This window comes from Chthoniobacter flavus Ellin428 (genome assembly GCF_000173075.1).
GTDB lineage: Bacteria > Verrucomicrobiota > Verrucomicrobiia > Chthoniobacterales > Chthoniobacteraceae > Chthoniobacter > Chthoniobacter flavus.
In genome coordinates, this window is the sequence record NZ_ABVL01000006.1 from 169,743 (window position 1) to 227,067 (window position 57,325).

51 protein-coding genes (2 of these 51 only partly in view) are annotated in these 57,325 nt (G+C 61.2%); 33 read left to right on the top strand and 18 right to left on the bottom strand.

The genetic code is table 11. The annotated features are described in order from the left end of the window. The 3 genes from CFE428DRAFT_RS12180 to CFE428DRAFT_RS12190 all read right to left on the bottom strand — a co-directional run. Nucleotides 1-549, bottom strand: the 5' portion of a protein-coding gene (locus CFE428DRAFT_RS12180) for an amino acid ABC transporter permease (protein WP_006979842.1). 195 nt of this gene lie to the left of the window's left edge; 549 of the gene's 744 nt are visible here — the first part of the coding sequence; its start codon is at nt 547-549; its stop codon lies off the left edge, out of view. 154 nt (nt 550-703) lie between these two features. Beyond that, nucleotides 704-2,335, bottom strand: a complete 1,632-nt coding sequence (locus tag CFE428DRAFT_RS12185; RefSeq protein ID WP_006979843.1) for a DUF885 domain-containing protein — start codon at nt 2,333-2,335, stop codon at nt 704-706. Further along, nucleotides 2,332-3,147, bottom strand: coding sequence for a hypothetical protein (locus CFE428DRAFT_RS12190; protein ID WP_006979844.1), 816 nt, complete (start codon nt 3,145-3,147; stop codon nt 2,332-2,334). Before CFE428DRAFT_RS12190 ends, CFE428DRAFT_RS12185 begins: the two co-directional genes overlap by 4 nt. 163 nt (nt 3,148-3,310) lie before the next feature. Here CFE428DRAFT_RS12190 and CFE428DRAFT_RS12195 point away from each other — a divergent pair, with 163 nt between their 5' ends. From CFE428DRAFT_RS12195 to CFE428DRAFT_RS12210, 4 genes are all read left to right on the top strand, one after another. Further along, complete coding sequence (locus CFE428DRAFT_RS12195) at nt 3,311-4,816, top strand: glycosyltransferase (protein ID WP_006979845.1); 1,506 nt, start codon at nt 3,311-3,313, stop codon at nt 4,814-4,816. Between the two features lie 1,058 nt (nt 4,817-5,874). Next, on the top strand, nt 5,875-6,477 hold the full coding sequence (locus tag CFE428DRAFT_RS12200) for a L,D-transpeptidase (protein WP_006979847.1): 603 nt from the start codon (nt 5,875-5,877) through the stop codon (nt 6,475-6,477). 651 nt (nt 6,478-7,128) lie between these two features. Continuing rightward, a complete protein-coding gene (locus CFE428DRAFT_RS12205) occupies nt 7,129-10,260 on the top strand; it encodes a vitamin B12-dependent ribonucleotide reductase (protein ID WP_006979848.1) in 3,132 nt (1,043 codons plus the stop codon). Between the two features lie 393 nt (nt 10,261-10,653). After that, the gene (locus CFE428DRAFT_RS12210; protein WP_006979849.1) at nt 10,654-11,025 is read left to right on the top strand and encodes a VOC family protein; all 372 of its coding nucleotides are present in this window, start codon (nt 10,654-10,656) and stop codon (nt 11,023-11,025) included. A gap of 42 nt (nt 11,026-11,067) precedes the next feature. On the opposite strand, the gene CFE428DRAFT_RS12215 is transcribed toward CFE428DRAFT_RS12210, so the two are convergent. After that, nucleotides 11,068-11,292, bottom strand: coding sequence for a hypothetical protein (locus CFE428DRAFT_RS12215; RefSeq protein ID WP_131989429.1), 225 nt, complete (start codon nt 11,290-11,292; stop codon nt 11,068-11,070). A gap of 193 nt (nt 11,293-11,485) precedes the next feature. Here CFE428DRAFT_RS12215 and CFE428DRAFT_RS12220 point away from each other — a divergent pair, with 193 nt between their 5' ends. The 7 genes from CFE428DRAFT_RS12220 (at nt 11,486) to CFE428DRAFT_RS12250 (ending at nt 18,072) form a co-directional block, all read left to right on the top strand. Beyond that, entirely contained in the window at nt 11,486-11,872 is a 387-nt protein-coding gene (locus CFE428DRAFT_RS12220) for a hypothetical protein (protein ID WP_006979851.1), read from the top strand. 320 nt (nt 11,873-12,192) lie between these two features. Beyond that, on the top strand, nt 12,193-12,744 hold the full coding sequence (locus CFE428DRAFT_RS12225) for a DUF7694 domain-containing protein (protein WP_006979852.1): 552 nt from the start codon (nt 12,193-12,195) through the stop codon (nt 12,742-12,744). A 1-nt stretch (nt 12,745) separates the two neighbouring features. Then, nucleotides 12,746-13,444, top strand: coding sequence for a response regulator transcription factor (locus tag CFE428DRAFT_RS12230; RefSeq protein WP_006979853.1), 699 nt, complete (start codon nt 12,746-12,748; stop codon nt 13,442-13,444). A gap of 251 nt (nt 13,445-13,695) precedes the next feature. After that, the gene (locus CFE428DRAFT_RS12235) at nt 13,696-14,232 is read left to right on the top strand and encodes a DUF7694 domain-containing protein (RefSeq protein WP_006979854.1); all 537 of its coding nucleotides are present in this window, start codon (nt 13,696-13,698) and stop codon (nt 14,230-14,232) included. Nucleotides 14,233-14,367: 135 nt separating this feature from the next. Then, on the top strand, nt 14,368-15,633 hold the full coding sequence (locus CFE428DRAFT_RS12240; RefSeq protein ID WP_006979855.1) for a M14-type cytosolic carboxypeptidase: 1,266 nt from the start codon (nt 14,368-14,370) through the stop codon (nt 15,631-15,633). An 83-nt stretch (nt 15,634-15,716) separates the two neighbouring features. Next, a complete protein-coding gene (locus CFE428DRAFT_RS37250; protein WP_006979856.1) occupies nt 15,717-17,231 on the top strand; it encodes a bifunctional glycosyltransferase/class I SAM-dependent methyltransferase in 1,515 nt (504 codons plus the stop codon). A gap of 103 nt (nt 17,232-17,334) precedes the next feature. Then, nucleotides 17,335-18,072 (top strand): c-type cytochrome, encoded by a 738-nt coding sequence (locus CFE428DRAFT_RS12250; protein ID WP_162145263.1) that lies wholly within the window; start codon nt 17,335-17,337, stop codon nt 18,070-18,072. A 6-nt stretch (nt 18,073-18,078) separates the two neighbouring features. On the opposite strand, the gene CFE428DRAFT_RS12255 is transcribed toward CFE428DRAFT_RS12250, so the two are convergent. The 5 genes from CFE428DRAFT_RS12255 to CFE428DRAFT_RS12275 all read right to left on the bottom strand — a co-directional run bounded on the left by CFE428DRAFT_RS12255 (nt 18,079) and on the right by CFE428DRAFT_RS12275 (nt 22,918). Further along, on the bottom strand, nt 18,079-18,426 hold the full coding sequence (locus CFE428DRAFT_RS12255) for a hypothetical protein (RefSeq protein WP_006979858.1): 348 nt from the start codon (nt 18,424-18,426) through the stop codon (nt 18,079-18,081). Between the two features lie 136 nt (nt 18,427-18,562). Beyond that, complete coding sequence (locus CFE428DRAFT_RS12260) at nt 18,563-19,834, bottom strand: hypothetical protein (protein WP_157447490.1); 1,272 nt, start codon at nt 19,832-19,834, stop codon at nt 18,563-18,565. A gap of 447 nt (nt 19,835-20,281) precedes the next feature. Continuing rightward, nucleotides 20,282-21,208: a glycosyltransferase family 39 protein gene (locus CFE428DRAFT_RS12265; RefSeq protein ID WP_083805111.1), complete on the bottom strand. Its 927-nt coding sequence runs from the start codon at nt 21,206-21,208 to the stop codon at nt 20,282-20,284. Between the two features lie 34 nt (nt 21,209-21,242). Next, entirely contained in the window at nt 21,243-21,557 is a 315-nt protein-coding gene (locus CFE428DRAFT_RS12270; RefSeq protein ID WP_006979861.1) for a hypothetical protein, read from the bottom strand. A 5-nt stretch (nt 21,558-21,562) separates the two neighbouring features. Beyond that, entirely contained in the window at nt 21,563-22,918 is a 1,356-nt protein-coding gene (locus CFE428DRAFT_RS12275; protein ID WP_042724869.1) for an ArnT family glycosyltransferase, read from the bottom strand. A gap of 97 nt (nt 22,919-23,015) precedes the next feature. Between CFE428DRAFT_RS12275 and CFE428DRAFT_RS12280 the strand changes: the two genes are divergently transcribed. The 15 genes from CFE428DRAFT_RS12280 to CFE428DRAFT_RS12350 all read left to right on the top strand — a co-directional run bounded on the left by CFE428DRAFT_RS12280 (nt 23,016) and on the right by CFE428DRAFT_RS12350 (nt 40,168). After that, on the top strand, nt 23,016-23,777 hold the full coding sequence (locus tag CFE428DRAFT_RS12280) for a hypothetical protein (RefSeq protein ID WP_006979863.1): 762 nt from the start codon (nt 23,016-23,018) through the stop codon (nt 23,775-23,777). Next, nucleotides 23,705-26,131, top strand: a complete 2,427-nt coding sequence (locus CFE428DRAFT_RS12285; protein WP_157447491.1) for a hypothetical protein — start codon at nt 23,705-23,707, stop codon at nt 26,129-26,131. Before CFE428DRAFT_RS12280 ends, CFE428DRAFT_RS12285 begins: the two co-directional genes overlap by 73 nt. Before the next feature lie 9 nt (nt 26,132-26,140). Next, nucleotides 26,141-29,269 (top strand): hypothetical protein, encoded by a 3,129-nt coding sequence (locus CFE428DRAFT_RS12290; RefSeq protein ID WP_006979865.1) that lies wholly within the window; start codon nt 26,141-26,143, stop codon nt 29,267-29,269. Beyond that, a complete protein-coding gene (locus CFE428DRAFT_RS35030; protein WP_064736167.1) occupies nt 29,266-30,867 on the top strand; it encodes a glycosyltransferase in 1,602 nt (533 codons plus the stop codon). The genes CFE428DRAFT_RS12290 and CFE428DRAFT_RS35030 overlap by 4 nt, the downstream gene beginning before the upstream one ends. Nucleotides 30,868-30,890: 23 nt before the next feature. Then, the gene (locus CFE428DRAFT_RS12300; protein ID WP_006979867.1) at nt 30,891-31,565 is read left to right on the top strand and encodes a class I SAM-dependent methyltransferase; all 675 of its coding nucleotides are present in this window, start codon (nt 30,891-30,893) and stop codon (nt 31,563-31,565) included. A 5-nt stretch (nt 31,566-31,570) separates the two neighbouring features. Continuing rightward, on the top strand, nt 31,571-32,542 hold the full coding sequence (locus CFE428DRAFT_RS12305) for an NAD-dependent epimerase/dehydratase family protein (protein WP_006979868.1): 972 nt from the start codon (nt 31,571-31,573) through the stop codon (nt 32,540-32,542). Nucleotides 32,543-32,549: 7 nt separating this feature from the next. Then, nucleotides 32,550-33,353, top strand: coding sequence for an SDR family NAD(P)-dependent oxidoreductase (locus CFE428DRAFT_RS12310; RefSeq protein WP_006979869.1), 804 nt, complete (start codon nt 32,550-32,552; stop codon nt 33,351-33,353). 1 nt (nt 33,354) lies between these two features. Continuing rightward, on the top strand, nt 33,355-34,347 hold the full coding sequence (locus CFE428DRAFT_RS12315) for a Gfo/Idh/MocA family protein (protein ID WP_006979870.1): 993 nt from the start codon (nt 33,355-33,357) through the stop codon (nt 34,345-34,347). 79 nt (nt 34,348-34,426) lie between these two features. Further along, nucleotides 34,427-35,320 (top strand): NAD-dependent epimerase/dehydratase family protein, encoded by an 894-nt coding sequence (locus CFE428DRAFT_RS12320; RefSeq protein WP_006979871.1) that lies wholly within the window; start codon nt 34,427-34,429, stop codon nt 35,318-35,320. 33 nt (nt 35,321-35,353) lie between these two features. Continuing rightward, nucleotides 35,354-36,562: a glycosyltransferase family 2 protein gene (locus tag CFE428DRAFT_RS12325; RefSeq protein ID WP_006979872.1), complete on the top strand. Its 1,209-nt coding sequence runs from the start codon at nt 35,354-35,356 to the stop codon at nt 36,560-36,562. Then, complete coding sequence (locus tag CFE428DRAFT_RS12330; RefSeq protein WP_006979873.1) at nt 36,555-37,334, top strand: class I SAM-dependent methyltransferase; 780 nt, start codon at nt 36,555-36,557, stop codon at nt 37,332-37,334. Before CFE428DRAFT_RS12325 ends, CFE428DRAFT_RS12330 begins: the two co-directional genes overlap by 8 nt. Then, nucleotides 37,331-38,314 carry a GHMP family kinase ATP-binding protein gene (locus CFE428DRAFT_RS12335; RefSeq protein ID WP_006979874.1) on the top strand — a complete coding sequence of 328 codons (984 nt, stop codon included), beginning with the start codon at nt 37,331-37,333 and terminating at the stop codon, nt 38,312-38,314. Before CFE428DRAFT_RS12330 ends, CFE428DRAFT_RS12335 begins: the two co-directional genes overlap by 4 nt. Before the next feature lie 9 nt (nt 38,315-38,323). Further along, nucleotides 38,324-39,040, top strand: a complete 717-nt coding sequence (locus CFE428DRAFT_RS12340; RefSeq protein WP_006979875.1) for a nucleotidyltransferase family protein — start codon at nt 38,324-38,326, stop codon at nt 39,038-39,040. Beyond that, nucleotides 39,037-39,633, top strand: coding sequence for an SIS domain-containing protein (locus tag CFE428DRAFT_RS12345; RefSeq protein ID WP_006979876.1), 597 nt, complete (start codon nt 39,037-39,039; stop codon nt 39,631-39,633). Before CFE428DRAFT_RS12340 ends, CFE428DRAFT_RS12345 begins: the two co-directional genes overlap by 4 nt. Before the next feature lie 4 nt (nt 39,634-39,637). After that, on the top strand, nt 39,638-40,168 hold the full coding sequence (locus CFE428DRAFT_RS12350) for a D-glycero-alpha-D-manno-heptose-1,7-bisphosphate 7-phosphatase (protein WP_006979877.1): 531 nt from the start codon (nt 39,638-39,640) through the stop codon (nt 40,166-40,168). 1 nt (nt 40,169) lies between these two features. Here the strand turns inward: CFE428DRAFT_RS12350 and CFE428DRAFT_RS12355 are convergent, their stop codons facing one another. Further along, the gene (locus CFE428DRAFT_RS12355; RefSeq protein ID WP_006979878.1) at nt 40,170-41,579 is read right to left on the bottom strand and encodes an FAD/NAD(P)-binding protein; all 1,410 of its coding nucleotides are present in this window, start codon (nt 41,577-41,579) and stop codon (nt 40,170-40,172) included. A gap of 24 nt (nt 41,580-41,603) precedes the next feature. After that, nucleotides 41,604-42,938 (bottom strand): Gfo/Idh/MocA family protein, encoded by a 1,335-nt coding sequence (locus CFE428DRAFT_RS12360; RefSeq protein ID WP_006979879.1) that lies wholly within the window; start codon nt 42,936-42,938, stop codon nt 41,604-41,606. Between the two features lie 103 nt (nt 42,939-43,041). Between CFE428DRAFT_RS12360 and CFE428DRAFT_RS12365 the strand changes: the two genes are divergently transcribed. Genes CFE428DRAFT_RS12365 through CFE428DRAFT_RS12385 form a run of 5 tightly spaced genes read left to right on the top strand, consistent with a single transcriptional unit; the run spans nt 43,042 to nt 48,240 of the window. Beyond that, complete coding sequence (locus tag CFE428DRAFT_RS12365) at nt 43,042-44,193, top strand: ROK family transcriptional regulator (RefSeq protein WP_006979880.1); 1,152 nt, start codon at nt 43,042-43,044, stop codon at nt 44,191-44,193. 20 nt (nt 44,194-44,213) lie between these two features. Next, complete coding sequence (locus tag CFE428DRAFT_RS12370) at nt 44,214-44,750, top strand: NADPH-dependent FMN reductase (RefSeq protein WP_006979881.1); 537 nt, start codon at nt 44,214-44,216, stop codon at nt 44,748-44,750. Between the two features lie 27 nt (nt 44,751-44,777). Continuing rightward, entirely contained in the window at nt 44,778-45,935 is a 1,158-nt protein-coding gene (locus CFE428DRAFT_RS12375; protein ID WP_006979882.1) for an LLM class flavin-dependent oxidoreductase, read from the top strand. After that, nucleotides 45,932-46,966 (top strand): Gfo/Idh/MocA family protein, encoded by a 1,035-nt coding sequence (locus CFE428DRAFT_RS12380; protein WP_006979883.1) that lies wholly within the window; start codon nt 45,932-45,934, stop codon nt 46,964-46,966. The genes CFE428DRAFT_RS12375 and CFE428DRAFT_RS12380 overlap by 4 nt, the downstream gene beginning before the upstream one ends. Then, on the top strand, nt 46,963-48,240 hold the full coding sequence (locus CFE428DRAFT_RS12385) for an MFS transporter (RefSeq protein ID WP_006979884.1): 1,278 nt from the start codon (nt 46,963-46,965) through the stop codon (nt 48,238-48,240). The genes CFE428DRAFT_RS12380 and CFE428DRAFT_RS12385 overlap by 4 nt, the downstream gene beginning before the upstream one ends. Here CFE428DRAFT_RS12385 and CFE428DRAFT_RS12390 read toward each other — a convergent pair whose 3' ends face one another. The 6 genes from CFE428DRAFT_RS12390 to thiD all read right to left on the bottom strand — a co-directional run bounded on the left by CFE428DRAFT_RS12390 (nt 48,241) and on the right by thiD (nt 55,765). Beyond that, nucleotides 48,241-49,734 carry a sulfatase family protein gene (locus tag CFE428DRAFT_RS12390; RefSeq protein ID WP_006979885.1) on the bottom strand — a complete coding sequence of 498 codons (1,494 nt, stop codon included), beginning with the start codon at nt 49,732-49,734 and terminating at the stop codon, nt 48,241-48,243. A gap of 13 nt (nt 49,735-49,747) precedes the next feature. Then, nucleotides 49,748-51,262, bottom strand: a complete 1,515-nt coding sequence (locus tag CFE428DRAFT_RS12395; protein ID WP_006979886.1) for a hypothetical protein — start codon at nt 51,260-51,262, stop codon at nt 49,748-49,750. A gap of 72 nt (nt 51,263-51,334) precedes the next feature. Beyond that, complete coding sequence (locus CFE428DRAFT_RS12400) at nt 51,335-52,240, bottom strand: alpha/beta hydrolase (RefSeq protein WP_006979887.1); 906 nt, start codon at nt 52,238-52,240, stop codon at nt 51,335-51,337. A 170-nt stretch (nt 52,241-52,410) separates the two neighbouring features. Beyond that, nucleotides 52,411-53,499, bottom strand: coding sequence for a S41 family peptidase (locus CFE428DRAFT_RS12405; RefSeq protein WP_006979888.1), 1,089 nt, complete (start codon nt 53,497-53,499; stop codon nt 52,411-52,413). 14 nt (nt 53,500-53,513) lie between these two features. Next, a complete protein-coding gene (gene purD / locus CFE428DRAFT_RS12410; protein ID WP_006979889.1) occupies nt 53,514-54,782 on the bottom strand; it encodes a phosphoribosylamine--glycine ligase in 1,269 nt (422 codons plus the stop codon). A gap of 158 nt (nt 54,783-54,940) precedes the next feature. After that, entirely contained in the window at nt 54,941-55,765 is an 825-nt protein-coding gene (thiD, locus tag CFE428DRAFT_RS12415; RefSeq protein WP_006979890.1) for a bifunctional hydroxymethylpyrimidine kinase/phosphomethylpyrimidine kinase, read from the bottom strand. A gap of 104 nt (nt 55,766-55,869) precedes the next feature. Between thiD and CFE428DRAFT_RS12420 the strand changes: the two genes are divergently transcribed. Beyond that, complete coding sequence (locus CFE428DRAFT_RS12420) at nt 55,870-56,256, top strand: ApaG domain-containing protein (protein WP_006979891.1); 387 nt, start codon at nt 55,870-55,872, stop codon at nt 56,254-56,256. A gap of 98 nt (nt 56,257-56,354) precedes the next feature. Here the strand turns inward: CFE428DRAFT_RS12420 and CFE428DRAFT_RS12425 are convergent, their stop codons facing one another. After that, a complete protein-coding gene (locus tag CFE428DRAFT_RS12425; RefSeq protein ID WP_042724870.1) occupies nt 56,355-56,921 on the bottom strand; it encodes a 5-formyltetrahydrofolate cyclo-ligase in 567 nt (188 codons plus the stop codon). A gap of 74 nt (nt 56,922-56,995) precedes the next feature. On the opposite strand from CFE428DRAFT_RS12425, the gene CFE428DRAFT_RS12430 reads away from it, so the two are divergent. After that, nucleotides 56,996-57,325, top strand: the 5' end (the start) of a protein-coding gene (locus CFE428DRAFT_RS12430) for an MBL fold metallo-hydrolase (RefSeq protein WP_006979893.1). The gene runs 648 nt beyond the window's last position; only the first 330 of its 978 coding nucleotides appear in the window; it begins with the start codon at nt 56,996-56,998; its stop codon lies off the right edge, out of view.

Below are 57,325 nucleotides of genomic sequence, written 5' to 3' on the forward strand. Positions count from 1 at the left end.
GGCGAATTGACCGGCGAGCGGCGGCAGGCTTTGCCGCAAGGCCAGCGGGAAAATGACGTAGCGGTAGGTCTGCACGCGGCTGAAGCCGAGGGAGCGCGCGGTCTCGAGTTGGGAAGCGCCGACCCCTTCGATGCCTGCGCGGAAAATTTCGCTGATGTAAGCGCCCTCGAAGAAGGAGAGGGTCAACGCCCCGGCGATCAGGCGGAGATCGCTCGAAAGCTTTTCGCCAAAAGCGTACCAGTAGATGAAGAGTTGCACGAGGAGCGGCGTGCCACGGGTGAGCTCCACGAAAATTTGCACCGCATCGCGCAGGGGCATGATCGGCGCCCGACGGGCCAGCGCCAGGAGCATGCCGATGAGGCAACTGAATGGAATGGCCAGCGCCGAGATGCCCACGGTCGTGAGCCACCCGTCCAGAAAGAGCCGCCAATAGCTCGCCGCCTGTGCCCAGTTCCAATGGTAATCGAGCAACGCAAACGCCCCCGCGCAGATCCCCGCGAGCAGCACGAACGCCGCGATGAAGCTGAGGATGCGGGTGAGGCGGGGCATGTGGGGAAGTAAGCAGTGATCAGTGATCAGTGATCAGTAATCAGTAATCAGTAATCAGTAATCAGTAAGCGCTGCGCGGTTGCCACACTGAATACTGATTACTGAATACTGATTACTGAATACTGATTACTGAATACTGATTACTGAATACTGATCACTTTTCCCCCGCCGGGCGCAGGCGCGATTGCCAGATCCAGCTCCACGGCAGCGCGCCGAAGCTGAGCATCCAGTCGTTGAATTGGCGGAGCGACCAGCCTTCGCGGCTGACGAGCTGGGCGTGCAGGCGCTCCACTTCGAGGCGGCCGAGCAGGTAGCTCATCGGCACGGTGGGCGAACTGGTGTACCAATTCACGTCGCCCTTCGCGCGGGCGGCGGTGAAACCGACGCCTTCCTGCAGGCGCTTCACCGCGCCGGCGTAGGTGAGCTTGCCGCTGTGCAGGCCGCAATCGATGACGATCCGGTGGGCGCGCCAGAGGGCGTCGTGGATCTGGGTGAGCCGCGCCTCGGGGTAGTCGACGATGCCGAGGTCGACCGATTGTTTTTCACACCACAGCGTCCAGCCTTCGTAGAAGATGGCGTGATGCATGAGCCGGCGGATTTTGCTCGGGTGCCGGTTTTGCACCACGAATTGGAGATGATGTCCCGGATAGGCCTCGTGGGCGCAGGTCAGCGCAAGGCCGAAGTGCTGGCGGATTTCCTCCGCGCGTTTTTCAGGCGTGGGCTGGTCGAGGCTGAGGTCGTTGACCCAGAAAATGCCGGTCTGGTCGGAATCAAACGCCCCCGGTTGCAAATACGCCGCGGTGGGGAACTGGTGCTTCAAATAATCCGGCACCGGCATCACGCGGCACCTCTCTTTCGGCGGGAAGGTCACGAAATCCGCATGCTGAAATTGTCCGCGCGTCTCGGTGGTCACGCGCGCGTATTCCTCCAACAAGGGCGCCTGCGGCTGCCAGCGTTTCGAGGCGTCTGCCAAAATCGCCGCCACGGACTTGCCACGGCTGAAGCGTTTCGCCTCCGCCTTGAGATCCGCGCCGAGCTTTTCCACCAGCGAATGGCCGAGCGCTTCCGCCTCATCCACGCTCAACGAGAAGCCGAGTCGCTCGCGAATGAGGAATTCGAAATTCTCGCGCCCGATGGAAAAGCCATTGGCCGATCCTGGCGCCTTGGCTTCGGCGGCCTTCGCATAGCGCTGCAGGGCGACGATGACATCCTCAATGAGCTTCGCCGTCTTCGCGGGCTTCGGCGAGACCGCCCCAAGCTGCGCACCGACTTGCTCGAAGAAAGACTTCGCCCCGTCGCAACTTTGCCGCGCGAGCCTGGTCCAAAGCGGCACCGGCTTGCGCAGACACGCTGCGCCCTGCTCGAGAAACCGCGGCAGCGCCGCCAGCCGGGCCTCGATCGCCTCCCGCGCCGGCTTCAGATTCTCCGCGTGCCGGACGACCAGATGGAAAATTGCGTCGATTGCCGTCCCACAATGGACCTGCGGATTGATCCGCCAATGCGGAAACGAGTCCGAGAAAAAGCGTTCCGTGCGCAGCAGTGCGACCAAGCCGCGCCGGTCGAGCCAGTCATCGCCCGTGAAAGCGAAATCCGGCAGCGCCTCGATTTCCCGTAGCGTGGTCTCGACCAGCGCGAGGTATTCGAGATGCGTCGCCGCATCGTTGCCGCCGAGCAGCGCGTCGTATTCATGCAACCCGCGCTCGCTGGCTACGTGGGGAAATAGGCGATGCGTCTCGTCCAAATAACGCGACGTCAATGCGCGGAACCGCCGGATCGGGTTACTCATTCTTCGTTACTACTCACCTGCTGGTTGATGGCGCGGGCCAGATCGCGGATGTGCTTCACTTCGTCTTTGGTAACCGGCGTATCGACCGGCTTGGTCGTAATGGTTTTCACCTCGGTGAGGTTTTTCTCGATCGTCTGGGCGAGCTTCGTCTTCTTGAAAGTCGGGTTGAGCGTCGAGACGCGGTCGACGAAGTAGTCGAGCAACTCCGGTTGAATGAGCGTGCGCGCCTTTTCCACCGAATAGTCGTCCTCCACCGCCGTGCTGGTGATCTCCAGTGCGCGCAGCCAGCCGCCGAGCGCGATAAGATGCGCGACCTCCTCGTCCTTCAAACCCATCAGCGCCGATTCCACTTCGGCCTGGGTGCGGACGAGTTCCTGTTTTACCGCCGGCCACTGGGAGCGCGCCGCTTTTTCCAGGATACTTCGACTATGTTTCGTCACGTGTTCGGCCACGCCGAGACCCTTGGCCAGCCGGAGCAGCGCGCGGCCCACGGGTTCGATACGCGACTGCTTCTCGCTGGCCACGGCCAGGAAGCCATCGGCAATGACGGCGCCAGTTTCCAGCGCCAGACGGGGGCGATCCTGCGGTGTCGATTCGGGTAAATCCCGCCAGACTTTGTCGAAAGGGAAGGGCTTCAGCGTTTCGAGTTCCTGGAGCACGAGTTCGATGGACGGAGCCGTGAAACCATTCACGCCCAGTTCCTCGCGGATGTGCTCGATATCGTCTTCCGAAGGCTTCGGCGCGGCCGGCGAATACGTATTCAATAAGAGGCTGGCGGTGAGGAAAAGCAACCAGCGCACAGGGATTTGCATGGGCAGCGATAATGCCAAGATGCGCCGAGATTGCAGCAGCTAATTTAAGTGCGTCAAAGCGTCGCGGAAGCCCTTGGCCGTGCGCGATTTCCCGCTTGACCATCAGAAGGCACCGGCCATGATTCCGCCCTTAATTCGGCCGGAAACGGCTCACAAATCCACTATGCCAGGAAGCTTGGGAAATACAATTTGGACTATCTGCTATTTCGTCGTCCTTTTCGGCCTGTCTCTTTACGGCCTGCATCGCTACGTCATCGTCTATCTTTTTCTGAAGAATCGCAATAAGCCACCGCAACCGAAGGCCACTTTTGACAAGTTGCCCAAGGTCACGGTCCAATTGCCGATCTTTAACGAGATGTACGTAGTAGAGCGATTGCTGAAATCGGTCGCCGCACTCGACTACCCGCGCGAGCTCCTTCAGGTGCAAGTGCTGGACGATTCCACCGACGAAACCACGAAGATCGCCGCCGAACGGGTGACCGAACTGAAGGCTGCGGGGCTCGATATCGAGCTGGTGCATCGCACCGACCGCACCGGGTTCAAAGCCGGCGCCCTCGAGGCCGGCATGAAGTCGGCCACCGGCGAGTTCGTTCTCATCCTCGATGCGGATTTCGTGCCCGCTCCGGACATGCTCCGCAAGACCATCCACTTCTTCACCGACCCGAAGATTGGCATGATCCAGACCCGCTGGGGCCACCTGAACCGCACTTACTCGCTCCTCACGCGTGTTCAGGCCATGTTCCTCGACGGCCATCTCCTGCTCGAGCAGACCGCCCGCTCCCGCGCTGGACGGTTCTTCAATTTCAACGGCACCGCCGGTCTTTGGCGGCGCTCGTGTGTGTCCGACGCCGGCGGCTGGCAGCACGATACCCTTACCGAGGATCTCGACCTCAGCTACCGCGCGCAGCTCAAGGGCTGGCGTTTTATCTTCCTGCCGAATCTCGTCACGCCGGCGGAATTGCCGGTGGACATGAATGGCTTCAAGTCGCAGCAGCATCGCTGGACGAAGGGTTCGATCCAGACTTGCATCAAGCTGCTCCCCGCCGTGTGGAAGGCGAAGCTCCCGCTGCTGGTAAAATTCGAGGCGACGGCCCACCTCACGTCGAACTACGCCTACCTGCTGCTCTTTTTTCTCTGCATCCTCATGCATCCGGCGACGGGCGATGGCAGCCATCATCCGTGGCAGATTTGGCTGGTCGATATCCCGATCTACCTGTCGGCTTCGTTGCCGGCGGCGGTCTTCTATATCTGCGCGCAGCGCGAGCTGTATCCGAAATCGTGGATCAAGGAGATCATCCTGCTCCCGATGGTGCTGGCGCTCGGCATCGGCCTGGCGATCAACAACACCCGGGCGGTCCTCGAAGCGATGTTTGGGCATCAGTCCGAGTTCACCCGCACGCCGAAGTACGGTATCCAGAGCCGCACGCAATCGTGGAAAAAGGCGCGTTATGTGCCGATGAAGACGATGCTGCCGTTCATCGAACTCGCGTTTGCCATTTACTTCAGCTACCTGCTCGGCTTCGCCGTGGCCCACGGCCAATGGTTGAACGCGGCCTTCCTCTCGCTCTTCCTCGTGGGCTTTACCTACGTGGCGCTGTGCTCGCTGGCCCAGTGGATGCCGAACCTGCGCTTCCCCGGTCGTGATACCGGCGCGCCGCTGGCGGCGTAAGCAGAGAAGGATTTTAAAACGCAGGGACCCAGCGCGGCGGAGCCGCAACCAAAGAAATTTTTAAACGCAGAGGCCGCGGAGGCGCAGAGAAGAAGTGTAGACGGGCTGGTGGAGTAAAAACCGCCAATGGACGCGAATCGGAAACGCATTCATCGTCCTCCTCTATTGGCGTCGATTGGCGTCGATTCGCGGTTAAAAAATCTACGCAGGCTGCGGACATTTTTAGGGTTAGCACTGTAGAAACGGAGAGGTAAAAGCGGGTGAGTGATGCGGCGTTTTTTGGTGATGCGCGGCCGTTTTGGGCCCGGCTGTCTTAGACGTGATGAATGTCAACGCCTCGCCATCCGGAGCTCGGTTGCAGGCGGCGATCTTCGCCGCCCGAGGAGGAGGGGAATGATACTGGATGCGGAGGACTCCCGATGCGGACAGACGGCGGCTAGGGTGGCCGCCCCACAATGACGCTCTCCGCGGTAAAGATTTAGGTCGCGTGTGATTGTCCACACCGGGACGGGCGATTGCCTGGAAAGGCCCCGAGTCGCGGAGCGACGCCCTAAAATTGGCGTTCCACGCCTTTGGTTTGTTCAGCGACGGGAAAGTTGCTGCACCCAGGCAATCAGAGCTGCTCTCAATGGAATCAAAAGCGGTGCCTGCTGCCGTGCCAGAAACGGCCTTCTGGAATCAGACGGAACAAAAATGAGATGCAATATTCTCCCTTTTGATTGTTTGTTCTCAAAAGAAAGATACATGGGCCCTCCAGAGCCCTTAGATTCTCTCTTAGGGGCTAGAAAAGAGGGCGTTGGTGATGCCCCTCTGGCCAGAGAGGCTCTTTCGGACCTCACTTGCGGGCGTGGTGGAGGTGTCGCCGATGGGCTGCGTCGCAAGTTCGATACGCCGTTTCGCAGTTGAAAAACCCGCGAAGATCGCGGCATTTCCAGAGTAAATGTGAGCTTTTTCATTCCAAAGGAAGGGACCGGGTGTCGTGTAGTGTCTCTCACTAATGAGATCTACATAGTTCTCCCCTTTGGGACGTGGTACGTGCGGTGCTAAAGAGTTACACCATGAAACCACGCCGCTGCTTTAGCATCCTGACCACATTGGCCATTCTTTGCCTGAGCCGTGTTGTGGCGATGGCGACGACGCCTGAGATCATCATCAGCGTGCCGGATCAACAGATGGTGATTATGGAAAACGGTGTCCTGGCCGCTCATTACCCGATTTCGACCTCCAAGTTTGGCCTCGGCGACCAGCCCAGCAGCTACGCCACGCCACTTGGCTTGCTCGAAGTCGCCGCCAAGGTCGGCGACGGCGCGCCGATGGGCGCGGTCTTCAAGGGACAGCATATGACCGGTGAGATCATCCCGCCAAATGCCCCCGGCCGCGATCCCATCGTGACGCGCATCCTGCATCTGCGGGGCATGGAGGCTGGGAACGCCCGTGCGTACGACCGCGGCATCTACATCCACGGCACGCCCGAGGAGGCCAGGATCGGCCGCCCGGCGAGCTACGGGTGCATTCGCATGCGATCGAAGGACGTGGTGCGGGTTTTCGACGCGGTGCCGGTCGGGACGAAGATCACGATCGTGAATAGCCCGCTGCGCCACGCTCTCGCGGAATACGCCGTGCAGCACGTGAGCCAGAGCCGGCACGTGGCAGCGAACTGAGTGGACGGGGATCTCCGGGCAACCGGGATAGGAGGAATAGGAAGAATGGGAGTAATAGGAGCGATAGGCGTCCTATGCCTCTCCCATTCCTCCTATTTGTGGAGGGGCGGCGGACTTCGTCCGGGCAGCGCTGGCAGGGCGATCCAGCGTCAGCGGAAGTATCGGACGCGCAGGAGCGCATCCCTCCGTGGTCGCCAGAATGCCCGTTTTGCGGCCGTTTTTTACGGAGTAGTATGTATGCGTATGAGTTAAAATGGGCCAAAACGGTCGACTCGCGGCTACATCCGTGTCCGGCAACCCCTGACAAAATCATCGTTTCCGGGCGATGTGGTCTGCGAAGCTTGGAAAAAGGCTCTTTCCCGGCCTACGTGGCCCGGAAATGCCGATTGTTACAGCGGTGCGGAGCGAGGTGATTTCTGTCAATCACGACCGACTTCTTCCCAACGGTTTTATTTTTTGCTGTACAGGCTAATTTTCTTGGCGTATACTACCGATTGTGGTGTTATGGGCGAACCTGCCCCACAGAATGTGGTTATTGACGCGAGTTCTCAAGGTATTCCCTAGGAATTCGCAACTTATTCACAAGTTGTTCGGCTCGTTTCGTTCCCCCAGTAACCCGTCACTCCACAACCGTCGAAACTCGCGTATCGTATGATTCAATTGAAATCGCCACGCCGCACCACTCCGCGCGCCGCCACGAACGGTCGCGTCCCTGTCGCCGCCACTCGTCGGCGCCCGCAAGAAGGGCTGAAGTTCGCTCGCGTCTTCAGTCAAAAAACGATCGCGCCCTTCGATGAGATCGAGTGGGAGCATCGCACCGCGGAAATCACCGACGATTCCGGCAAGGCGATCTTCAAGCAGGAGAGCGTCGAGGTGCCGAAGTCGTGGAGCGCGCTGGCCACGAAAATCGCCGTCTCGAAATATTTCTACGGCGATATCGCCAATGGCACGGACCCGTACAAGGGCGGCCGCGAATGCAGCGTGCGCCAGCTCGTGCATCGCGTCACGCGGACGATCACCGATTGCGGGATCAAGGACGGCTATTTCGCCGACCAGGAAAGCGCCGAGATTTTCTACAACGAGCTCACCTGGCTGTGTGTGAACCAGCATGGCGCCTTCAACTCGCCGGTGTGGTTCAACGTCGGCCTGTGGCACCAGTACCACACGGGCGAAGGCCGGGGTGAGGGCAACTATTTCTACAATCACAAGACCGGCCAGGCGCAGCGCGCGGCCACGCAATACGAATACCCGCAGGGCAGCGCGTGCTTCATTCAGTCTGTGGATGACAACATGGAGGACATCATGCGCCTCGCCATGTCCGAGGCCATGCTCTTCAAGTATGGCAGCGGCACGGGCAGCGATCTCTCCACTCTCCGCTCGACGCGCGAGAAGTTGAGCGGCGGCGGACGCCCGAGCGGTCCGCTCTCCTTCCTCAAGGTCTACGATCAGGTCGCGAATGTCGTGAAGTCCGGCGGCAAGACTCGCCGCGCGGCGAAGATGAACACGCTCAAGGACTGGCATCCCGACATTGAGGAATTCATCGAGGCCAAGACGAAGGAAGAGAAGAAGGCCTGGGCGCTTATCGAGCAGGGTTACGATGGCAGCTACAACGGCGACGCCTACGGCTCGATTATGTATCAAAACGAGAACCTCTCGGTGCGCGTGAGCGATGAGTTCATGAACGCCGCCGTCGAGGGCAAGGAGTGGTGGACGAAGCGGGTGACCGACGGCAAGCCGTGCGAGAAGAAGGAAGCGAAGGCGCTCCTGCGCAAGATCGCCGAGGGCACGCACCTCTGCGGCGACCCGGGCGTGCAGTTCGATACCACGATCGACAAATGGCACACCTGCAAGGGCACCGGCCGGCAGAATTCCACCAACCCGTGCTCGGAGTATCTCTTCCTCGACAACACGGCGTGCAACCTCGCTTCGCTCAACCTGCTCAAGTTCAAGAAGGCCGACGGTGGCTTCGACGTGGAGCGCTTCAAGGCGGCAGTCCGCGTCTTCATCACCGCGCAGGAAATCATCGTCGATAACGCCAGCTACCCGATCAAGGAGATCGCCGAGAACTCGCACATCTTCCGCACGCTCGGTCTCGGCTATGCGAATCTCGGCGCGCTCATCATGAGCTACGGCCTCGGTTACGATACCGATGAAGGCCGGGCGCTCGCCGGCGCCATCACGTCGATCATGACCGGCCACGCTTACGAGCAATCGGCCAAGCTGGCCAAAACGATGGGACCGTTCCCGGGTTACAAGGATACCCGCGCCAGCGGCGTGAAGAAGACGGTCGATTCGACGAACGAATCCTACATGCTCGAAGTCATCGACCTGCATCGCTCGCACGTGTCCAGGATCCAGGACAGCGATCGTTTCGGCTACCTCAAGGAGGAGGCGCAGAAGTGCTGGGACGGTGCGCTCGCGCAGGGCAAAAAGCACGGCTATCGCAATGCGCAGGTCACGGTGCTCGCGCCCACCGGCACGATCGGTTTCCTCATGGATTGCGACACCACCGGCATCGAGCCTGATATCGCGCTGGTGAAGTACAAGCTGCTCGCCGGCGGCGGCATGCTCAAGATCGTGAACCAGACGGTGAAGCCCGCGTTGCAAAACCTCGGCTACAGTTTCGCGGAGATCGAAGGCGTCGTCGCTCATATCGACAAATTCGACACGATCGAAGACGTGACCGACGAAGATGGCACGACGATTCCGAGCGGCCTCAAGCCCGAGCATCTGCCGGTGTTTGATTGCGCGTTCAAACCGCACCGCGGCTCGCGTTCGCTGCACTATCGCGGTCACATTCGCATGATGGCCGCCGCGCAGCCGTTCCTCAGCGGCGCGATTTCCAAGACGGTGAATCTGCCCGAGGAAGCCACGGTGGAAGACATCGTGAACACCTACGTCGAAGGCTGGCAGCTCGGCCTCAAGGCCATCGCCATCTATCGCGACGGCTCGAAGCGCAGCGCACCGCTCAACGTCAAGAAGACGAAGGACATGGGTACTGCGGAAGCGGTGTCCGATGTCGACGCCGTGCTGAACGACAAGCGCACCCTCGAGGCGCGGATCGTCGAACTCGAGCAGGAAGCGGCGACGTTGCGCGCGAAGTGCGATGAGCCGATTCGCCGCCGCATGCCGGAGACCCGCCTGGCGATGAACCATAAGTTCGAGATCGCCGGCCACAAGGGCTATCTCACCGTGGGCATGTTCGAGGATGGGCAGCCGGGCGAATTGTTCATCCAGATGAACAAGGAAGGCAGCACCATCGGTGGCCTCATGGATACCGTGGCCACGCTGACCAGCATCTCGCTGCAATACGGCGTGCCGCTCGAGTCGCTGGTGAAGAAGTTCGCCTATCAGCGTTTCGAGCCGTCGGGTTTCACCAAGAATCCCGATATTCGTAACGCGACTTCGATTACCGATTACATCTTCCGCTGGTTGGGCTGCCAATTCATCAAGGGTTACAAGGAAGCCACCTCGCCGAACAAAGGCCAGGTCGACCTCCCGATGCGGGAACTCGCGCAGATCGACAAGGCAGCGCTGAATCGTCCGGTGCCGGAGTTGCCGCGCGACTCGGTGGATATCATCGATGTCGTCACCAATACCAACGGCAGCGAAGGCAGCCCGCACATCAAGGCGCCGGGGAATACCCACGCCGAGCGAGTGCAGGAAGCCCTGGGCAATATGTACATGGACACGCCCTGCTCGAACTGTGGCTCCAGCAAAGTCATTCGCGCTGGCGCGTGCGGCTGCTGCACCGAATGTGGCACCTCCCAAGGCTGCTCCTGAGTTGAGGCCATTAATTTGCCTGTACAAAGACAAACAGACCCGCAAAATAACATCATGGTCGTACCCAAGAAGAAGGAACGCCCGAGCGATTCCGGCGAAGGACCCATCCTCGCAGATTAATTGATTTCCAGCGGCTTCGGCCGCTCTGCAACCAAGGAAACACGCCCGGCAGTCGGCTGCTCAATCCAGTCCGGCTGCCGGGTGTTAATTTATGGGTGGACAGGAGTGATAGGAGGAATAGGAACGATGGGATGCGGAGGCGCGAATGACTATCCCCTATAGGTCTCATTTGTCCTCTATCACTCCTCTCTGGCGCATTTTCCCGAGCGCACTATAAAGCCATCCGCAGGTCGTCTTGCGATTGCTCAAGGTTTCCCCAACTCAAATCACATCATGGAAGGCCAAACACTTTGTTGGACGGATATTCCGGTCATCGATCTCGACCGGGCGATTGCTTTTTACGCCGCGGTGCTCGGCGCACCTGTGACCAGGGAAACGGGCGGGCCGGGCGTGGAATTCGGTTTGTTGCCGCATGATGACAACACCTCCGGATGCCTCACTCTCGACGCGGGCAATCAGCCTTCGCTGAACGGTCCACTCATTTATCTTTCCGTCGATGGCCGACTGGACGCGGCCGTGGCGGCGGTGATCGCGAATGGCGGAATCGTGCAACAGCCGCCGCACCAGATCGGGCCGTACGGTTACCGCGCGGTGGTCATCGATAGTGAAGGCAATCGCATCGCCCTGCATTCGGCGACGGCGTAGCGCGGAATCGACATTCCGGCACCGTGTCGCCAGCCCGGGATCTCACTCTTTTCCGGTCACCACAAACAAGTCGCCTTTTTTATCAACCCGCCCGAAAAGCACGAGGGCGGCAAGGGTGGCTTCCACCTGTTCCGGGGTCACTCCGCTGAAGCGTTCCATCAGCATTTCCACGGATGCCTGAGCACCGCAATTGCGCAACTCCAGGGTCACAGCCTGCAGTCGACCGAGATACGTACCCGGCCACGGAATCTTGGGGTGCGCATCCATGGTCATGTGTCGACGTTTGACTACATTTGTCACAATTAGCAAGCATCTTCATCAAGCTTCAGCGATAAAATACATAGTTACCCTGATGCAATTTCCTCCCGAAAAGACGTCTGTAAAAACGCGGTGGTAGCGGCTGGGTGCCCTCGTGAAATCGGATCGACGTGACAAAAAAGCCGAAAGGCAGATCTGGTAGGTGTATGTCAATCTGAAGTGTTTTCTTAAACGCAACGTAACAACCCTCATTATTTTATTTTCAATCCGCGATAAACCTGTCCTTCTATTCTCCGTGCACACGAACCTTCCCCCGGTGTTGGTGGCGCTTTTTCTCGGCGCTGTAGTTACGCTCCACGGCCAGTCGGAAAGCCGCCTGACCTTGGAACAGAAAGCGAGTCGGCCACCGTTCCAAAGTGGCGATCAACTGGATATCCAAAGTGATGCCACCGTTTTCTCCGGCGTCACGCGCGTCACCATTTTGAGTACGACGCACTGGCCGTGGGTGAGGGTCAGATCCGAACAGGGGGAAGCGTGGCTGAATTTCGACCACGTGGTGGTCGCGAAAAACGTGGTCAGTACGAGATAGCGTACTCGCGGAAGGTCATTTTTGGGCACCGAAAGGGCCTGGGAGCGGGCCGCGATGCGCGGTGGTTCCCATTGGGAAATGAGTTTGTTTGGGTTTCCTAACATCGCCCGCGAAGCCTGATTTTATCAGGGTTTGCGGGTGTGGCGATTTTGTGGACAACGGTCGCAATTACCCCCACAAGTCAAGACTTTTGTGCGATCGCCGGGACGGCGTTTGAATGAATGCAGTTCTTCAACTGCCATGAATTACCCCTCCCATTGTCCAGTTCCCCCTCTCCCCGGCCAGCTCATGGGCTACGTTGTTGGCAAGGAGGTGTGCGCATGAATCCGTTTACCCGCATCCAGCGCGATGTGCGCGAAAACCAAATCTACCGCGATGCCCTCCTCGCCCAGCCCCAGGAGTTTTTCCTCCAGCATTTTGGGGTCGTCCCGAACATCCTCGAAAGGCTGCGCTTCGTGGAAAAGCTGATCCAATCGACGGGCGCGCCGCACGCCTTCATGAACGATCTCTATACGGTGCGGATGCGCGACGCTTCGCCGTTCATCCAGCTCGACATCACCCGCCGCGACGGCGAGGCGTGCAAGAACTGGCGGGACTTCCAGCAGATCAAGAACGAGCTCGTCGGTGCCGAGTGCGAAGCCGTGGAGCTCTTCCCCGCGGAAAGCCGGCTCGTGGACACGGCGAATCAATATCATCTATGGGTCAATCCGGATGCGAATTTCCGGTTTCCCTTTGGTTACAAAAAACGCGTCGTGCTGAATGAACCGGTCATCTATCGCGGCCGGGCGGGTAACGAAGTGGCCGGTTCGGCCGGTGTTCGCATCGCCGGGGATAGCATGGCAAAAAACCGCGCGGAGGACAGCGCATCCTAACATGGCCGTCGCAACTCTTTCTTCAGTTGGTTCTGAGCCGCGCTTCGGCGCCAGCCAGGTCAAGGTGGTGTTAGTTGAGGATCACCGCATGTTCCGCGAATGGCTCACCCAAATGTTGGGTCGCGATTCCGGTTGCGAGGTTTGCGGCGAAACCGACAACATCCACGACGCGCAACGGATCATCCACGAGACCAAGCCGGACATCGTCATCGTCGACATCACCTTGAAAGGCAGCAGCGGGTTGGAGCTGATCAAGGACATGCGAGCGCAAGGATTGGAAACGCCGGTGCTTGTGCTCTCCATGCACGACGAGGCGCTTTACGCCGAGCGCGTGCTGCGCGCCGGTGCGCGCGGATATATTTCCAAACACGAGGCCTCTTCCACGCTCTCGAAAGCCATCCGCCACGTGCTCAGCGGGCAGGTCTATTTGAGCGAAGGGATGACCGCCTCGCTGTTGGAAAAAGTTTCCGGGCGCAAGCCTTCCACCAGCTCGGGTCTCGAATTGCTCGCCGATCGTGAGCTCGAAGTTTTCCAGCTCATCGGCAAGGGGCACAACGGTCGCGAGATCGCCCAGCTCCTGCACCTCGGGGAAACGACGGTCGATACCTATCGTGCACGCATCAAAGAAAAACTGCGGCTGCGCAACGCGGCCGAGCTCTACAGTCGTGCGGCGCAGTGGGTGCACGAAAATGGGGCATAGATATTCCCGCGGATATATGTGTTGGAAAGCATAACTAATAGTCCCGGCCTCACGTTCTCTGTAGCCCCATACAATGTATTCCTTACGTCGCGAATTTCCCCACACTCCATGTCTTTTGCGGCTTCGGCGGCAGTCTGATTGAAATAATGGCGTCCTTCATTCACTCCATGAACACTGTGACCCCCACAGCAGCGCAGTTGGATCGTCCTTCTCGAGCGGCAGAGCCCATGATGAGGACAAGCGATCCGGCAATGACCCCCTTCGTCGAAACTCCACACGACGTCCGCGAAAATCAAATCTATCGCGACGCCTTGCTGGCCCAGCCGCCGGAATTTTTCCGCGGTTACTGCCAGGGCCGCATCCCCGATCTTTTCGAGCGGATGGTGCTGGTGGAGCGCCTGGTGCAGGCTGCGGCGGCGCCGCAGGTTTTCCTCAACAACCTCTATCGCGTGCAAGTGCGCCGCGAACCGACGGTGGTACACCTCTCAATCGCCCGCCTCGATGGTGAGCCGTGCAAAAACTGGCGGCATTTCCAGCAGATCAAAAACGAAATCGTGGGCCCGGAATTCGAAGCAGTCGAACTCTTCCCCGCCGAAAGCCGCCTGGTCGACATGGATAACGAATATCACCTTTGGGTGAACGTCAGCCCGACATTCCGTTACCCGTTCGGATATGAACGCCGGCACGTAATGAACAAGCCGGTCGAGTATCGCGGCCGCGCCGGCGACGAACTCCCCGGCGGCGGACCAGCCCTTTGCGTTGATTCGACAGCCGGCGCGCTCATCTGATCTGGCGAGGCCGGTGGGTGTGGTCGCGGGGCATCCCTGGGTTGGTTGTTAGGAATGCCAACCTGAGCAGAGCTCGGCGGCGGCTCGCGCGTCGTGCTTGGGCATTGAGCGTCGTCACGCTATAACGACGCCCTCATGATTCGCCCCCTCATCCTCGCCTTCTGCGCGCTGCTCGTCCCGATCGCAGTTCGCGCCGAATTGAGCGGCACCTCAAATTTCGAGGGCGGCTCCGCGCGCGTCCTTTCCATCGACCAAGGCTCGCGGACGATTCGCTTCATGCCCGCCGGCGACCCCGAACGTGGATGGCCGTGTTGGTGGTTCCTGCGCGTCGATGGCGTGGAGGCTGGAACCACGCTCAATCTCGAAATCGTCGCTTCCGATCGCCCCCTCCCGCGGTCCGGCGGAAAGCCGTTATCTTCTTCGTGGGCCACGCCGATGCGCGCGGCCGTGTCGTTCGATGGCGCGAAATGGCAGCACACCGATGTCGGCGAAAAACGCCCCGACGGCATGATCTGGCATGTCCGGACCACCGGATCGAGCGTGTGGCTTGCGTGGGGACCGCCTTTCACGCCGCACGATGCCAGTGCCTTCATTGCTCAACTCGCCGCCACACATCCCTTCGTCGAACCTTTTACCCTGACCCACTCGCGCGAAGGGCACGAGGCACCGGCCATGCGCATCCACGAGGGCGGGGTTGGCCCGGATACCTTCGGCGTCTGGGTCGAAGCGCGCCAGCATGCCTGGGAAAGCGGCGGGAGTTGGGTCTGTCGGGGCTTTGCCGAATGGCTGGCCGGCGACGACGAAGCCGCTCGCTGGTTGCGCCAGTACGCCGAAGTCTTCTTCGTGCCGGTCATGGACATCGACCACGTGACCACCGGCGACGGCGGCAAGGAAGCCATCCCCCAGGATCACAATCGCGATTGGTCCGACGCCCCTCACTGGCCGGAAGTCGCCGCGGCCCAGAAGCGTCTCGCCGCCCTGTCCGCGGAAAAGCGCCTGGACGTCTTCCTCGACCTGCACAATCCCGGTGCCTCCGACTTGGGAAGCTACTTTTACACTGGAGAGGACAGCCTCCTCCGCGAAATCGGCCTGCAGCGCCGGGAGCGTTTCCTCGCCCTGGCCAGGGAGCACCTCACCGGCCCCATCCCCTACGACCCGAAGACCCGGGCCAGCGGCAAAAATTATCACCCCCTCTGGCGGCAGATCAGCAACAACTGGGTCGCCGTCCACGGCCAGCCGTCCACCGTAACTCTCTGTCTGGAAACCGCTTGGAACACCCCGGCCAGCACCGTCGAGGGCTATCTGGCCACCGGTCGCCAACTCGCCGCCACCGTGGCCGCCTACCTGAAGGAAAATCCCCGCGTTGCCACGCCCGAAGGGCCTTCCAGCGGAGCGAAATAACGGTTAAACACCCTGTCTTCCGAATAGAATCCCAGCGGCAACCGTCTTGCAACCGGCTCTGACCGCACGTATCTAAGCTATTTATGTCCCTTGATTCCACCAGCCAACGCGTCCTCATCTTCGTCGTGGCGTACAACGCCGAGAAGACGATCGAGAGCGTGCTGGACCGTATTCCCGCAGAACTCCGCACGCGCAATGTGGAGGTCCTGGTGATCGACGACTCGTCGAAGGACGCCACTTTCCAGACTGGCCTGAAGCGGGAAGACCGGACCAGCGACTTCAAGATCACCATCCTGCGCACGCCGGTGAACCAGGGTTACGGCGGCAACCAGAAGCTCGGCTATCGCTACGCCATCGACAACGGCTTCGACATCGTCGCGCTCATCCATGGCGACGGCCAGTACGCGCCGGAAAAGCTGCCGGTGTTGCTCGAGCCCTTCTTCAAGGGCGAGGCCGATGCGGTCTTCGGCTCCCGGATGATCAACAAGCAGGACGCGTTGAAGGGCGGGATGCCACTCTACAAATGGGTGGGCAACCAGGTGCTGACCAATTTCCAGAACGCGCTACTTGGATCGAAGTTGAGCGAATTCCACAGCGGTTACCGGCTCTATTCCACCAAGGCCCTCGCGCGCATTCCTTTCGAGCGCAACTCGAACGACTTCCACTTCGACACCGACATCATCGTCCAGCTCCACTTCGCGGGGCTGAAGATCGTGGAGATTCCGATTCCGACATTCTACGGCGACGAGATCTGCCACGTGAACGGGATGAAGTACGCGTGGGATATTTTCCGCACGATGCTGCGCGCGGTATGCCATGAGAAAAACCTGCTCTACGATCGCAAGTTCGATGTGGGCCAGGTGGAGCTGACTTACGACTTGAAGATGGGCTTCGCCTCATCGCACACCTTCGCCGTGGATGCGGTCGCGCCGGGCTCGAAGGTGCTCGATATCGGCTGTGGCCAGGGTTACGTCGCCAAGGAACTCGCCACCAAGGCCGCGCATGTCACTGGGATCGACCAGTACGTGCCCGCCGAGCCGTCGGCCTCCAACGTCCAACTCACGCGCTGGGATCTCGACATGCACGAGTTCCCGGTCCAGGTCTCGGAGTTCGACCAGATCTTCATGCTCGACGTCATCGAGCATCTGCACGACCCCGAGGCCTTCATGGAAACGCTGCGTAGTGCGACCGGCCGGAAACGGCCGGAGATCGTGCTCACCACGGCGAACATTGGCTTCTTCATCACCCGCTTCATGCTTTTCCTCGGCCACTTCAATTATGGCCGCAAAGGTATTCTCGATCGCACGCACACGCGCCTCTTCACCTTCAATTCGCTCAAGGAGCTCTTCGACCAGACGGGCTACAAAGTGACCGAGGTCAAGGGCATCCCCGCGCCCTTCCCGAAGGCACTGGGTGACAACTTCCTGGGCCGCTTCTGCATTGGCGTGAATCAATTCCTGATCAAGATCAGCAAGGGATTGTTCAGCTATCAGATCTTCCTGCGTGCCCAGGCGTTGCCGACCGTGCCGGCGTTGCTCCGCGAAACCATCGAGCGCAGCGACGAGATGAAGAAGGCAGTGGCCACGGCAGGGGTCTGATCACGCTTCTTTCTTCAGCAGCGCCCGTTCAGACTTGATTCCGTTCGTTCTGCGCTTCACTTGCTTCGCGGTCGCGTTCACAGCCGCCCTGTCTGCCCGACCGGTGGAGGCGTCCCCCGCCGGCGGGGAACCTGAGGCGCGGGTGGGGCCGGACATTTCCCTCTATGGTGAAGGGAAATTCGTCTACGAGAACAACTGCATCGTCTGCCACGGGACGATGGGCGACGGGCGTGGAGAAATGGCGGCGTCGCTGGGGATCAAGCCGCGTTCGTTCAAGACCGGGACTTTCAAGTACCGTTCCACACCGTGGGGCAAGCTGCCGACGACCGAGGACCTAACGCACACCGTGCGCGGTGGCATCACCGGGACAGCGATGGGGATGTTCACCAGCTTGAATGACGAGCAACTCCGCGCGGTGGTGGAATACGTCAAGTTCTTCTCCCGCAAATGGAGGAAGGCGGAAAACTATGCGCCGCCGATCGAGCTGCCGAAGCAACCTGCGTGGATGGCGGATGACATAGTTCGTACCTCGCATGCAGCGAAAGGCAAAGAGACCTTTGAAGCGGTATGTGCTGCTTGCCATGGACCGAAGGGCGATGGCAAAGGCCTCGCTGCGATGGGCCTGAAAGACGAATGGGGAGAACTGGCCGTGCCAGCCGACTTGCGCCAGCCGCATCTGCGCAGCGGCGATGAGCCCGACGATATTTTCCGTGTGCTCATGACGGGGCTGAACGGCACGCCCATGGTGAGCTTCGCCGAAGCGCTGACCGAGGAACAGAAATGGGATCTCGTGGCCTACGTCCTCACGTTGCGGCGGGACTTCAATGCGGCCGGAAAGTGATCGTGCTTACTTGAGAATCTTCACCGACCACAGGAGGCCGCCGGTCACGTCTTCGTAGAGCTTGTTATCCACGAAAAAGAGCGAGTATTGGCGCAGGTCGTACGCGCAGAGGGCGGCGATGGCGGTGACCACGGTCACGTTTTGCCACCTGCCGAAACGCGGGGCGATGGCGCCGACTTGGGCGGAGGCGAGGGCACGCAGCGGCAGGTCCCAGATGGAGGCATAGAGCAGGTTCATGCCGTAGCGGATATTGCACATGATCGCGTAGTTGAACCCGACGAAGGCGACGAGATAGACATAAGCGCGATGGCCGCGCACCTGGGAAAACACTCCGCCGATGGCGAGGATTAGCACGAGCGGGCTGACGAGCAGGTCGACGAGATAGCGATACCACGGCCCGGCGCCGGTCTTGATTGCGGAGTCGGGCGTCTGGGCCTTGCCGACGAGGAGGTGATAGGTTTCCGAAAATTGCTGCGGACCGTCTCCGGTATTAGCCGCGCCAGCCTCGGATTCGAAAGACAGGCATGTTTTCCTGCGGGTTGGTGCCAGTGGACGGCTTCAATACGAGTTCGACCTCGGAAGCATGCTCCGCAATGAAGGTCCAGAATCCCTGAGCGTATGCGGCATAGTAATTCGTCTCGTTCCAACCGTATTTCGGATCTGGCGCCGGCGAAATATCTGGCGGCGGCTCGCCTGCATTGGCGGCGTGCCTCGGGCCCACAAACCAAACGACGGCCCCAGCAGCCAGGGCCTTTTGCGCAAATGCCGCCGCTTTCTGGGCGGGCGCCTGCTGGTCCGGGCCGATCATCGCGGCCTTCGCCAGGTCGTAACGGTGAGTTCGCTGATCGGCGATCTCCGGCAGTGTTTGGAACGATAACGAGGGCTTCAGATATCGGCGCAAAGAAATCCCGTAGTGCCACGGGTAAACCAGAATCACATCAGCCGGCCCCGCGGATTTCCCGAGAACCGCCGCGACATCCCGGACGTTGGACATTCGCGGAAACCCGCCCATGCGCCCGTCGCCGATCATGATTCCCACGCAAACCAGGGCCAGCGTGGCCCAGCCCGCTCGGACCTTGACGCCTCTGTGGACCGATCGAATGGCTAATTCGCTCAAGAGGCAAACGGACGCGATCAACACGAGGAAATGCCGGGGACCCGCGTTGACACTGAGGTGTCTCAGGAAACCGAAATACCCGGGCACAATGAAGACCAGAGCTCCACTACAAAGCAGGGCCAAACGCGCGGTGGGAGCCTCAACCGCCCGCGACCGCCCGCGCCATGCGGTTCGGATCGCCACGCCTACCGCCAGCGCCGCAGCACTCCAGAAGAGCGCGCCGCCGGCGGTCCCAGCAATGCCGATCGTCCTAACAACGCCCTCCAGGTACTGCGCGGGATCAAATGGATTGTATCGAAACAAGGAACTGAACGATTCGCCGCGGGCCAGCACCGGCCGGTAAACTCCAAGTGTCGCCAGCGCGACACCGACCGTGGCGGCGAGCGGAACGGGATTCTGCCTGCACCAAAGCAGAACCGCCACGGCTGCCACCAACGCGCCGACCACCGGTACAAAATCGAAATAGAGCGAGTGTAGCGCGAGCAACGCCGAGACGAACACGACGGTCAGCCCGGCGCGCGAAGGGTGGCGCACGTAGGCCGCCATCGCTAGGATCACCGCACAGGCGAAGAGCATTCCGAGGCCGTAAGCCCGGATCGAATCCCCGATGTAGATTGCATTGAAGCCGCAGCCGACTACGGCCACGGTGAAGACCGGATGACATTTTGTCAGCCGGTGGCAGCCAATCCAAACCAACCCAAGGGTGGAAATCCCCACGGCAAATCCCAGCAGTCGGTAAAACTCATCCGCGTCGACGGCGAGAAATCGGAGAATCGTCGTCCAGAGCGCCGGGAACGAGTCCCATTGCAGGTAATACCAGTATTCGCCCCAAGTCGGCATGTGGGCGGTGTTAGCTGTGGCCACCTCATCCCGCCAAAGCGGCCCCGCGTCCGCCACGAACGATAGATGCTGAAGCACGGCAAAGAGTGCGACGGCGCAGTAAGAAACTCGCTCGTACCATAGCACCCACGCGTCCCGAGCGATGGCGGCATCCGCCGCTGACGGGGCCGGACCGTCGGGGCGTATCGCGGGGGATGGAGTCATGCGTCGCTACGTATCTTGAACGGCGGGCCTCTAGCAAGTCTTAGCCGGTTACGGAATGATCTCCGAGGCGCGCAAGAGATACTCCGGCGCAAGTTCAATGAGGCTGTGCGCGACGAAGAACCGGTGATATTGCCTCAGATCGATCGCGCACAGCAGCGCCGCGAGGACGGTCAGAGCGACGACCGGGCGGCGAAAGCGATCCGCCAGTACGCCGAGTTGCGCTCCTGCCAGCGCGCAGAGCGGAAATTCCCAGATCGTCGTGTAGCGCAGATTCATCCCGTTCCGCACATTGCACATCAGCACGAAAGTGACCACGATAAAAACCAGGAAGACGCGGGTGCGGCGATCACCGCAGAGATTGAGAAAGATCCCTCCCAAAGCGAAGCAGAACGTGACCGGAGTCAGGAGCATAAATTCCACGAAGTAGCGATACCACGGCCCACGGCCCGTTTCGTGAGCATAGGGGAGATTCTGCACCTTCACGATGAAGAGCAGATAGACATCCAGCATGGTGCGAAAGCCGCCCGCGGCCCAGCAAAGGATGGTGAGGGCGGCCAGCCCGCCGAGAACTGCGGCACTCCAGTGCCGAAAGCCGCCCCGGCTCAAGCCCAGGAAGCGGCCAAAGAGCAGGATCACTGCGGTGGCAATTCCCACGAAGAGCGCATTTTCCTTGGCCAGGACCAGGCAGGCAAAGCTGACGCCGAAGGCAATCAGCCAGCCGGGATGGGCTTTCTCCCGGAGACTTTCCACCAAGGTCCAAAGGGTGAATAACGCGCACGAGCCGTAGATCCCATCCACCAGTCCGTGCTGGCTGGTGTGAATTGCCAGCGGTGAGCAGGCAAACAGAGCGAGGATGGCCAGCGCCTCCCGGTCGCGGAAAAATCTTCGAGCCAGCGCCCATCCCGGCCAGAGCGCCAGACACCCGAAGAGTGTGGCGGTGCCCCGTAATGCTCTCAGCGCCGGGTCGCTGGCGATGCCGTTGGGCGCGGTGAGAACTGCCGGCGGAGCGTCACCGGAAAGCCAGCCGTTTCCAGATCAGGCCGGCCCCGATGAAAAGGATCCGCAGAGGTGGCACCTTGGCGATGGATTTTTCGTCCTTCCCGTCTTCGAGAAAGGCCGCGCAGACATCCGGATAGGCGGTCACTCCATGCTGATCGAGCATCAGCAGGTATTTCCGATAGTAGCTCTCGTCGTAGGCCATGCCTTGGTTGCCATTCCAGGGAATGATGCGCAAGGCGCAGCCGATGAGTAGGAGAGCGGCGAGCAACGGCCAATGTGGAAAACCCGTCCGCTCCCTGGCGGCTTCGGCTGGCAAGTCGATCATGGCGCTCAATTGGGGGGCATCAGTTTCAAGATCTTCAGCGCGTAGAGCAGGTTGGTCGTGATCATCTCGTAGTCGCGATCGAAGTTGACGAACAGGACTTGATACTGGTGCAGATCAAAGGCGCAAAGCCCGGCGACCACGAGGCACAATCCCGGCTGGATCCAGCGTTGCGGCAGGCGGGTGGTGAGCAGGCCGAGCTGGGTGAAGGCGAGCAGCCGCAACGGCATGTCCCACATATTCGCGTAGCGCAGGTTCATGCCGTATTTCACGTTGCACATGAAGACATAGCTGCAGGCGATGAAGGCGGTGACGTAGAGCAGCGCGTGCTCCGTGCGGCGTAATTGCAGCACCATGCTGACCGCGAGCAGGAGGATCAGCGGACTCGCGAGCAGCAGGTCCACGATGTAGCGATACCAAGGCCCGTCGCCGGTGGCGATAGCGTAGCTCAGGTTCTCCGCCTTGGAGACGAGCAGTTGATAGATATCGACGAAGACATGCACGCCGCCGGCGAGCGTAATGAGCGCGACGAGGCCGACGGTCGGTCCGATAACGGTGACGAGGAGCAGATTGCGGGTGACGAAGCCCCACCTGGCGAAATGAGCGATGGCGATCACGCAACACAGCGCGAAGGTGACGAAGGCGGCGTTCTCCTTGGTCATGACCATCAAGGCCAGCGTCGCGCCATAAGCGGCCAGCCAGCGCGGATTGTTGGTCGACTGGAGATTTTCCCAGAGGAGCCAAAGCGCGGTCAGCGCCCAGAAAGCAAAGAAGCCGTCGATCAATCCATGCTGGGCCATATGAAGTTGGGTGGGCGCACATGCCATCAGGGCCGTGACTCCCAGCATGGCGCCATCTCCCGCCAACCGCCGGGCAAAAGCCGCGCCGACGAGCAGCGTGAGACAGGTGAAGAGCGTGGAGATCGCCCTCATCGACTTGAGCGTCGGATCCGTCTTCACATCCTCGAGGGTCTGCACCTTCTGATACTTGGCGTCTCCATAGAAAGTCGCCCGCCAGGTGGCGCTGAAGAAGATGTAAAGAAAGCGGGTTGGAGGGAGGAAGGCTTTCGGCGTGGCTCGCTGGCGCGCGACGTACTCCGCGGAAATCACCGGATAGGCGCCCAGTCCCTGGGCATCCAGCTTCTCGACGTAGACCTTGTAGAGATTTTCATCGAAACCGATCCACGGGTAGCCGTGCCAGGGCATGACCCGCAGGGCGATGCCGACCGCCAGGATCAAAGCGAGAGCCAGCCAGACGCGCAGGCCAGTGGTTCCCGGGGGCGTGGCGATGGGCCCGCAAGTGGCGGGCTCAGGCGGAGGGACCTGGGGATCCGGTGCGAGTTTCATCGGTTCAGTTTGAATCATGGCACAGAGGTCTTTAGCAAGGCACGAGCCCATTCCGGCGAAATCGTTCGCGAGACTGTCTTGCGTGGCACAACACTTTCTACTATCAGCCGCGCCCATGACCTTCTCGCAGCCCGCTCGCGAGCCCAGCCGCATTTTTCTTCATCTTCTGCCGTGCCTCGCGCTGGCGGTCGTCTGCACCGTGCTTTTTTGGTGGAGGCCCTTTGGCCCGGTGACGCAGAAAGCCTACTTCGAAGCCCTGGTGATGAGCGAGAAGCCGGGGGCCGCGCAGTTGCACTACGACGTGGATGGCTCCGGCTTCCGCGAGGGGCATGGGGAACCGGCGTGGGTGCAGGGGACCGCGATCACGCATCTGCGTTTCCAGATGCCGCCGGGCAAATTGGCGGCGCTGAATTTCATTCCGTGCGTGGACGAAGGGGAGGTCTACGTCCTTCGTTGCTGGGTAAGCAACGATATCGGAGACACGCTCGCTGTGATCCCGCTGGAATCGATTGCCCGGGCGAACACGAAATTCGCCCGGGCGTTGCCCAATGGCTCGCTGCTTTTCCATTCCCAACCGAAGGACGAAATGAACGGGCTGCGCTTTCGACCACAGCTGCCGCTCGAACTGGCCGCGGAACCAACGCCGCCCCCCTGGCAGGTGGCCGTGGTGTTTGGGTTGTCCCTCGGAATCACGCTGGCGCTTTCCCTTTTGTTCGGTGAACGCGTGGCCGCCGCGCGCTGGATTCCGCGACTGGTGGAATGGGCACGGACGCATCCACAGTGGGCGCTGTTTTGCGCGGCCGCTTGTTCGGTGATGCTCTCCTGCTTCCCCGTCGTCTTCTGCGGGAAGAGTTTCGTTCTCCCGACAACGGGCTGATCCTCTTCTACCCGAACAAGCCGACCGTGCCGGGCGGCGTGGGGGGTCACGTCGATAACGCCTTGGGCTCGGATCTCGGGGCGACGTTGTACTGGCATCTGCCGGTGTCGATGATCGAGCACCGCGCGATTTTTAAGGACCACGAGTTTCCGCTCTGGAACCGGTGCGACTGGTGCGGCCTCACGCTCATCGGTCAAAGCCTTTCCATGATTGGCGATCCGCTCGATTGGATCGCCATCGTCATGGCTGGGGCCTCCTGGGCGTGGGATCTGAAATTCGTCGTCGCGCAGTTGCTCTTCGCCTTCTCGATCGGATGGCTCGTGCGGCGGACCAGCGGCAGCCTGGCCGCGGCGGTGTTGCTCACGCTCTCGGCACCGTTCATGGGTTTCTTTGCCTACCGCTACAATCACGCGGCGTTCTTTTCCCTGTGCTATTCGCCGTGGATCCTGGTGGCGTGGCTCGAGGGGACGCTGGCGACGGAGCTGCGTCGCGCCGCGGCGTGGGCGCTGTTTTTGATCTTCGCCAACTGGTGGGAGCTAAATAGCGGGACTGCCAAGGAGATGAGTGCGCTGCTTGTTTTCCTGAATCTGGCCGGTGGCCTCGTGCTCTTGCTGGCGGCGCAACCGGTCCAATGGCGTGTCCGCCGTCTGGCCATCTTTGCCTGGGCGAACGTGATCTTCCTGCTCCTGAGCGCGCCGCTGTGGATGACCTTCCTCGATGCCCTGGGTAGCGCGCATACTTCCTACGGCGACGCGCATGCCTACCAGATCACTCCCGGGCTCGCCATCGGTCTGTTCGACGACATCTTTTACCGCCAGTTCATGTCGCTGGAGTTGCTGTTCAATCCCTCGACCAACTTCTTCGTCCTGATCGGCGCGATGTGGGCGCTGGCGCGGGCGCGTTCGTTGGCCACGGAGCGCTTGTTGTGGGCGATGACTTTGCCGGCGATCGCCGCGGCAGTGCTGGCCTTCGGCGTGATCCCACCCGATGTCGTGACGACGATTCCGTTTTTGAAGGGCATCTATCATTTGGACAACACGTTTTCGTGCGTCCTGTTCATCCTGCTCTTTGTCATCGCGGGGTTTGGGCTGCGCGAATGCCTGGCGCGGATGCGTGAGCCGGGCTGGGTGGGGGATTGGCTGATCATGCTGACCTTCGTGGGCGTGCTGGTGGCGGCGTATTTCGGACTGGCCGATGCCGCACACCGTGTCGGGAAAACGTTTCTCATGGTCGGAGAGACGATCCCGAAGAGTCCATTTTTCAAGGGGTATGCCTCGGCTTTGTTGGTGGCGCTGGTGCTTCTGCCGCTCGCCTGGCGGCTGGCGTGGTTGCGTCGTCCTGCGGCCACGGCCTGGGCGGTAGTGGCGATCTGCGCGTTTGTCACCCTGCACTTTCGCCACGGAATGTATCTGGAGACGAAGTTCGATTATTACACCCGTAATCCCAAGACCCGCACGGATCTGCGTCATCTGACCTCGCCCGGAATCGAAGCGGTGCGCACGGCCTCGGCGGAGCCGGGGCGTGTGGTCGGACTCGGTGGCGTAATGATGCCGGGATTCAATGCCGCGTTGGGATTCGAGACGATCAGCGGACCGGACGCGTTGATGAATCCGGCGATGTTGCAATTGGTCGACACGCTCGGATTCCATCGCGAAGCAGATTGGCGCATCGTCATCCCTCCGCAGAAATTTCCCGCCCTGCATCGCGCGCTCGACATGCTCAATGTGCGCTACCTCCTCGATGAGCCGGGCAAGACGGGCGAGGCGTGGCCGGGGACCAAAGTGCTCAGCGACTCCGACCTCACGGTTTTCGAAAGCGAGACGGCCTGGCCGCGGGCCTTCTTCACCGACGCGCTAGGTGCTTACAAAAGCGGAGCGGAGTTGCGGCACCTCGTGGAAGAGGGAGACGGGCGGCCTTTCGCCGTCATGCCGGCCGACCTGCGAGGCCGGGTGCCGCTCCCGCCCAGGGACTTCGCCCATCGCGTGGTGCAAGCGGCGACGCATTATCACCTGACGAATAACACGACCTCTTTCGAGATCGACGCGGCGACCCCGGGGATGGCGGTGCTGATGGAAGCGAACATGCAGGATGACATTCTCGCCACGGTCGACGACGAGCCCGTGCAGTCCCTGCCGATCGACCATGCCTTCCGCGGTGTGCTTATCGAGAAGCCGGGACATCACGTCGTGAAATTCGAGTATTGGCCGCTGGTGTTCGATCGCGCGCTGAGCCTCGCATTGATCGGCTTGGTGGCGCTTCTCCTTTCCTTCTGGGCCTGGTGGCGGGCGGGTCGGGCGACCCCCGGGACGTCCCCGGTTGAAACCGCGCCCCAGGAAGCCGCCGCCATTTCGTAGACCTTGAGCATGACCGCCCAGCCCGACACTTCCCGCGCCTCTTCTTCGCTGCTCGTTCACGCCATTCCGAGTCTCATTCTCGCCGTGGCGGCCACGGTCCTGTTTTGGTGGAACCCTTTTGGCAAGCCGCCGCAGTGGGCCTCATTGCATGTCGTCATGCAGTCGAATGTGCCCGGGAATGTCCAACTGTTGTATGATGTGGACGGCACCGGACTGCACAAGGGTCACCTCGTGGTGCAGCCGATCCCGGGCGGCAATCAGACGAGCCATATTCAATTTCGAATTCCCTCGGGACGGCTGGTCAATTTCATCCTCGATGGCCTGGATCGGCCAGCCGAGGTGGAGATCGATAAATGCTGGATCGCGGCGGTCGATGGCGAGGTCGCGGCGATCCTCGCCCCAACGCGGTTGAAAGGTTCGCTGATGAATGCGGTTCCGGGTGCCGCGCCGGGATCGGTGCGCTTTCAAACGCAGGTCAACGGGAAGCCGCAAGGGATCATGTATGTCGCGCACCCGGCTATCGATCTCACGGCCGAACCGCCGCCGCCGCTCTGGCAAATCGCGCTGGTCTTCCTCGGGACGCTGGTGATGTGCGTCTTCGTTTCCATGGGACTCGCGCCGCGCCGCGATCACTGCAAGGAAGCGCTTGGCCGCGTGCTCGCGTGGAGTCAGGCGCGGCCCCGGCGCTCGATCCTCGCGGTCGCGGTGCTGAGTGTGACGATGTGCGCCTATCCGGTGATCTTCGGCGGCAAGAGCTACATCTCGCCCAACAACGGGATGCCCTTGCTCTACCCGACGCTTCCGACGACCCCAGGAGTGCCCAACGGCGAGAGAGCGAAAAACCCCGTGGGGTCAGACATCGGAGCGACGATGTATTGGCACCTGCCGGCGTCGATGATCGAGCATCGCGCGATTTTCCACGACGGGGAATTTCCGCTCTGGACGCGCTACACCTGGTGTGGAACGACGTTCTTCGGCCAGCTCTTTACCATGATCGGCGATCCGCTGCATGCGCTGACGGTCATCACCGGTGGTGCGGCGTGGGCATGGGATACCTTTTTCGTCATCGCCAAAATTCTCTTCGCGCTCGGGATCGGCTGGCTGGTCTGGCGTATGACGGGGAGTCTGTCGTCGGCGCTGCTCTGCACGCTCTCCGCGCCGTATATCGGATTCTTTGCCTATCGCTTTTGCCACGTGGCTACCTTCTCGGTGTGCTACGCGCCGTGGTTGCTGATTCCCTGGGTCGAGGGTGTGCGGACGAAGACGCATCGGCAGGCCGCGGCGTGGGCCGGGCTGTTGTTGCTCGCGGAGTGGTGCCAGATCAATAGCGGCACGGCGAAGGAGGCGTTGATGCTCCTGCTCTTTCTCAATGCGGCTGGGTTGTGGATTGTCCTCACTGCGCCGGAATGCTGGGGCTGGCGGCTGCGGCGAGGCGGGTTGTTCATCTGGGCGGGCGTGCTCTTTGTCTTGCTGAGCACGCCGTTGTGGCTGGTCTTCCTGGAAGCGCTCGGGAAGTCGTGGACGCAGTACGATAAGCCGCAGATTTACCAGGCGCAGCCGAGCCTGCTGATCGGTCTGTTCGATGACATTTTCTACCGGCAGCTCGAGCCGCTCGAGTTTCTCTTTAATCCCTCGGCGAATTTCTTCGTGCTGCTGGGCGTGGCGTGGGCTCTGGTCCGGATCCGGACGCTGATCCGCGATCGCTATTTCGTCGCGGTACTGCTCGCGGCGGTGCCGGCGCTGGCGTTCGTGTTCGGTATCGTTCCACCGTGGCTGGCGTCGTCGATTCCGTTCATCAAGAACATCTATCACTTCGACGACACGTTCTCGTGCATCCTGTTCGTCGTGTTGTTCATCATCGCCGGGTTTGGCGTGCGCGAATGCCTGGCGCGGCGGGAGAGCAAGGAGTGGATCGGCGATTGGGTCTGCGCGATGGCGATCATCGGCGTGCTGCTCGCCAGCTATTTCGGCTTCACGCAGGCGATTCACCGCACGGCGCGCAGTTTCGTCGAGGCGGGAGATGAGCTGATCAAGAGCCCGTTCTTTGTCGACTATACCACTGTACTGGTCATCGCGATCGTGATTCTCCCGCTGGCTATGCGGGCGACGCTCCGCGACCGGCAGGCGGGGCCGATCTGGGCGCTGGTCGCGACGTGCATGTTTGCCACGCTTCATTTCCGCTACGGAATGTATTTCGACACGCGGTTCGATCACTATGGGTTGAACCCGAAGACGCGGGTCGACCTGCGCGATGTACCGTCACCGGCCGTCGCCGCCATTCGCCAGGCGACGGCTGCGGAGCCGGCGCGGACGTTGGGCCTCGCCTCAACGATGGTCCCGGGCTTCAACACGATCCTGGGGCTCGAGTCGATCAGCGGACCGGATGCGATGCAGGACCCGACGATGCTCCGACTGGTGGAAGCTTTGCATATACCCCGCAGGGATCAGTGGCGGCTTGTGGTTTTCGCCCAGGCGTATCCGGCGGCGCATCGGGGGCTGGATTTCCTGAATGTGCGATATCTGCTCGGCGATTCGTCGGACAGCAATCCGGAGGGTGTGCGATTGGTCAAGGCATATGACCTCGCTGTCTTCGAAAGTGATACCGCCTGGCCGCGCGCCTTCTTCACGGACACGGTGATGCCATATCGGGGCGTGGAGGATTTCGCTCACCAGATCGAGATGGGCGATGGCCGGCCCTTCGCCGGGATGTCGCCGGAAGTGCGGAGCAAGCTGCCCCTGCCGGCGAAGGATCTGGCGCAACGGGTCGTGGCCAAGGCGTTCAACTATCGCCTGACCAACAACACCACGACGTTCGAGATTGACGCGCCCTCGCCCGGGGTGGCCGTGCTCTCGGAATTCGACCCGGCGGGGGACATTCGGGCCTATGTGGATGGTCAGCCGGTACTCTGTTTGCTGACCAACCAGGTATTCCGGGGTGTTTACATTGATAAACCGGGTCATCATGTGGTGAAGTTCGCTTACTGGCCCCATATCCTGGGACCAGCTCTCTGGGTCGGCACTCTGGGTTTGATCGGTTTTCTGGTGTCTTTTGGAATTTGGTTCCGGGTTAGGCCCCGTCAGGCTGGCACGGTTCCGGCTAAAATGGACGAGCCCACATGTCTTACCAACAGCCCATGAATTTGGGCGTTCGGCAGCTAGCCGAGTGCCCGCTCTGCGCCAGTCGCCGGCTGCGCTATGCCTTTTCCCGCGACAATCAGCGTGCCGTCCGTTGCGCCGATTGCCGGTTTCTCTTCCTGAATCCCCAGCCCGCTGACGCCTTGCCGGCGCCGCCGCCTTCCCACGAGGTCCTCGCCGAGAAAGCGCGTTCTTTTCTCGTGGAACTCGCCCGCTATCGCGGTCCGCATGGCGGCCGGATGCTGCTGCTGGGCGAACTGGACAATCCGCTCCGCGCGCTGGCCGAACAGGCCGGCTTCGGGGTAACGCAGGCCGAGGATGCCACGGAGCACGCTGGTGCCGGCTTCGATCTCTGCGTCCTGTGGCAAATGCTCGGGCAGCGGCGCGATCCCGCGGCGCTCTTGAAGGCCGCGCATGGCGCGCTCAAGCCGGGCGGTTATCTCGCCGTGGCGACGCCCTCGCTCGACTCTCTCCCGGCGCGTACGCTCCAGCAAGAGTGGCCGGCCTTCCGCGCGGGACAACTCAGTTTTTTCGACGGACAAACCCTGCAGACGGCGCTCTTCTTCGCCGGGTTTGATCAAATGATCGTCGAACCCGCGCGTCGCCGGATGAACCTCGGCAATCTCGCCCACTACTGCGAAAATACTCCGCGCGCCTTCGCCGGTGGCCTGATCCGCGCCTTCGCCAAACTCGCGCCTCGCGCTGTCCGCCAGGTGGAGCGCGATGTGCCCTCGAGCGATATGCTGGCCTTCGGCCGGGCGGCCGTGCTGCGTGCGAAGCGGGTGCTGTCCATCGTCGTACCCGCTTTCAATGAAGCGGCCAGCTTTGAAGAATTGATCGAGGCGGTGCTCGCCAAGGAAGTCCCGGGGCTGGATATCGAAGTGATCGTTGTGGAGAGCAACTCGACCGACGGCACCCGGGAGATCGCGCAGCGTTACCAGAGCCATCCGCGCGTGAAGCTCATCCTCGAGGAAAAGCCACGTGGCAAAGGCCACGCCGTGCGGACCGGCCTCGCCGAGGCGACCGGCGATTTCATCCTCATCCAGGACGCCGACCTCGAATACGATCTCGAAGACTACGACGCCCTCCTCGAACCGCTCATCACCGGACGCGAGGCCTTCGTGCTCGGCTCCCGGCACAGCGGCAGCGTCTGGAAAATGCGGCAGTTCTCCGGCCAGGCAGGCTTGAGCGCTTTCCTCAATTTCGGGCACTGGTTTTTCACCACGCTGGTCAATGTGCTTTTCGGCCAGCGGCTGAAGGACCCCTTCACCATGTTCAAGGTATTCCGGCGCGATTGCCTCTTCGGCCTCACGTTCGAATGCAACCGTTTCGACTTCGACTACGAGTTGCTCGTAAAGCTCGTCCGCAAAGGCTACCGCCCGCTGGAGTTGCCGGTGAATTACCGCTCGCGCTCGTTCAAGCAGGGCAAAAAGGTCTCGATGATTCGCGATCCGCTGATGTGGTTGCGCGCGCTGGTCAAGTTGCGCCTGGCGACGATCGATCCGCTGACCGAGGTGGCGAAAAGCCGGCCGGCGACCGCGAACGGGAAATCCGCGGCCGGATCCGCCGCGGCCGCTGGAGAAAAAGCTTTCTGTCTTTGACCATGGCTGCTGCGGTGTTGCCTATGGAGGATAAGGTCGATGCCATTTACTATCAGCACGCCGGCAGTTTGCCGTTCGTGCGGCGCATCTCTTTTCTGGCGCGGCGCCGATTGTGCCAGCTTTTCCTGGAAGTGATGCAGCCGCAGGCGGGCGATCGGGTCCTGGACGTCGGCGTGTCGGACGAAGTGAACGTCGAATCCAACATGCTCGAGCAGGTGTATCCGCATCGCGAGAACCTGACCTGCGCGAGCCTCACCGATGGGGAAGCCATTCGGCGCGCGTATCCCGGCGTGCAGCATGTGCAGGTCACGCCGCATCAACCGCTCCCCTTCGCCGACAAGACCTTCGATATCGTCTATTCCAATGCCGTGCTGGAACACGCGGGCAGCGCGGAACAGCAGCGCTTTTTCCTCAGCGAACTCTGCCGCCTGGCCCGGCGACGATTTGTTGCGGTGCCGAATCGACTTTTTCCCGTCGAGCATCACACTTGCCTTCCTGTGATCCATTATCTGCCCAAAGCTACCTTCCGTCGTTTGCTGCGCGGCACGCGTTACGACGTGTGGTCGCATGAGGAGAATCTCAACTATGTCTCGGCGGCGGAATTGCGCGCCCTCTGGCCGGCGGAGGCGCCCGTGATCACCTATAGCGGCATCGGGCTCGGCGGATTTCGGTCGAATCTCGTGGCGTATAATTCCTAAGGGTTATGCGAGCGTTCATCACCGGCGGCGCCGGCTTCATCGGCAGCAGCGTGGCCGATCAACTTCTGAGCGACGGCCATGAAGTGATCGTGTGGGACAATTTCTCCACCGGACAGGAACGCTTTCTGGAAAAGGCGCTGATCTCGCCGGCCTGCCAATTGGTGCGCGGCGACAATCTCGAGGTGAAGGCCCTGACCCAGGCCATGAGCGGCTGCGACATCGTTTTTCATTTCGGCGCCAATGCCGATGTGCGCTTCGGCCTGCATCATCCGGAACGGGATTTGCAGCAAAACACGCTGGCGACTTTCGGTGTCCTCGAAGCTGTTCGCGCCAATGGCATCAAGCGTATCGCGTTTTCCTCGACGGGCTCGGTTTACGGAGAAGCGGAGACGATTCCGACGCCGGAGGATGCGCCCTTTCCCGTGCAGACGTCGCTATATGGCGCTTCGAAACTCGCCTGCGAAGGCTTGATCGCCGCGTATTGCGAGGGCTTCGGCCTGGAGGGTTACATCTTTCGTTTCGTCTCGATCCTCGGCGAACGCTACACCCACGGGCACGTGTTCGATTTCTACAAGCAATTGCAGGAGCATCCCGGCCACCTCGATGTCCTGGGCGACGGCAGGCAGCGCAAGAGCTATCTGCACATCGGTGATTGTGTGCGGGCCATGCTGCACGCGGTGGAGAGCGGTTCGGCCCGCGACATGAAGCACCGCGTGCAGATCTACAATCTTGGGACCAATGATTATTGCGAGGTGAAGGACTCCATCGGCTGGATTTGCGCGCGGTTGGGTTTGCAGCCGGAATTGCGTTTCAAGGGTGGCGATCGCGGCTGGGTCGGGGACAATCCTTTCATCTTCCTCGATACGGCGAAAATCCGCGCGCTGGGTTGGGCGCCGAAGCTGACCATTCGCGAGGGCGTTGAGCGCACGGTGGATTGGCTGGCGGCGAATCCATGGATTTTTGACGCCCGAACCTGATCCGGTTATGCGTATCATCATCACAGGCACCAGTGCGGGCATCGGCGAATATCTCGCCGGCAGGCTCGCCGAAGCGGGACACGAGATTTGGGGATTGGCGCGCTCCACGCAGAAGGCCGCTTTCGCGACTTCGGTCTGCGACGTGAGCCAATGGGAGCAGGTGGAACGGGCGCGCGACGAAGTCGCGCAACGCTGGTCGCATGTGGACGCGATTATCTGTGGGGCCGCCATCCAGGGAGCCATCGGGCCCGCCATGCAGGTCGATCCGCGGAAATGGAGCCATACCCTTCGCGTCGATCTCGACGGCACTTATTTCGTGTTCCGCGCTTTCTGGGAATTGCTCCGCCAGAGCCCGCAACGAACGAAGGTGATTTGTTTTGCCGGCGGCGGCGCGACGAATGCGCGGCCGAATTTTTCCGCTTACGCGGTAGCCAAGACGGCGGTCGTGCGATTGGTGGAAACGCTGGCCGTGGAATGGAAGGATAACGCCGTGGACATCAACGCCATCTCGCCGGGGGCGATCAATACCGCGATGACTCGCGAAACGGTCAGCATGGGACCGGAGCTTGCCGGCTGTGCCGAATTCGAAGGTGCGCAACGCCGATTGGCGGAGGGTGCACAATCCATCGAAAAGGTGCACGGGATCGTGGAGTTCCTACTCTCCGGCAAGTCGGACGGAATCACCGGACGGTTGCTCAGTGCACAATGGGACGACTGGGCGGGGCTGCCCGCCCACGCGGCGCAACTGGCCGAAAGCGAAATTTATCAACTGCGGCGTATTTTGCCGGAAGAGCGAGGATCGAAATTCTGACATGAGCATGCCCATTGAAATCGCCATCGTCGGATGCGGACTCATCGGTCGAAAACGCTCCCAGGCGCTCGCCGGTGGGCGGCTCGCGCTGGCCTGCGATCTCGACGCCAGGCGAGCCGAGGAATTGGCCGCGTTGCGTCCGGGCGCACGGGCCGTGACCGACCTCAACGAAGTGCTGCGTTCCTCGGCACAGGTGGTGATCGTGGCCACGGCGAATCACGCTCTTGCTCCGATCGCACTGGAAGCCATCCGCGCCGGAAAACATGTCCTGATTGAAAAACCCGGCGCGTTGAATGCCGGTGAACTCGAAACGCTCGCGACGGAAGCCAAAACGCACCGCGTGCAAGTGCGGGTGGGCTACAATCATCGCTATCATCCCGCGCTCCGCAAGGCGCGCGAACTCGTCGACGCCGGCGACATTGGCGAACTCATGTTCGTCCGTGGTCGCTATGGCCACGGCGGCCGATTGGGCTACGACCGGGAATGGCGCGCGGATCCCAAGCTCTCGGGCGGCGGCGAATTGATCGATCAGGGCGTGCACTTGATCGATCTCGCGCAATGGTTCCTTGGTGAGTTTGCCGAGGTCGAAGGTCATGCGGCAACTTATTTCTGGGACATGCCGGTGGATGACAACGCGTTCCTCAGCTTGCGGACGGCGAAAGGCCAGACGGCCTGGCTGCATGTGAGCTGCACGGAATGGAAGAACCTCTTCTCGCTCGAGATTTACGGCCGCACCGGGAAACTGCACCTCGAAGGCCTTGGTGGCAGTTACGGCATCGAGCGCCTGGCCTTTTACAAGATGCTGCCCGTGATGGGACCGCCGGAAACGACCATTTTCGAATACCCGCGTGGCGACGAGTCGTGGAAACTGGAGATGGCGGATTTTCTCGAGGACATCCGGCTCAACCGCACGCCGCAGCCCGGCTTGCGCGAAGGCCTGGCAGCCCTGCGCATTGTGGAATCGATCTATCGCAAGAGTGGCTATCTCCCATGAATCCAAATCACTTCAAAAACGTTTTCATTTCCGGTGGTGCAGGTTTCATCGGCAGTCATCTCACGCGCGCCTCCTCGGGATGCCTTCGGTGCAGCGGGTGACGATCTTCGACAACTTCAGCTCGGGGCGCGAATCTTACATCGCCGACCTGCGGGCCGACGCGCGGCTGCAAGTCGTGCAGGGAGATTTGAAGGACGCGAAAGCCGTCACCGCGGCGATGCAGGGCTGCGAGACGGTCGTTCATCTCGCCGCGAATCCGGACATCGCCAAGGCGGCGACCCAGCCGGATATCGATTTCTGGGAAGGCACCTATCTCGCGCAAAACGTCGTCGAGGCGATGCGCATCAATGGCGTGCGCAACATCCTCTACACCTCGGGCAGCGGCGTTTATGGCGAGAATCCGGGCGTCGCTTTTGCGGAAAGTTATGGACCGTGTTTTCCGATCTCGCCCTACGCCGCGAGCAAGCTGGCCTGCGAGGCTTTGATCAGCGCTTACTGCTATATGTTCGACATGAAAGGCCGCGCGTTTCGCTTCGCCAACGTGGTAGGCCCACGGCAAACGCACGGCGTGGGTTACGACTTCATCCGCCGCCTGCGCGCCGACCCCACGCAACTCCGCATCCTCGGCGATGGCACCCAGTGCAAGTCCTACATCCACGTCGAAGACATCCTCGCCGCGGTCTTCCTCGCGGCGGAAAAGAGCACCGAGCGATTCGATCTCTTCAATGTCGCCACCGACGATTACATCACGGTCCGTGAGATTGCCGATATCGCGGTCGGGGTCAGCGGATTGGCGCCGGGGAGCGTCCGCTACGATTTCACCGGCGGCGATCGCGGCTGGAAAGGCGATGTGCCGGTCGTGCGCTTCGATGTGACGAAGATCAAAGCCCTCGGCTGGCGCACGGCGCGTTCTTCCGCGGAGGCCGTACGCGACGCCATCGTGGCCATGCGTGAAGAGATTGAAAACGCCTGAGCCCGTCCTCATGCTCCGAATTTCTCCGTGCTGATGACCGAGCCGACCAGCCCTCAACACCTTTTTCCGCCGGGAGTGACACCCGGTCCGGTGGACCTCTCCATCGTCATTCCGGCGATGAATGAGGAGGTGACGATCGGTGAGTTCGTCGATTGGTGCCGTGAGGGATTGGCCAAGGCCGGCGTGTCGGGACAAATTCTCATCGTCGACAGTTCCACCGACCAGACGCCGCGGATCGCCGTGGAGCGAGGCGCGGAAGTGTTATGTGTCCCCAAGCGTGGACTCGGCCGCGCTTATATCGATGCCATTCCTTTCATCCGCGGAAAATGGATCGTGATGGGCGATGCGGATCTCACTTACGATTTCCGCGAACTCGCTCCGTTCGTGGAGCAGTTCCGCAAGGGGGCGGAATTCGTGATGGGCAGCCGCTTTCATGGTTCCATCGAGAGTGGGGCGATGCCTCCGCTGCACCAGTATTTCGGCACACCGCTGACCACGTGGATTTTGAATGTCATCTACCACAGCAGGTATTCCGACATTCATTGCGGCATGCGCGGTCTCACCGCGGAAGCCTTGCAGCGCATCGATCTCCAATCGCAGTCCTGGGAATATGCCAGCGAGATGGTGCTGAAGGCGGCGCGCCTCGGCCTGCGCATCGCCGAGGTGCCGGTGAAATTTTACAAAGATCGCGAAGGGCGCATGAGCCACCATCGACGCATGGGCTGGCTGTCGCCGTGGATCGCCGGATGGATCAATCTCAAGGTGATGCTGGTTTATTCGCCCGATTCCTTCCTGCTCAAGCCGGGCGTCGTCCTCCTCGCCTTGGGTCTCGGGTTGACCTTGCTCCTCGTCGGCGGCCCGGTGCAAATCGGCCCCATCGTTTTCAGCCTCTACTGGATGTTGCTTGGGCTGACCTGCGCGACTTTGGGTTACAGTTGTGTGCAGATCGGCGTGCTGGCGCGCATCCTTCACCGGCTGCGGCCTGGTTTCGCGCAACGCATCCAGACGCTGCTGACCTATAACCGTGGAATGATCATTGCCGGCAGCATGACCCTGCTCGGTGTCATTCTGGGTGGGATCCTACTGGTCAATTACATCTCGGGCGGTTTGCGGCTCTCGACCATCTGGCATCCCGCCATCTTCGGCCTGCTCCTCATCATCCTCGGTTTCCAAACGTTCTGCTTCACGCTACTCGTCGAAATGACCCAGCGTGTGGTTGTCACTCCCCGTTCCAATGTCTGACTCGACCACCGCGAAACACGATGACTGGGACACGCATTGGGACCGCTATGCCGAGGCGGCAACCCTCAACCCGGCCCAGCGCATGCGGCACGAGTACGTCAGCGACTGGCTGGTGAAAGTCGCTCCGAATAAAGAGGCGCACATTTTGGATATCGGCAGCGGCCAGGGCGACATGGTGCGCTTGCTCCACTTGCTATTGCCCGACGCGCAATTCATGGGCATCGAACTGAGCGAGAGCGGGGTGGAGATCTCGAAGCGCAAGGTGCCCTCCGCCAAGTTTCTCGTCGCCGATCTTTTTCATCCGGGAGCGGATTTGCTGCCCTATACCGGCTGGGCCACCCACGCAGTGTGTTCGGAAGTCCTCGAGCACGTCGACGACCCGGTAGCGTTTCTGCGCCAGGCGCAGCCCTATCTGGCCCAGGGGGCGCGGATCATGGTCACGGTCCCCGGTGGTCCAATGTCGGCGTTCGATCGGCACATTGGGCACCGCCAGCATTTTACCCGCGAATCGATTGCCCGTGTGCTCTCCGCAGCGGGTTTCCAGATCGAGGAAACACACTCGATCGGTTTCCCCTTCTTCAATTTGTATCGCCTCACGGTGATCGCGCGTGGTGAGAAACTGGTCGATGACATCCGGTCCGGTTCGACGGCTGGCCATTCTGGGCTCGCGAAATTCGTCATGAAAGTTTTTCGCTTTCTGTTTCGCTTCAATCTCCCCTCGACGCCGTTTGGCTGGCAGGTTGTCGCCATCGCACGCAAGGCATCTCCATGATCATCACACGTTCTCCTCTCCGTATTTCGCTCGGTGGCGGCGGCACGGACCTGCCGTCGTACTATGAGGAGCACGGTGGCTTTCTCATCGCCGCGGCGATTGACAAGCACGTTTACATCAACGTCCACCGGCGCTTTGAGGAAGGCTATGTCCTGAAATACTCGCAATACGAGGCCACCCATGAGGTCGAAGAGATCAAGCACCCGATTATCCGCGAGTCGCTCAAATTGCTGAATGTGCCCGAGCGCAATCTCGAGATCACTTCGATGGCGGATATCCCCGCCGGCACCGGGCTCGGTTCCTCTGGAAGCTTCACCACGGCGTTGCTCAAGGCGCTGCACACGTTGCGCAAGAATATCGTGCGCCCGTCGGAAATCGCCGCGCAGGCCTGCCAGATCGAGATCGAGAAACTGCACGAACCGGTGGGCAAGCAGGATCAATACATCGCCGCAGTCGGAGGCGTGACTTCGTTTCACTTCCTGCCCGGCGGCTCGGTGGAGATTTTGCCAGTCGAACTGGCCGAGGAGACGCTCTTCAATTTGCAGGACAACCTGCTGATGTTCTTCACCGGCTACACCCGTTCGGCTTCGAAAATTTTGAAGGAGCAGGACGACAAGACCAAGGGACTCGACAAATCCATGGTGGAGAATTTGCACTTCGTGAAAGAGCTCGGTGTGCAGAGCAAGGACGCATTGGAGGCCGGCGACCTGCACGAATTTGCCCGGCTTATGGACGTGCACTGGCAGCGCAAAAAGGAACGCTCCGGCGGAATGAGCAATTCGGAGATCAACGCGTGGTACGATTACGCGATGGTGAATGGCGCTCTCGGCGGAAAACTCATTGGCGCGGGCGGCGGTGGGTTCCTGATGTTTTATACCGAGGAGGTCACGCGGTTGCGGCGGGCGATGCGGGAGAAGGGACTGCGGGAGGTCCGCATTCGTTTTGATTTCGAAGGGACCAAGATCGTCGCGCAGGATTGACGTTTCGCGATGAGCCTTGATTCCACACCAGTGGCCATCCTGGCCGGCGGACTCGCGATGCGGTTGCGGCCGATCACCGAGAAAATTCCCAAGGCGCTGGTCAGCGTGGCGGGGGAACCTTTTCTCGCGCATCAGCTTCGTCTGCTGCACGCCCGTGGGTTGCGGCGGGTGGTCCTGTGTGTCGGCTATCTGGGTGAAATGATCGAGCGCGACTTTGGTGATGGCGCAGCTTTCGACATGGAGCTGCGCTATTCGTTCGACGGACCGAAATTGCTCGGCACCGGAGGCGCGCTCCGGCAGGCGTTGCCCATGCTGGGCGACGAATTCTTCGTCCTCTATGGCGACTCCTATCTGCCGATCGATTACGCGGCGGTGCTCACGACCTTTCATGCCAGCGGGCAGCCCGGCTTGATGACGGTCTTTCGCAACGACGATGCCTGGGACACGAGCAACGTCCATTTCGCCGATGGTCGCATCGTGCGTTACGACAAGCGCGAGCGGACCCCGGAGATGCGGCACATCGACTACGGACTCGGAGTTTTCCGCGCGTCGATTTTTGCCGCGCGACCGGAGGGTGAGGCGTTCGACCTTGCCGACGTGCAGCGCGAACTGGTTGCCAAAAACGCCCTCGCCGGGCATGAAGTCTTCCAACGCTTTTACGAGGTCGGCTCCCACGCCGGCCTCGCCGAACTCGAAACCCTCCTTCACCAAGGAAAATCCCTATGAGCTACTCCGCGCAGCACCTCGCCGAAACCCGCAACATCGTCGAACAACTGGATCCTGTGTTGCTGGAAAAGGTCGTCGAAGGACTGGCCAACGTGCGCGAGCGCGGCGGCCGGCTTTTCATCCTCGGTGTCGGCGGCAGTGCGGCGAACGCCTCGCACGCCGTGAATGACTTCCGCAAGATTTGCGGGTTCGAGGCTTATGCGCCGACGGACAATGTCTCCGAGCTGACCGCGCGAACGAATGACGAAGGCTGGGCCACGGTGTTTGCCGAATGGCTGCGGGGCAGCCGCGTCAATGGCAAGGATGGCCTGCTCATCTTTTCCGTCGGTGGCGGCAATCTGGAAAAGAACGTGAGCCCGAATCTCGTCGAGGCCCTGAAAGTCGCGAAGGACGTAGGCGCCGCGGTCTTCGGCATCGTGGGCAAAGACGGTGGCTACACCGCGCAAGTCGCGGACGCCGCGGTCATCATTCCCACGGTCAACCCAACGAACATCACGCCTCATTCCGAAGCGTTCCAAGGCGTCGTCTGGCATCTCTTTGTGTCGCATCCGCGGCTGAAGGTTGCGCAGACCAAATGGGAAAGCGTGAAGTAAGATCGTGAAACGCGCCGTCTTCCTCGACCGCGATGGCGTCATCAACCGCCCACTCGTGCGGGACGGAAAACCCTATCCGCCCGCGAGCATCGCGGAATTTGAAATACTTCCCGGCGTGGCAGAAGCCTGTGCGCGCTTGAAGGCTGCCGGCTGGCTGCTCGTGGTCGCGACGAACCAACCCGACGTAGGCCGCGGCACCCAGCGGCGGGAAGAAGTGGAAGCCATGCACGCGGCGATGTGCGGGCGGTTGCCATTCGATCGCGTGGAAGTGTGCTACGACCCCGGTCAGGGCCAACCATCGGAATTCCGCAAACCGGCGCCCGGTATGCTGCTCCGCGCTGCCCGCGAATTGGACATCGACCTCGCGCAGAGCTGGATGATCGGCGACCGCTGGCGCGACATCGATTGTGGCGCCGCCGCCGGCTGCCGCACCATTTTCATCGACTACGGCTACGATGAAAAACTGCGTGCCCAGCCGAGTCACCGTGCGGCGAGCCTGCTGGAAGCCAGCGCGATCGTGCTGAGCGGCGTCTAGTTCAGATCATATATTCCATCACCGCTTCCTCCGCCTCGAGCGTCGGTGGCTGGCCGAGGAGTGTCTCCGCCACCCGACGAGCCTGCCCACGCAACTCCGGCACGGCGACGGTTTCCCACAGTGTGCCCTTCAATAACGGGCCAAGGGCGAGCAGCAACGAGGAGTATTGCCCCGTGCTATCGATGGCGATGTGATCCGGGGCGACGCGCACTCCCATATCCATGTCGTCGCTCGTAATGAGCCCGCGCTGAAGAAGATTCTGCAGCAGCCCGGACCGCGTGGCGCTGAAGCGCGATTGCGGGCCGGTGGCATTGATGACGAGGTCGCCGGTCACGGGAGGACCATCGCTCAAGTGGACCCGCACTCGCGTGTTGGCGGCCTCGAGGCGCACGATATTGGCCGCGTGCACTTCCAACTGGCCGGTGAGTTGCGCGCTGGTGACCTGCGCGTGAATCTCCGGGGCGATGCGATGACGCAGTACATTCCAGCGCGCGGCCCATTTGCTGGCGAAGGTCAGGCGGTCGTCCAGGGATAGCCGTTGCCAGATGCGTTGAGTGTGCGGCCGCATCTTGTCCACGATGATGGCCGGATTCGCACCGAGGTCGCGCAACCGTGCGCAGTGCTCCTCCATGAGCGCGAGCAGTTTCGTTAGGCCGAGTTCCGCGAGATCGACTTCCGCTGGCGGAAAATTCGGATATTCGACGCCGCGAAAGTGCGCGTGCGGCAGCCAGCCGTGGCGGGAGATGGCGTGGATGGCGCCGTGCCATCCCAGCGCCCGGAGCGTGAGGACAGCGTCGACTGTGGTGAGGCCCGCGCCGAGCAGCACAACGCTGCCGCCGTGCGCGGGTAGTCGTTGATGCCAGGATTCCCATGGATTGCCGACCCATGCAGGGTGCGCCGTCAGCGATTCCGCGCCCGGTAATGCCGCGGGAATTTCATTTCCGCACGCGAGGACGATGCGGTCTGCGGTGAGGCGCCCGCCGCTTTGCAGATGCATCTCGCCATTGGGCTCGATGTCCGTGACCGTGTCTTCCCGGAACTCGACTTTCGTCGAGGTGAGTCCGTCTGGCGTTTGCAGATAGTGGTGCGCGATCGAGAGCAAATAGTCGCCGTAGACCATGCGCGGAATGAAACGCTCGCGCAGTTCGTGCGTGGGCACGGCATCGTAGTCCGATCGAGTGCGCAGCCATTGCAGGAAATGATCCGGTTGGTCCGGGAAGGCGGACATGTTGCGCGCGGCAACATTGAGCAGGTGCTCCGTGCGCCGCGTCCCGTAGGCAACGCCCCGACCGGTGGGGCGCTGCGTATTGATAATGGTGACGCGGATTGGCTGGCGGGCGAGTCGGGCCAGATTCGCGGCGGTCATGACGCCGCTGAATCCGCCGCCAATGATTGCGATACGAGAGGTCATTGAAGAGAGGCGTGAACCTCTCGATCAAAAGGCCACCGTCCGGCCCGGGATGGCCACTGGATAGTTGCCGTCGGCGTCGGGCGTCACGGGAGGCGCCATCTCCCAGGTCACTTCTTCGGGCATGAGCTGGAGCTTGGAATTGATCGCCTCGTCCCACTCCACCGATTTCCCCGAATACACGGCCATGCGGCCGAGGATCGCGGTCATCGTGCTCATCGCGGCGATTTCGAGTTCGTTGTACGGCTTGTCGTTGCGAATCGCCTCCATGAGTGGAAAATGCTCGAGCTGATGCCCGTCCTCGATTTGCTTCAACCGCAGTTCCCAGGCATTCGGCCCGGTGATACGGAAGAGGCGCGACCCCACGTTGAGATCCGCGCGCCCCTTCGTGCCGACCACATGCTCGCTGACTTCCTGATAAGTGCCAGGTTGCCCTTGCCGGCATTGGCTGGAGAGCTTCGAGCCATCGGCGTATTCGTATTCCACGAAAAAGTGATCGAAAATTTGGCCGTGCAGCTTCTTGTCATTGCGCACCTGCCGGCCGCCCATCCCTTGCGCGCGCACCGGGTGGCCTTGTTTGATCCAGTTGATGATGTCGATGTTGTGGATGTGCTGATCGACGATGAAGTCACCGGAGATCCAGGTAAAATAGTACCAGTTGCGGAGCTGATATTGCAGCTCACCCTCGCCGGGCAATCGTTCCAGGCCCGCGCGCGCGTTGCCCAGCCAGTAGCAGGTCATCGAGGTGATGTCGCCGACCGCGCCGTCGTGCAAACGTTTTACCTCCTCGATGTAAGAAGGCTGATGATGCCGCTGCAACCCGACACCGATTTTGAGGTTCTTCTTCTTCGCTTCCTCCGCGGCGGCGAGGATGCGACGCACGCCCGGGGCATCCACGGCGAGCGGTTTTTCGACGAAGACATGCTTTCCCTGACGCACGGCCTCCGCGAGATGATAGGGATGAAAGCCCTGCGGCGTGGTGACGAAGACGAGATCGGCGAGGGCGATGGCGTGCTTGTAGGCGTCGAAGCCGATGAACTGATTGGCCATTGAGACGTCGACCTGGTCCGGATGCTGCGTCTTGAGAATCTGCAGGCTCTTGTCCAGCCGATCGCGTGAAATGTCCGCCATCGCGACGAGCCGGGCGCCTTTGCCGACGTTGAGGTTTTGATTGACGGCGCCCGTGCCCCGCCCGCCGCAGCCGACGAGGGCAAGCTTGAGTTCATCGCTGCCGGCGGCATGGGCGAAACGTTCGGCCGACAGCGCGGCGAGGGCCACGCCACCGGCAGCGGCCTTGGAAGTGGTCTGGAGGAAATCCCGGCGGGAGAGTCCGGGGCGAGCGGAGTTCGGGGTGGAGTTCATGATTGAGAGTTGACTAATAATTTCGAAATCGAAATAACGTCAAGCAGGCAATTCGATAATTGGCGTGTTGACATATTTCGATTTCGAAATAACTATCGCTTCCATGGCCCGTTCCGCCATTCGTACCAAACACCAGATCGTCGCCCGCGTGGAAGCGGAACTCCTCCGGCATCTGCGCTTGCGTGACGGTCTCTCGCGAGTGGAACTGGCGCGGGAGCTGCAACTCGCGCCCTCCACCGCGGGCATCTACGTGGATCGGTTGCTGCGCGACCGTTTCATCGTCGAGAGCCACAAGGCCGGCCGCGAGCAGGGGCGTCCGCCGACTTTGCTCGTACCCAATCCGGATGGTGGACGCTTCGTCGGGGTTGATTTCGAGGCGCGCAGCATCCTCGCCACCGTCGTCGATTTCTCCCAGCAGGTCGTGAAGCAAGTCCGGCGGGCGATTCGCGAAGGCGATTCCGTGGAGCGGATCTTGGTGCGGATCGAAGAAACCATCCGTACCGCGATTGAGGGAGATCAACGTCCCTTGCTCGGTATCGGAGTGGGCGTGCCTGGGACGATCGATCCCGTCGAAGGCATCGCGCGAGGCTACGACTTCATTCCGGGGTGGAAGGACGTGCCGCTGGCGCGACGGCTGAGCGACGAGTTCAAGGTTCCTGTCTATTTGGAAAACAACATCCGCTCGATGGCCATGGCAGAGCTTTGGTTTGGGCAGGGCCTGGGGCTGCGGAATTTCGTCTGCCTGGGTGTCCGGACGGGCATCGGCGCGGGCATCGTGGCGGATGGCCGGTTGCTTCGCGGCGAACACGGTTGCGCGGGCGAGATTGGCAAGTGGCACGTTCCCGGGACATCGCGAGGTGATGCGTCGACGGTCTTCCGAACCTTGGAGGACGCGGCCTCTCTGCCGGCGATTCTCGCTGCGGCAGAATCCGCCATGAAGACGGAAATGGATTTCGCCGCGTTGCGAGAAGCCGCCGCAGCCGGGGAACGGAAAATTCTTCCAGTGCTGGAACGCGCGGCGGATTTTTACGGCGGCGCGATCCATCAACTGCAGCTCATCTTCGATCCTCATCGCGTCATCCTCGTTGGGCCGCTGGCGGAACTCGGCTCGGCATTTCTCGATCCTTTGCAGGAAGCGGTTCGCCGCCGGTCACCGGGAGGCCATCCGGAAATCGTCAATTCCACCCTCGGCCAATTCAGCGGGGCATTCGGTGCGGCGGCCCTCGCGTTGCATCAATGGCAACCCGCTCGCTGACACTACCTCCACCTCAAATCATGTCCTCCTGTCTCGTTGTTAGCACCGCCCTTCGCGCCCAAAGTAAAACGCTGACCCTGGCTCGCGCCATGACTGCGTATCTCGAGGCGTCGGGCGTGAAGTCCGATTTGTTCGATCTCGCCAGCGAACCACTCCCGCCGTGCGACGGGGCGAGTTGCTACGCCGATGCCTCGGTCAAGGCGGCGACCGAACGGGTGAAGCAAGCCGCGGGCATCGTCTTTTGCTCGCCGGTCTACAACTATCAGCTCAATTCCGCGGCAAAGAATTTCCTCGAACTGACCAACGACGGCTGGCCCGACAAGATCGTCGGCATCGTCGCCAATGCCGGCGGCGATCGGTCCTTTCTTTCAGTGCTGACCCTGGTCAATTCCCTGTGGGTGGACCATCGCTGTCTGGTCGCGCCGCGTTTCGTCTACGCGACCGGCACGGCCTTCGCCGAAAACGGTACCCTGCACGAAACCGGCGAGGTCCGCGACCGCTTGCAATCGCTTGCCACGGATATGCACCGGCTGATTACCCGCCTTGCTCTTTCCTGATTCTGAACCGCCCGCCCACGTCCCCTCATGAACCCGCCCCCGATTCCCATTCGCACGCCCGATCCCGCCGTGGAAGTGGCCTGGTTTTCCGCCCTTTGCAGCGACGACTATGAATTCCTCGGTGTGCCCGATGGCACACTCCGCAGCAGCTTCGAACACTGTTCGAATATCGTCCGGCGCTCCGATGAATTGGGTTATCAAAACATCCTAATGCCTTCCGGTTGGGCCAGCGGACAGGAGACCCTGCCCTTCGCCGCGGCGACGGCGGTGCTGACAAAGCAGATTCATCATCTCGTCGCAGTGCGGATGGGCGAGATTCACCCGCCGATGCTCGCCCGGCACCTCGCCACGCTCGATCACCTGTTGAAAGGCCGGCTCACAGTCAATATCATCTCGTCCGACCTGCCGGGGGCGCGCGAGGAATCGGCGGCTCGCTATGCGCGTTCACGTGAGGTCATCGAGATTCTCAAGCAATGTTGGACGCAGCCCGAACTGCATTATCGCGGTCAGCACTATCAACTCGACCTGCCGACGACCGACCCCGCAAAACCGTATCAGCAGAATGGCGGGCCATTGCTTTACTTCGGCGGCATCTCACCGGATGCCGTGCAGCTCTGCGCGGAGCATTGCGATGTATTCCTCATGTGGCCGGAGACGGAAGAACGACTGGGCGAAACGATGAAGCTCGTTTCGAGCAAAGCTGCCACGCTCGGTCGCACGCTCGATTTCGGCCTGCGCATTCATGTTGTCGTTCGCGAGACGGAAAGCGAGGCCCGCGCCGCGGCGGAACGGATGCTTTCAAAGCTGGATGCGACAAAAGGTGCGGAGATCAAGGCCCGGGCGCAGGATCACCAGTCCGCGGGCGTGAAACGGCAGGACGAGCTGCGCGCGCAATCGAAGGACGATTACATCGAAGAGCACGTCTGGAGCGGCATCGGCCGGGCGCGCAGCGGATGCGGCAGCGCCATTGTGGGTGATCCGGATCAAGTCTACGCCAAGCTGCAGCGCTACATCGCCATGGGTATGCGGGCGTTCATTTTGTCGGGCTATCCACACCTGGCGGAATGCGAGCTCTTCGCGCGCTACGTGCTGCCGCGATTGAAAACGTGCAAGCTCAGCGAAGTGCAGGGGCGCAAACCCGCATCCACGCCAGTCACCCCGCTCACCACTGCTCCGCGCAAATGAAACCGGTTCGTTGTGCACTCATCGGTTACGGGGCCTGGGGCAGTCATCATGCGCGGGCCATCGTCGAATCGCCGCAGGCGGAATTGGTGGGCATCGCGGCACGCTCGGAGGCGAGCCAGGCGGCGGCTCGCGGAGCGCTCCCAGGAGTGCGCGTCGTTGGCGACTATCATGAATTGCTCACCGATCCTTCGATCGAGATGGTCGATGTCGTTTTGCCGAGCGACTTGCATCATCGCGTGGGCCTCGATGTTCTCCGCGCGGGCAAGCATCTCCTCATGGAGAAACCCATGGCGATCAATGAAGCACAGTGCGACGATCTCATTCGCTGCGCGAAGGAGCAGAGTCGCCTGCTGGCGGTGGGCCACGAGTTTCGTCTTTCCTCGCTGTGGGGCAAGGCGCGCGCGATGATCGACGAAGGTGCCATCGGCACGCCGCAATATGCGCTCATCGAATTGTGGCGCCGGCCGTATCGCCTCGGGGCAAGTGGTTGGCGCTACGATATCCAGCGCGTGGGCAACTGGATCCTCGAGGAACCGATCCACTTCTTCGATCTCGCTCGCTGGTATTTCAGCGGGGCGGGCAATCCGGTGAGCGTCTTCGCGCGGGCCAACTCGAAGCAACCCGATCATCCGGAATTGCAGGATAATTTCAGCGCGATCGTGAATTTTCCCGGCGGCGCCTACGCGGTGATTTCGCAGACCTTGAGCGCCTTCGAGCATCATCAAGTGGTGAAGATCACCGGCACACGCGGTGCGCTCTGGGCGAGTTGGAGCGGCGCGCTCGACCGCACTTTCCACCCGAGCTTTTCGCTGAAGCATTTTGACGGCACGGATGTCCGCGAGATCCCGATCGAGAAACCCACGGGCGAGGTTTTCGAATTGGTGGACGAGATCAATGCCATGGCGGCCGCAATACGTCAGGGAGCACCGTTGCCGGCGAGCGGCGAGGACGGTCGGTGGTCGGTGGCCATGTGCCTGCGGGCTCAGGAGTCGGTGGACAGCGGAAAACCGGTTTCCTTTAGAACGTCATGACGCCGACGAAAAAATGGTATCAGGACGTAACGCTCTACCAGTGGATGGTGGTGCTCATCGCCTCGGTGGGCTGGGTTTTCGACGCCTTTGAAGGGCAGCTCTTCAACATCCAGCGCAATCAAATGCTCGCCGAGATCCTGCATGTGGCGCCGGATCATCCGGATGTGCGGCGCTGGGGCGACATCTTCCTCGGCGCGTTCCTCGTCGGTGGCTCACTCGGCGGCATTATTTTTGGATGGCTCGGCGATCGATGGGGGCGCAAGCCGACCATGGTGCTGACCATTCTCTTCTATTCGATTTTCTCCGGGCTCACTTATTTCGCGACCTCGCTTTGGCATGTCGGCATCCTGCGCTTCTTCGTGGCGATGGGCGTCGGCGGCGAATGGGCCGTGGCGGCCGCGCTGGTTGCCGAAGCCGTGCCGCAGCATGCGCGGGCCCACATGTCGGGACTGTTTCATTCCACGAGCATTATCGGCACCTGGATTGCCGCGTGGGTCGGGCTCGCCTTTGCTGCGGATTGGCGGATGGCTTTCCTCGTCGGCATCGCGCCGTCACTGCTCGTGCTATGGGTGCGCGCACGCGTTGAGGAACCCGAGCGATGGCATGCGGCTAAAGTGAAAGCCGCTTCCGGCGATACAGCGCAACTCGGCAGTTTTCGCGATCTGCTGACGAATCCGCGTTGGGCGCGGAATGCCCTGCTGGGGATGATGCTCGCCGCGGTCGGTCTCGGCACATTTTGGGCAGTGACCGTTGCCGGGCAGGATTTGGCAAAGGACTTTCTCGTGCGGCACGGTGTAGGCATGGCGGAAGCCACCCGGCGGGCGAAATTTGCCTACGGCAATGTGCAGGCGATCGGCTCGGGTCTTGGCATGCTGGCCTTTGGCCCGCTGGCGGTGCGTCTCGGTCGGCGCCGCACGTTTGTACTCTATCACGTCGCATCGCTCATCTTCGTGCCGCTGACGTGCTTTTTGCCGACCAGCTACGGGATGCTCCTCGCCCTGCTGCCGATCTACGGCTTTTTCACCATCGGTATCCACGCGGGTTATGCTGTCTATTTCCCCGAGCTGTTCCCGAATCACCTGCGCTCCACGGGCACGGGTTTTTGCTTCAATGGCGGCCGACTACTCGCCTCTCCGATGCTCTATTTCTCCGGCTGGCTGAAAGCGCGGATGGATCTCGGCCCGGCGATCAGCCTCATGGCGTTGCTCTTTCTGTTCGGCCTCGTTTTTATCGCATTCTTGCCGGAGACCAAGGGCCAGCCATTGCCGGAGTGATCACGGGTTCGAGGACGGAGCCGGCGTAGCGGCGACGGCCTCGACGTCTGGATCGCCATTCTCCTTGAGCCAGCCGAGAAGTTTGATGCGTAGGTCGGCCAGGCGCCTCGCTTGTTCCGGCTGCGCGGACAGGTCATGCATTTCGTCGGGATCGCTCGCGAGATAGAAGAGCTGCGTCCGTTTTGCCTTGGGATAAAGAATGAGTTTCCAGGTGCCCTCGCGGATCGCGCGTTGGGCATCGGTGTAGTAGCCGACGACGAATGGATAGACAGTCTTCTGGGCGTCACGGAGGACGGGCACGAGGCTGCGCCCTTGCACCGCTGGTGGGGTGGCGATGCCCGTCACTTCGCAAGTGGTGGGAAACAGGTCGCGCAGATCACATTGCGCCTCGCGGGTTTCGCCTTTCGGTATGCCCGGGCCGCTCATGATTAAAGGCACGCCGAGCGTGTGCTCATATAAATTCTGTTTGCCGATGAGACCGTGGCTGCCCACGGCAAGGCCTTGGTCGCTGGTAAAAATGATCAGGGTGTTGTCGAGTTGTCCTGTCGATTTCAACGCCTCCACAATGCGGCCGATCTGTTCGTCCATGCCGGAGATGGCGGCGTAATATGCGGCCAACTCGGCTCGCACTTCGTCCGGTCGCCGTGGTGATGCGAGCAATACTTCATCGCGGCCGCCCATGTTGCCATGGTCGAATGGGTGTACGGATCGGAAGTTCTTCGGCAGCGGCATCGTCTTGGGATCGTATTTCGTTTCCCAACCCGGGGGCAGCAGGCGTGGATCGTGTGGGGCGGTGAAGGCGACATGGAGAAAGAACGGCTCGGCAGGTTTGCGCTCGATGAAGTCGATGGCCGCGTCGGCGAAGTGCCGGCTGATGTCCGGCGTGAGGCCGACCCCGAGCTCCGGCAACGGCTTCCCATCGTCGGTCTTGAAAGTGTAGCCGCGATAACCGGTGGCAGGGCGTCCGGCGTGGTCGACGTAAGATGGCGTGTTCTGCAGTGGTGCGCCGCCGCCGGTGTAGAGCCCCCGCGTCTCTTCGTAGCCATACGCCTTGGGAGTTGCGCCGTTATCCCACTTGCCGACAAACCACGTGTGATAACCAGCGCTCCGCAAAGTGCCCGACCAGGTCGCGAGTTTGGGGTCGAGTTTGTTGCCGGTGTAACCGACGCCGTTGCGAAACGCGCAAACACTGGTCAGAATTTCCGCGCGGCTGACGTAGCATATCGGATAGGCCGCGACCGCCCGGGTGAATGCCGTGCCGCCGTGCACGAGTCGATCGAGATTCGGCGTCTGGATGATGGGATTGCCTAATGCGGCAATCGTGTCGGGTCGCTGATCATCCGAGATGATGAAAAGAATATTCGGGTGCCGCACTTCCGCGGCAAAGCTGCCGGCGATCAGACCCAGCCAGATGCCAAAGACCAGAGCCGCGAAAAGCGCGGCTCGTCCACGGATCCGCGCGGGTGTGGAAAATAGCCCCGTCGGGAAGTTCATCTCGCGGCGATTCTCAAGCACCGAGGGCGGACCGGGTATGTTGGACGAGGTCGTTATCCTTGTCTCCGGAGCCGCGGAAATAGAAGGCGCTCGCGGCCAGCAGTTGATCGCGCCAGGGCGGGGAAAGCTGTTGGTAGTCCTCCAGCACGGCGGAGCTGAATTTGTAGTCGTGGGCGTTGTTGCCCTTGAGGAAGATCAGGCGCCGGGCCGCGGTGGCGAAGGCCGAAGCGTCGGGCTTGTCTTTGAGCCAGGCGAGAATTTTGCGCGAGGCGTTGAGGCGATTATGGCTGATGTCCGCGAAGATTTCGGCGACGGCTTCATCGCCCTTCGCATCCGGAGCCAGCGGTTCGAGCGTGTCGATGTGCAGGCCGCTGTCCGTGTGGTTGCCGCGGAAGAGCGGGAGGAAGGCAGCGTTTTGCAGCAGGAGCAAGCGGCGGGTTTCGTCGTTCTGTGCGCGGTGCCAGGCGTAATGCACGGCATTGGTAAAGGTCGTGGCGTGGAGCGAGAGAATGCCCGGTGCCTGCATGAGCAGTTCGCCGGCGCCCGTGAAAAGGCCATCGAAGATCGATTGCGGCGCCACGCGGTCATTGAGCAATTTGGTCACCAGTGTACTGGTATCGCTGGGCGACCCGCTGCGGATGGCCTGCAACAGATCCGCGCTCGCCTCCGCGCTGGGTTTGCCGATGAGCCAGCCGTCGCGGATGCTTTTCACTCGGGTGAGATTGTCACGGAAGGGACGGTCCGCCGGCAGGTCCGCGTCCGCGGGATTTTCCTTCGTGCCGGCGCGATCGAGCAATGCATAGGCCAGCGAACGCAGCACCGGCTCGGCATGTTGCCAGCCGATCACCTCGAGGCAGCGGAAGCTGTTCGAAACGTAGATGGCCTTATGGCCGATCTCGCGGAAATCCCGTGACCCGATGCGACAGAAAATTTCGAAGAGATCATCCGCGCTCGTGTGGGTCCTTACGAGGCCGGCGATGGCGGCATCCGCCCCCGCCTCATCCCAGCGGTCCATGGCTTCGATGAATGCCGCGCGGGCTTTGTGGCTCGCGGGTACGGCAGCTTCATCAATGGGCGGCAGCACCCAGTTGCCTTCGTGTTGATTGGACGCTTGCGAGACTTTGAATTGATCGATGGCCCAGAAGATCGGCAGCCAGCGATCCGAATCCGGCGATGCGAGACTGGCGAGGTGGGCGGAATTGATGACCAATACCGCGTGGAACTTGAAGCCCACCGGTCGCGGTTGGATGCTGCGCACACCGGCGAGAAAGAGCGCGGTCAGCAATTGCCGGTAGCTGAGGCCGCCTTTCACGCGTGCGGCCACTTCTTCGAGCACGCGCTCGCGCGGCGTGTCTTCGAGCAAGCGCACGAGTGGTTCGGTCTCGGCATCGAAGCGCACCATGCGCGGATCGGCGGCCACCTCGGCGGCGGAGACAGAGGGAAGCTGCGCGAGGAAGCCGAGTTCGCCGAGGGCGGCGAGCGCGCCGGTGCCGGCGGCAGCCTGGAGGAAGGAGCGACGGGGGATCACGAGACAAACTCTCCACCCGTTGCGGAGATCGCGCCAACACTTTTCGCGCGCCGAATCAGCGGAGAGGTCGACTCAAGGATTCGTCTTCTGCGGCGGCAGGTAGCCGAGCGAGACGAGAAATTGGTCGGCCTCAGCGACGGTCTCGTTGTAGCGGGCGGCATTGAAGAAGCCATGCGTCTGGCCTTCGTAGCCGACGAGGTCGCAACGATTGCCCTTCTTCTTCATTTCCGTGGCGAAGGCTTCGGCGCTAGCGTAGGGCACGGTGGTGTCGGCCTTGCCGTGCAGGATCAGCATGGGCGGCAGGTGTTCGCCGACGTGATGGATGGGCGAGATGGCTTCAGGCGGACAGCCGAAACGATCGGCGTTTTGTTTGCTCTCGAAACCTTTCGCGTCCAGTCCAGGGAAGGGGGCCAGCGCCAGCGCGGGATTGAACAGCACAAGGGCGTTCGGCACTGCGCTAACATTCGTGTCTTCCCCGGCCTCGTCCATGCCGGGGAGCGTCGCGGTGGCGGCCGCGAGATGACCGCCCGCGGATCCTCCGGCGGCGACGATCTTGTCCGGATCGATGCCGAGACGGTCGGCATTTTTGCGCACCCAACGAAGGCAGGACTTCGCATCCGCCACGCAGGCGGTCGGCTTCACGTGCTGGCGCGAAGCGACGCGATAGTCGGCAGTGATGGCAACCATGCCCCGCTCTGCAAAGTGGCGGCACTGCGATTCGAATTGCGATGGCGATCCGCTCGTCCATCCGCCACCGAAGAAAAAGACAATCGCCGGCCGTTTCGCCGCGGGCGCGGATTTTTCGGCGGGTTGAAAGATCCAGAGCTTCAGGGCCGTACCATCGACCTCCTTGTATGTCTCGACGCTCGCGCCTTCCATCGAGGGAGGGTAAGTGAACTTCCGCCGTGGCGGATTTTCTTCCGCACGGACAGCCAGGCTAAAGACCGCGAGAACGAGGAAGAGGGCGAGGCGATTCATGGTTTGGGGAAATGAGAGGAATGGCTAGTGAAACCAGCCTTTAGCGCATCGGTTGCAACATTCGAATCCGTGAGTCGATGCTGCTGGCAGAGCGCGCGATTGTAGGGCGGCCATCCTGGCCGCCGCTCTGTAAGCATTCAGGATTCGGAAACCTTTTTTTAAGGGGCGCTCTACTTCTTCGCCGGCTTGCGCTCGTAGATCGTGATCGTGGTAATGAAATCCACGGCGCGTTGCAGGACCACGTCGCGCTGGGGCGGCGCGGGCTTTTCGCCGTGGTTCTTTTGCGCATTCTGCACGGCATCAAGCTCGGGGTTCGTGCCGGCAACGAGCGCGGCTTCGTTCATCCGCGGACGCTCGGTTTCGAAGACAAACTGGCTGACCCCCTTGTCCAATTCCTCCTTCAGCACTTTGGCTGTCGTTTCCTCGGAGACGTCGACGATCAGGTCGGGCTTCACTCCGCCGGGAAAGACCGGGGCGCTTTCGGGCAACGCGACTTCCGCCACGGCGACGCGCAACTTGCGTCCATCGCTCAATGGGAACTCCGCAAATTCGGCGGCTTCTCCGCGTGTCTGCTGACCGATGACCAGCGCATTCACGTGCGTGCGCAGGACGGCGGCGATGACTTCGGCATTGCCGGCGGTGGTGCGATTCACGAGAGCCACGAGGATGCCGTGATATTTCGGGTCGTCTTTCGAGGTGAGAATTTGCTCCTGCTTGATGTTCGGCTTTTTCACCGAGAAGAGGACCTTGCCCTTCGGACAAAAGCGCCGGCAGATTTCGGCCGTTTGTTCAAACTCGCTCCCGGCGGGCGTGGCGCGCAGGTCGACGATGACCGCGGGCAACTTGCTCGCGGTGAATTTGTCGAGGGCCGTGTCCAGTTCGCCGACATTGCCGGGGGTGATCGCCCCGAGCCGCACGTAGCCGATGCGATTGTCGAGAATCTCCGACCGGAACGGACTATCGCCCGCGGCGCCATTAGGGCCGCCTTCGACGATCGAAGCTCCCGGCGCGAGGCGTTCCAGCAAACCTTGCACGGTGGCCCGGCGCTGCTCGGTTTCGCCGAGCGCCTCGGGCTTGATGTAGTTGTCCTTGAGCAGCTTGATGACCTGGTCGAGCTCGGCGTCGTTGAGCGTATCGACTGCTGTGCGCGCGTTGACGGACGCGCTCTTTTTCGGCTCGGGAGTGGCGCTTTGCCCATGCACGAAAGAACACGGCAGGAGCGAGAGGGCAGCCAGGGCAAAAGCCACGGGGATTTTCATAGGGCGCTGCGAAGCTAGGCGCTGAGTCCCTTTACTGCAATATCGCGCCGGAACTGCCGGCCTTCGAATTGAATGCCATCGACTGCCGCGTAGGCCCGTTGCCGGGCGGCGGCGAGGTCGCCGGCCAGGGCGGTGACGCCCAGCACCCGGCCACCCGCGGTGAGGGTCTTCCCGCCTTCCGCTTTCGTGCCGGCGTGGAAGACGGTGATGCCATCCTGAGACTGCTCCAGGCCGGTGATGGCCTTGCCAGAGGCGTAACTGCCGGGGTATCCGCCCGAGGCCATGACCACGCACACGGCGGAGTCGGTCTTCCACTGCGCTTTCGTCTGGGCGAGGCGTCGGTCGATGGTCGCTTCGAGCAGGTCGACGAGATCGCTCTCCAGCCGCGTGAGCAGCACCTGGGTTTCCGGGTCGCCGAAACGGCAATTGAACTCCAGCACCTTCGGCCCATCGGCGGTGATCATAAGTCCGGGAAAAAGCATGCCGCGGAAATCGAGCCCGTCCTTCTTGAGGCCGGCGATGAAGGGATCGAGCACTTCGCGGCGCACGCGTTCCTCGAGTTCGGGAGTAAGCAATTTCGACGGCGGGCTGAACGTGCCCATCCCGCCGGTATTGAGCCCTTGATCGCCATCGAGCGCGCGCTTGTGATCCTGCGCGGCGGGGAAGAGCAGGTAGCTGTCGCCATCGACGAGCGCGTGGATCGAGCATTCCTCGCCTTCGAGGAATTCCTCGATGAGCACTTGTTTCCCGGCGTCGCCGAATTTGCGCACATCCATGATCTCATGCACGGCCAGCCCGGCTTCCCAGGAATTCTGCGCAATGATCACGCCCTTGCCCAACGCAAGGCCATCGGCCTTCACGACCAGCGGATGCTTCGCTTTTTGGCAAAAGCGCTGGGCGTCGCTGCTATCGGAAAAGCTGCCCGATCTGGCCGTCGGAATGCCGTGGCGCTCCATGAATTCCTTGGCGAAGACTTTCGAGGATTCCAGCCGGGCCGCGCTTTGGGTGGGACCGAAAATGCGCAGTCCGTGCTTTTGAAAAAGATCGACGATGCCGGCAGCCAGGGCGTCATCCGGTCCCACGACAGTAAGGTCGATGCCTTCGCTTTTGGCGAACTCCACCAGCTTTTGGTGTTCGGTGATTTTGATCGGCACGTTGGTGGCGAGTTGCGCGGTACCCGCGTTGCCGGGCGCACAGTAGAGCGCGGTGACGCGAGGCGATTGACGGAGTTTCCAGACGAGCGCGTGTTCGCGCCCGCCGCTGCCGAGGACGAGGATTTTCATGAAGCGAAGGGCGGGAGAGTAGACGGGGAAGTGTCGGGAGCCAAGTGGGGAGAGATGAAAGGCGAGTGCTTAGTGCTTAGTGCTTAGTGCTTAGTAATCAGTAATCAGTAATCAGTAATCAGAGTCGGAGGGGGCGGCTAGCCGCTGCGGCCCAAGCACTAAGCACTCGGTTTTCCCCAAAAGTGATGCAGGGCGTCAGTGGTGCGACCGTCTTCGCGAGGCCAGCGCAGGAAATGGGCGACGGTAGTGGCCAGGTATTGCTTGGCCTCGCTGGCGGCCTCCGACAGGGAGAGTCCTTTGGCCAGGCCGGCGGTGATCGCGGCGGCGTAGGTGCAGCCGGTGCCGTGGGTGGAGACGCCTGGCACAAAGGGGGCGGAGAATTCCTGGACACCACCATCTGGAGCGCAGAGCAGGTCGATCGCTGGATTGAGCCGCAGATGGCCGCCCTTGATGAGGAACGCGCGGCCATAGGTGGCCACGAGTTCCTGACCCGCGGTACGCATTTCCGCGACCGAGGTGACCTCGCGGTCGAGCAACGTCCGCACCTCATCGAGATTGGGCGTGATGAGGGTGGCCATGGGGAAAAGGCGCTCGCGATAAAGGGCGATGGCGTCGCGCTGGAGAAGGGGATCGCCGCTGGTCGCGACCATTACGGGATCGACGACGATGGGGGGTGGTTGCGGCATTGGCTCGCGGCAACCCCTCAGCGTGTCGCACACCGTTTCGATAATCTCGCACGAATAAAGCATCCCTGTTTTGAGCGCCCCGATGGGAAAAGCCTCGAAAAGCAGGCGGATCTGTTCGGCGACGATGCGCGGTTCGATGGCCTGGATCGCGCTTACTTTGCCCGGCACTTCCGCGACGACGCAGGTGATGGCGGTGACCCCGTAAACACCGAGCGCGCTCATCGTCTTGAGGTCGGCTTGCACGCCAGCCCCCGCGCTGTTGTCGGAACCGGCAATAGTGAGGCCTACGGGAAACATTGGAATATCGATTGCTGTTTAGAGAGAATGGATTTGATTGGTCGCTGTCAAAAGTGGCGGACCTGCCCCCATCAGAAATCAGAAATCTCAATTCCGAAATCCAAATGTCCGCGTTTACCGAACTCGCCGGCCTCTCCGCCAAGGTGGATCGTGTCGTTCACATGCCCAGGCTCGAAGCGCCACCGGACCGGCCGCACCCATTCGTGTATTTCATCACCATTCGGAACAACTCGCCCTCGACCGTGACCATCAAGGGCCGCAAATGGGTGGTGACCGATTCGGACGGCCAGCGCGTCGTGGTGGAGGGTGATGGGGTCGTCGGCGAATTCCCGCGGCTAGAGCCGGGTGAACATTTTTCCTACAACAGCTATCACACTATCGGCTCGGATAGCGTGGCCGAGGGTGCCTATTTCGGTGTCACGACGGATGGCGAACCCGTATTCACCCGTATCCCGCGCTTCGAGATGCGCGTGCCGGTGCGGTCGGTGTAGAGCGCTCTTAATCTTAATCGTAATCTTACTCTTAATCCCAAAAGGAGAGTAAGATTACGATTAAGAATAAGATTAAGAACGCAGGCTCCGAGCGTGCTCTATAGCGGCGTGGGCCGAACAATCAGGCCGTCTTCCGTCACTACCGCGTTTAACTCCTGGTCATGCGACTCCAGCGGCAGTGTGTCGACGATTTGGAGAGCGAAGCAGATTCCGATCTTCATCGTGCTGGCCGGCAGCGAGGAGAGATAGCGATCATAGTATCCGCCGCCGCGACCGAGTCGGTGGCCATTTTTCGTGAAGGCGAGTCCGGGGACGAAAATCACGCCGATCTCCTCCGGCGACACCACGCGCGCTTCCGGCAGACGATGTTCACGAATGTGCGGATGCCACGAAGACGTGATGAGATGCTCGAGTTTCTCGACCTCCACGAATTCCATTTTGCCATCGGCCACCCGCGGGTAGCAGAAACGCCCGGGCGCGATTTTCCACAGCAGCTCGATGTCCGGTTCGCTGGGGATCGGCGAATAAATGGCCACGTGCCGGCCGCTTTGGAGGGCTGGGTGATGCGCCAGGGTGGCCGCAATGGCTTTCGACTTCTCATCGCGGGTGGCGCCGAGCGCGGCCAGGCGGGTGCGCATTTCGCGGCGGAGTTCGGCTTTGGTCACGGAAGGGATTACAAATGGCACGCCATCGGCTTTGCAAGCGCATGAAACCTTTGCGTCCTGCGATGACTCGATTAATGTTTTCTGTCGTGGCGAATCCCTTTCGCAAACCCAAAGCGGAAATCAAGAAATCAGCAAAAGCCAATGGCACCCACCATGGTGCCAATGGCGCAGCCGCGAAGAAGGTGGGGCTCAAGCCCAAGAAGGGCTGGCAGAAGCGCAACTTCCTTACGCAGGTATTGATCCCCTCGCTGTTCGAACCACGCTCGGGCGAGCACGCTGTTCCCAATTTTCCCGAGTTGGGCGATCGTGAAATCGGCCTGACGTGGATCGGCCACGCCTCCTTCCTCGTCCAGACGGCCAGGCACAATCTGCTCGTCGATCCGAACTGGGCGAAGTGGCTGAAG

Excerpts from the sequence above, each read along its gene's own strand:
- CFE428DRAFT_RS12185 (WP_006979843.1), bottom strand. The coding sequence starts at position 2,335 with ATGAGTAACCCGATCCGGCGGTTCCGCGCATTGACGTCGCGTTATTTG.
- CFE428DRAFT_RS12190 (WP_006979844.1), bottom strand. The coding sequence starts at position 3,147 with ATGCAAATCCCTGTGCGCTGGTTGCTTTTCCTCACCGCCAGCCTCTTA.
- CFE428DRAFT_RS12195 (WP_006979845.1), top strand. The coding sequence starts at position 3,311 with ATGCCAGGAAGCTTGGGAAATACAATTTGGACTATCTGCTATTTCGTC.
- CFE428DRAFT_RS12200 (WP_006979847.1), top strand. The coding sequence starts at position 5,875 with ATGAAACCACGCCGCTGCTTTAGCATCCTGACCACATTGGCCATTCTT.
- CFE428DRAFT_RS12205 (WP_006979848.1), top strand. The coding sequence starts at position 7,129 with ATGATTCAATTGAAATCGCCACGCCGCACCACTCCGCGCGCCGCCACG.
- CFE428DRAFT_RS12210 (WP_006979849.1), top strand. The coding sequence starts at position 10,654 with ATGGAAGGCCAAACACTTTGTTGGACGGATATTCCGGTCATCGATCTC.
- CFE428DRAFT_RS12215 (WP_131989429.1), bottom strand. The coding sequence starts at position 11,292 with ATGGATGCGCACCCCAAGATTCCGTGGCCGGGTACGTATCTCGGTCGA.
- CFE428DRAFT_RS12225 (WP_006979852.1), top strand. The coding sequence starts at position 12,193 with ATGAATCCGTTTACCCGCATCCAGCGCGATGTGCGCGAAAACCAAATC.
- CFE428DRAFT_RS12230 (WP_006979853.1), top strand. The coding sequence starts at position 12,746 with ATGGCCGTCGCAACTCTTTCTTCAGTTGGTTCTGAGCCGCGCTTCGGC.
- CFE428DRAFT_RS12235 (WP_006979854.1), top strand. The coding sequence starts at position 13,696 with ATGACCCCCTTCGTCGAAACTCCACACGACGTCCGCGAAAATCAAATC.
- CFE428DRAFT_RS12240 (WP_006979855.1), top strand. The coding sequence starts at position 14,368 with ATGATTCGCCCCCTCATCCTCGCCTTCTGCGCGCTGCTCGTCCCGATC.
- CFE428DRAFT_RS37250 (WP_006979856.1), top strand. The coding sequence starts at position 15,717 with ATGTCCCTTGATTCCACCAGCCAACGCGTCCTCATCTTCGTCGTGGCG.
- CFE428DRAFT_RS12270 (WP_006979861.1), bottom strand. The coding sequence starts at position 21,557 with ATGATCGACTTGCCAGCCGAAGCCGCCAGGGAGCGGACGGGTTTTCCA.
- CFE428DRAFT_RS12275 (WP_042724869.1), bottom strand. The coding sequence starts at position 22,918 with ATGATTCAAACTGAACCGATGAAACTCGCACCGGATCCCCAGGTCCCT.
- CFE428DRAFT_RS12280 (WP_006979863.1), top strand. The coding sequence starts at position 23,016 with ATGACCTTCTCGCAGCCCGCTCGCGAGCCCAGCCGCATTTTTCTTCAT.
- CFE428DRAFT_RS12290 (WP_006979865.1), top strand. The coding sequence starts at position 26,141 with ATGACCGCCCAGCCCGACACTTCCCGCGCCTCTTCTTCGCTGCTCGTT.
- CFE428DRAFT_RS35030 (WP_064736167.1), top strand. The coding sequence starts at position 29,266 with ATGAATTTGGGCGTTCGGCAGCTAGCCGAGTGCCCGCTCTGCGCCAGT.
- CFE428DRAFT_RS12300 (WP_006979867.1), top strand. The coding sequence starts at position 30,891 with ATGGAGGATAAGGTCGATGCCATTTACTATCAGCACGCCGGCAGTTTG.
- CFE428DRAFT_RS12305 (WP_006979868.1), top strand. The coding sequence starts at position 31,571 with ATGCGAGCGTTCATCACCGGCGGCGCCGGCTTCATCGGCAGCAGCGTG.
- CFE428DRAFT_RS12310 (WP_006979869.1), top strand. The coding sequence starts at position 32,550 with ATGCGTATCATCATCACAGGCACCAGTGCGGGCATCGGCGAATATCTC.
- CFE428DRAFT_RS12315 (WP_006979870.1), top strand. The coding sequence starts at position 33,355 with ATGAGCATGCCCATTGAAATCGCCATCGTCGGATGCGGACTCATCGGT.
- CFE428DRAFT_RS12320 (WP_006979871.1), top strand. The coding sequence starts at position 34,427 with ATGCCTTCGGTGCAGCGGGTGACGATCTTCGACAACTTCAGCTCGGGG.
- CFE428DRAFT_RS12325 (WP_006979872.1), top strand. The coding sequence starts at position 35,354 with ATGACCGAGCCGACCAGCCCTCAACACCTTTTTCCGCCGGGAGTGACA.
- CFE428DRAFT_RS12330 (WP_006979873.1), top strand. The coding sequence starts at position 36,555 with ATGTCTGACTCGACCACCGCGAAACACGATGACTGGGACACGCATTGG.
- CFE428DRAFT_RS12335 (WP_006979874.1), top strand. The coding sequence starts at position 37,331 with ATGATCATCACACGTTCTCCTCTCCGTATTTCGCTCGGTGGCGGCGGC.
- CFE428DRAFT_RS12340 (WP_006979875.1), top strand. The coding sequence starts at position 38,324 with ATGAGCCTTGATTCCACACCAGTGGCCATCCTGGCCGGCGGACTCGCG.
- CFE428DRAFT_RS12345 (WP_006979876.1), top strand. The coding sequence starts at position 39,037 with ATGAGCTACTCCGCGCAGCACCTCGCCGAAACCCGCAACATCGTCGAA.
- CFE428DRAFT_RS12355 (WP_006979878.1), bottom strand. The coding sequence starts at position 41,579 with ATGACCTCTCGTATCGCAATCATTGGCGGCGGATTCAGCGGCGTCATG.
- CFE428DRAFT_RS12360 (WP_006979879.1), bottom strand. The coding sequence starts at position 42,938 with ATGAACTCCACCCCGAACTCCGCTCGCCCCGGACTCTCCCGCCGGGAT.
- CFE428DRAFT_RS12365 (WP_006979880.1), top strand. The coding sequence starts at position 43,042 with ATGGCCCGTTCCGCCATTCGTACCAAACACCAGATCGTCGCCCGCGTG.
- CFE428DRAFT_RS12370 (WP_006979881.1), top strand. The coding sequence starts at position 44,214 with ATGTCCTCCTGTCTCGTTGTTAGCACCGCCCTTCGCGCCCAAAGTAAA.
- CFE428DRAFT_RS12375 (WP_006979882.1), top strand. The coding sequence starts at position 44,778 with ATGAACCCGCCCCCGATTCCCATTCGCACGCCCGATCCCGCCGTGGAA.
- CFE428DRAFT_RS12380 (WP_006979883.1), top strand. The coding sequence starts at position 45,932 with ATGAAACCGGTTCGTTGTGCACTCATCGGTTACGGGGCCTGGGGCAGT.
- CFE428DRAFT_RS12385 (WP_006979884.1), top strand. The coding sequence starts at position 46,963 with ATGACGCCGACGAAAAAATGGTATCAGGACGTAACGCTCTACCAGTGG.
- CFE428DRAFT_RS12390 (WP_006979885.1), bottom strand. The coding sequence starts at position 49,734 with ATGAACTTCCCGACGGGGCTATTTTCCACACCCGCGCGGATCCGTGGA.
- CFE428DRAFT_RS12400 (WP_006979887.1), bottom strand. The coding sequence starts at position 52,240 with ATGAATCGCCTCGCCCTCTTCCTCGTTCTCGCGGTCTTTAGCCTGGCT.
- CFE428DRAFT_RS12405 (WP_006979888.1), bottom strand. The coding sequence starts at position 53,499 with ATGAAAATCCCCGTGGCTTTTGCCCTGGCTGCCCTCTCGCTCCTGCCG.
- purD (WP_006979889.1), bottom strand. The coding sequence starts at position 54,782 with ATGAAAATCCTCGTCCTCGGCAGCGGCGGGCGCGAACACGCGCTCGTC.
- thiD (WP_006979890.1), bottom strand. The coding sequence starts at position 55,765 with ATGTTTCCCGTAGGCCTCACTATTGCCGGTTCCGACAACAGCGCGGGG.
- CFE428DRAFT_RS12420 (WP_006979891.1), top strand. The coding sequence starts at position 55,870 with ATGTCCGCGTTTACCGAACTCGCCGGCCTCTCCGCCAAGGTGGATCGT.